Annotated in this window: 72 protein-coding genes and 2 other annotated features (1 of these 74 running past the window's edge); of the genes, 70 read left to right on the forward strand and 2 right to left on the reverse strand. The window is 39.2% G+C overall.

Annotated elements, in window-relative coordinates; genetic code table 11:
• The first annotated feature begins 237 nt into the window (after positions 1-237).
• The 69 genes from CN326_RS15865 (at position 238) to CN326_RS16210 (ending at position 55,599) form a co-directional block, all read left to right on the forward strand.
• Positions 238-699, forward strand: a complete 462-nt coding sequence (locus CN326_RS15865) for a CtsR family transcriptional regulator (protein WP_098309973.1) — start codon at positions 238-240, stop codon at positions 697-699.
• Positions 700-800: 101 nt separating this feature from the next.
• Entirely contained in the window at positions 801-1,358 is a 558-nt protein-coding gene (gene mcsA, locus CN326_RS15870; RefSeq protein WP_098309974.1) for a protein-arginine kinase activator protein McsA, read from the forward strand.
• 4 nt (positions 1,359-1,362) lie between these two features.
• Positions 1,363-2,436, forward strand: coding sequence for a protein-arginine kinase McsB (mcsB, locus tag CN326_RS15875; RefSeq protein WP_098309975.1), 1,074 nt, complete (start codon positions 1,363-1,365; stop codon positions 2,434-2,436).
• A gap of 13 nt (positions 2,437-2,449) precedes the next feature.
• Positions 2,450-4,885 (forward strand): ATP-dependent protease ATP-binding subunit ClpC, encoded by a 2,436-nt coding sequence (clpC, locus tag CN326_RS15880; RefSeq protein ID WP_098309976.1) that lies wholly within the window; start codon positions 2,450-2,452, stop codon positions 4,883-4,885.
• 99 nt (positions 4,886-4,984) lie between these two features.
• Positions 4,985-6,361 carry a DNA repair protein RadA gene (radA, locus tag CN326_RS15885; RefSeq protein WP_098309977.1) on the forward strand — a complete coding sequence of 459 codons (1,377 nt, stop codon included), beginning with the start codon at positions 4,985-4,987 and terminating at the stop codon, positions 6,359-6,361.
• Between the two features lie 3 nt (positions 6,362-6,364).
• The gene (gene disA / locus CN326_RS15890; RefSeq protein ID WP_098309978.1) at positions 6,365-7,438 is read left to right on the forward strand and encodes a DNA integrity scanning diadenylate cyclase DisA; all 1,074 of its coding nucleotides are present in this window, start codon (positions 6,365-6,367) and stop codon (positions 7,436-7,438) included.
• 161 nt (positions 7,439-7,599) lie between these two features.
• Entirely contained in the window at positions 7,600-8,700 is a 1,101-nt protein-coding gene (locus CN326_RS15895) for a PIN/TRAM domain-containing protein (RefSeq protein ID WP_098309979.1), read from the forward strand.
• Between the two features lie 16 nt (positions 8,701-8,716).
• The gene (gene ispD, locus CN326_RS15900) at positions 8,717-9,400 is read left to right on the forward strand and encodes a 2-C-methyl-D-erythritol 4-phosphate cytidylyltransferase (RefSeq protein WP_098310025.1); all 684 of its coding nucleotides are present in this window, start codon (positions 8,717-8,719) and stop codon (positions 9,398-9,400) included.
• 134 nt (positions 9,401-9,534) lie between these two features.
• Entirely contained in the window at positions 9,535-10,011 is a 477-nt protein-coding gene (gene ispF, locus CN326_RS15905; RefSeq protein WP_098309980.1) for a 2-C-methyl-D-erythritol 2,4-cyclodiphosphate synthase, read from the forward strand.
• An 89-nt stretch (positions 10,012-10,100) separates the two neighbouring features.
• Positions 10,101-11,558 (forward strand): glutamate--tRNA ligase, encoded by a 1,458-nt coding sequence (gene gltX / locus CN326_RS15910; RefSeq protein WP_098309981.1) that lies wholly within the window; start codon positions 10,101-10,103, stop codon positions 11,556-11,558.
• A gap of 48 nt (positions 11,559-11,606) precedes the next feature.
• Positions 11,607-11,855, forward strand: a binding site (T-box leader).
• A gap of 178 nt (positions 11,856-12,033) precedes the next feature.
• Positions 12,034-12,699, forward strand: a complete 666-nt coding sequence (gene cysE / locus CN326_RS15915; protein WP_098309982.1) for a serine O-acetyltransferase — start codon at positions 12,034-12,036, stop codon at positions 12,697-12,699.
• Positions 12,680-14,077, forward strand: coding sequence for a cysteine--tRNA ligase (cysS, locus tag CN326_RS15920; RefSeq protein ID WP_098309983.1), 1,398 nt, complete (start codon positions 12,680-12,682; stop codon positions 14,075-14,077). The genes cysE and cysS overlap by 20 nt, the downstream gene beginning before the upstream one ends.
• Before the next feature lie 2 nt (positions 14,078-14,079).
• A complete protein-coding gene (locus CN326_RS15925) occupies positions 14,080-14,481 on the forward strand; it encodes a Mini-ribonuclease 3 (RefSeq protein ID WP_098309984.1) in 402 nt (133 codons plus the stop codon).
• A gap of 2 nt (positions 14,482-14,483) precedes the next feature.
• Positions 14,484-15,227 carry a 23S rRNA (guanosine(2251)-2'-O)-methyltransferase RlmB gene (gene rlmB, locus CN326_RS15930; RefSeq protein WP_098309985.1) on the forward strand — a complete coding sequence of 248 codons (744 nt, stop codon included), beginning with the start codon at positions 14,484-14,486 and terminating at the stop codon, positions 15,225-15,227.
• A 2-nt stretch (positions 15,228-15,229) separates the two neighbouring features.
• The gene (locus CN326_RS15935; protein ID WP_098309986.1) at positions 15,230-15,742 is read left to right on the forward strand and encodes an NYN domain-containing protein; all 513 of its coding nucleotides are present in this window, start codon (positions 15,230-15,232) and stop codon (positions 15,740-15,742) included.
• A 67-nt stretch (positions 15,743-15,809) separates the two neighbouring features.
• Positions 15,810-16,484 (forward strand): RNA polymerase factor sigma-70, encoded by a 675-nt coding sequence (locus tag CN326_RS15940; protein WP_098309987.1) that lies wholly within the window; start codon positions 15,810-15,812, stop codon positions 16,482-16,484.
• 172 nt (positions 16,485-16,656) lie between these two features.
• Positions 16,657-16,803: a 50S ribosomal protein L33 gene (gene rpmG / locus CN326_RS15945; protein ID WP_081625682.1), complete on the forward strand. Its 147-nt coding sequence runs from the start codon at positions 16,657-16,659 to the stop codon at positions 16,801-16,803.
• 32 nt (positions 16,804-16,835) lie between these two features.
• A complete protein-coding gene (secE, locus tag CN326_RS15950; RefSeq protein ID WP_098309988.1) occupies positions 16,836-17,015 on the forward strand; it encodes a preprotein translocase subunit SecE in 180 nt (59 codons plus the stop codon).
• A 126-nt stretch (positions 17,016-17,141) separates the two neighbouring features.
• Complete coding sequence (gene nusG, locus CN326_RS15955) at positions 17,142-17,675, forward strand: transcription termination/antitermination protein NusG (RefSeq protein WP_098309989.1); 534 nt, start codon at positions 17,142-17,144, stop codon at positions 17,673-17,675.
• Between the two features lie 169 nt (positions 17,676-17,844).
• Complete coding sequence (gene rplK / locus CN326_RS15960) at positions 17,845-18,270, forward strand: 50S ribosomal protein L11 (protein ID WP_001085872.1); 426 nt, start codon at positions 17,845-17,847, stop codon at positions 18,268-18,270.
• A 181-nt stretch (positions 18,271-18,451) separates the two neighbouring features.
• Positions 18,452-19,144, forward strand: a complete 693-nt coding sequence (rplA, locus tag CN326_RS15965; protein ID WP_098309990.1) for a 50S ribosomal protein L1 — start codon at positions 18,452-18,454, stop codon at positions 19,142-19,144.
• Between the two features lie 49 nt (positions 19,145-19,193).
• Positions 19,194-19,337, forward strand: a sequence feature (ribosomal protein L10 leader region).
• 40 nt (positions 19,338-19,377) lie between these two features.
• Complete coding sequence (rplJ, locus tag CN326_RS15970; RefSeq protein ID WP_098309991.1) at positions 19,378-19,878, forward strand: 50S ribosomal protein L10; 501 nt, start codon at positions 19,378-19,380, stop codon at positions 19,876-19,878.
• A gap of 67 nt (positions 19,879-19,945) precedes the next feature.
• The gene (rplL, locus tag CN326_RS15975) at positions 19,946-20,305 is read left to right on the forward strand and encodes a 50S ribosomal protein L7/L12 (protein WP_098309992.1); all 360 of its coding nucleotides are present in this window, start codon (positions 19,946-19,948) and stop codon (positions 20,303-20,305) included.
• A 77-nt stretch (positions 20,306-20,382) separates the two neighbouring features.
• On the forward strand, positions 20,383-20,982 hold the full coding sequence (locus CN326_RS15980) for a class I SAM-dependent methyltransferase (protein WP_098309993.1): 600 nt from the start codon (positions 20,383-20,385) through the stop codon (positions 20,980-20,982).
• Between the two features lie 289 nt (positions 20,983-21,271).
• Positions 21,272-24,802 (forward strand): DNA-directed RNA polymerase subunit beta, encoded by a 3,531-nt coding sequence (gene rpoB, locus CN326_RS15985; RefSeq protein ID WP_098309994.1) that lies wholly within the window; start codon positions 21,272-21,274, stop codon positions 24,800-24,802.
• A gap of 37 nt (positions 24,803-24,839) precedes the next feature.
• Positions 24,840-28,451 (forward strand): DNA-directed RNA polymerase subunit beta', encoded by a 3,612-nt coding sequence (gene rpoC, locus CN326_RS15990; protein ID WP_098309995.1) that lies wholly within the window; start codon positions 24,840-24,842, stop codon positions 28,449-28,451.
• Positions 28,452-28,803: 352 nt separating this feature from the next.
• Positions 28,804-29,226, forward strand: coding sequence for a 30S ribosomal protein S12 (gene rpsL, locus CN326_RS15995; RefSeq protein WP_098309996.1), 423 nt, complete (start codon positions 28,804-28,806; stop codon positions 29,224-29,226).
• 29 nt (positions 29,227-29,255) lie between these two features.
• A complete protein-coding gene (gene rpsG / locus CN326_RS16000; protein ID WP_035433720.1) occupies positions 29,256-29,726 on the forward strand; it encodes a 30S ribosomal protein S7 in 471 nt (156 codons plus the stop codon).
• Between the two features lie 208 nt (positions 29,727-29,934).
• Positions 29,935-32,013: an elongation factor G gene (gene fusA / locus CN326_RS16005; protein ID WP_098309997.1), complete on the forward strand. Its 2,079-nt coding sequence runs from the start codon at positions 29,935-29,937 to the stop codon at positions 32,011-32,013.
• 121 nt (positions 32,014-32,134) lie between these two features.
• A complete protein-coding gene (gene tuf / locus CN326_RS16010) occupies positions 32,135-33,322 on the forward strand; it encodes an elongation factor Tu (protein WP_098309998.1) in 1,188 nt (395 codons plus the stop codon).
• A 488-nt stretch (positions 33,323-33,810) separates the two neighbouring features.
• Positions 33,811-34,119 (forward strand): 30S ribosomal protein S10, encoded by a 309-nt coding sequence (gene rpsJ, locus CN326_RS16015; RefSeq protein ID WP_001040596.1) that lies wholly within the window; start codon positions 33,811-33,813, stop codon positions 34,117-34,119.
• 33 nt (positions 34,120-34,152) lie between these two features.
• Positions 34,153-34,785, forward strand: coding sequence for a 50S ribosomal protein L3 (gene rplC, locus CN326_RS16020; protein WP_098309999.1), 633 nt, complete (start codon positions 34,153-34,155; stop codon positions 34,783-34,785).
• Positions 34,786-34,811: 26 nt separating this feature from the next.
• On the forward strand, positions 34,812-35,435 hold the full coding sequence (gene rplD / locus CN326_RS16025) for a 50S ribosomal protein L4 (protein WP_098310000.1): 624 nt from the start codon (positions 34,812-34,814) through the stop codon (positions 35,433-35,435).
• Complete coding sequence (gene rplW / locus CN326_RS16030; RefSeq protein WP_098310001.1) at positions 35,435-35,725, forward strand: 50S ribosomal protein L23; 291 nt, start codon at positions 35,435-35,437, stop codon at positions 35,723-35,725. Before rplD ends, rplW begins: the two co-directional genes overlap by 1 nt.
• A 28-nt stretch (positions 35,726-35,753) precedes the next feature.
• Positions 35,754-36,584, forward strand: a complete 831-nt coding sequence (gene rplB, locus CN326_RS16035) for a 50S ribosomal protein L2 (protein WP_098310002.1) — start codon at positions 35,754-35,756, stop codon at positions 36,582-36,584.
• A gap of 60 nt (positions 36,585-36,644) precedes the next feature.
• Complete coding sequence (gene rpsS, locus CN326_RS16040) at positions 36,645-36,923, forward strand: 30S ribosomal protein S19 (RefSeq protein WP_020062296.1); 279 nt, start codon at positions 36,645-36,647, stop codon at positions 36,921-36,923.
• Positions 36,924-36,940: 17 nt separating this feature from the next.
• A complete protein-coding gene (rplV, locus tag CN326_RS16045; RefSeq protein ID WP_001148024.1) occupies positions 36,941-37,282 on the forward strand; it encodes a 50S ribosomal protein L22 in 342 nt (113 codons plus the stop codon).
• Between the two features lie 3 nt (positions 37,283-37,285).
• Positions 37,286-37,945, forward strand: a complete 660-nt coding sequence (gene rpsC / locus CN326_RS16050; RefSeq protein WP_020062297.1) for a 30S ribosomal protein S3 — start codon at positions 37,286-37,288, stop codon at positions 37,943-37,945.
• 1 nt (position 37,946) lies between these two features.
• Positions 37,947-38,381, forward strand: a complete 435-nt coding sequence (gene rplP / locus CN326_RS16055; protein ID WP_020062298.1) for a 50S ribosomal protein L16 — start codon at positions 37,947-37,949, stop codon at positions 38,379-38,381.
• Entirely contained in the window at positions 38,371-38,571 is a 201-nt protein-coding gene (gene rpmC, locus CN326_RS16060; RefSeq protein ID WP_000855718.1) for a 50S ribosomal protein L29, read from the forward strand. Before rplP ends, rpmC begins: the two co-directional genes overlap by 11 nt.
• 20 nt (positions 38,572-38,591) lie before the next feature.
• A complete protein-coding gene (rpsQ, locus tag CN326_RS16065; RefSeq protein ID WP_011983253.1) occupies positions 38,592-38,855 on the forward strand; it encodes a 30S ribosomal protein S17 in 264 nt (87 codons plus the stop codon).
• Between the two features lie 43 nt (positions 38,856-38,898).
• Complete coding sequence (gene rplN / locus CN326_RS16070) at positions 38,899-39,267, forward strand: 50S ribosomal protein L14 (protein ID WP_035433708.1); 369 nt, start codon at positions 38,899-38,901, stop codon at positions 39,265-39,267.
• A gap of 38 nt (positions 39,268-39,305) precedes the next feature.
• A complete protein-coding gene (gene rplX, locus CN326_RS16075; protein WP_098310003.1) occupies positions 39,306-39,617 on the forward strand; it encodes a 50S ribosomal protein L24 in 312 nt (103 codons plus the stop codon).
• Positions 39,618-39,643: 26 nt separating this feature from the next.
• The gene (rplE, locus tag CN326_RS16080; RefSeq protein ID WP_020062301.1) at positions 39,644-40,183 is read left to right on the forward strand and encodes a 50S ribosomal protein L5; all 540 of its coding nucleotides are present in this window, start codon (positions 39,644-39,646) and stop codon (positions 40,181-40,183) included.
• 33 nt (positions 40,184-40,216) lie between these two features.
• Positions 40,217-40,402 (forward strand): 30S ribosomal protein S14, encoded by a 186-nt coding sequence (gene rpsN, locus CN326_RS16085; protein WP_020062302.1) that lies wholly within the window; start codon positions 40,217-40,219, stop codon positions 40,400-40,402.
• Positions 40,403-40,431: 29 nt separating this feature from the next.
• Complete coding sequence (gene rpsH, locus CN326_RS16090; protein WP_020062303.1) at positions 40,432-40,830, forward strand: 30S ribosomal protein S8; 399 nt, start codon at positions 40,432-40,434, stop codon at positions 40,828-40,830.
• A 31-nt stretch (positions 40,831-40,861) separates the two neighbouring features.
• A complete protein-coding gene (gene rplF / locus CN326_RS16095; RefSeq protein ID WP_098310004.1) occupies positions 40,862-41,401 on the forward strand; it encodes a 50S ribosomal protein L6 in 540 nt (179 codons plus the stop codon).
• A gap of 31 nt (positions 41,402-41,432) precedes the next feature.
• Entirely contained in the window at positions 41,433-41,795 is a 363-nt protein-coding gene (gene rplR / locus CN326_RS16100; protein ID WP_098310005.1) for a 50S ribosomal protein L18, read from the forward strand.
• Positions 41,796-41,816: 21 nt separating this feature from the next.
• On the forward strand, positions 41,817-42,317 hold the full coding sequence (gene rpsE, locus CN326_RS16105; protein WP_098310006.1) for a 30S ribosomal protein S5: 501 nt from the start codon (positions 41,817-41,819) through the stop codon (positions 42,315-42,317).
• A gap of 17 nt (positions 42,318-42,334) precedes the next feature.
• On the forward strand, positions 42,335-42,517 hold the full coding sequence (gene rpmD / locus CN326_RS16110; RefSeq protein ID WP_020062307.1) for a 50S ribosomal protein L30: 183 nt from the start codon (positions 42,335-42,337) through the stop codon (positions 42,515-42,517).
• A 33-nt stretch (positions 42,518-42,550) separates the two neighbouring features.
• Positions 42,551-42,991, forward strand: a complete 441-nt coding sequence (gene rplO / locus CN326_RS16115) for a 50S ribosomal protein L15 (protein WP_098310007.1) — start codon at positions 42,551-42,553, stop codon at positions 42,989-42,991.
• Positions 42,991-44,289, forward strand: a complete 1,299-nt coding sequence (gene secY / locus CN326_RS16120; protein WP_098310008.1) for a preprotein translocase subunit SecY — start codon at positions 42,991-42,993, stop codon at positions 44,287-44,289. Before rplO ends, secY begins: the two co-directional genes overlap by 1 nt.
• A gap of 53 nt (positions 44,290-44,342) precedes the next feature.
• Positions 44,343-44,993 (forward strand): adenylate kinase, encoded by a 651-nt coding sequence (locus tag CN326_RS16125; protein WP_098310009.1) that lies wholly within the window; start codon positions 44,343-44,345, stop codon positions 44,991-44,993.
• Positions 44,993-45,739, forward strand: coding sequence for a type I methionyl aminopeptidase (gene map / locus CN326_RS16130; protein WP_098310010.1), 747 nt, complete (start codon positions 44,993-44,995; stop codon positions 45,737-45,739). The genes CN326_RS16125 and map overlap by 1 nt, the downstream gene beginning before the upstream one ends.
• A 67-nt stretch (positions 45,740-45,806) precedes the next feature.
• Positions 45,807-46,025: a translation initiation factor IF-1 gene (infA, locus tag CN326_RS16135; RefSeq protein WP_020062312.1), complete on the forward strand. Its 219-nt coding sequence runs from the start codon at positions 45,807-45,809 to the stop codon at positions 46,023-46,025.
• Between the two features lie 35 nt (positions 46,026-46,060).
• Positions 46,061-46,174, forward strand: a complete 114-nt coding sequence (gene rpmJ / locus CN326_RS16140; RefSeq protein ID WP_000868344.1) for a 50S ribosomal protein L36 — start codon at positions 46,061-46,063, stop codon at positions 46,172-46,174.
• Positions 46,175-46,195: 21 nt separating this feature from the next.
• Positions 46,196-46,561, forward strand: a complete 366-nt coding sequence (gene rpsM, locus CN326_RS16145; RefSeq protein WP_035433696.1) for a 30S ribosomal protein S13 — start codon at positions 46,196-46,198, stop codon at positions 46,559-46,561.
• A gap of 24 nt (positions 46,562-46,585) precedes the next feature.
• Positions 46,586-46,975, forward strand: a complete 390-nt coding sequence (rpsK, locus tag CN326_RS16150) for a 30S ribosomal protein S11 (RefSeq protein WP_003194384.1) — start codon at positions 46,586-46,588, stop codon at positions 46,973-46,975.
• Positions 46,976-47,156: 181 nt separating this feature from the next.
• Complete coding sequence (locus tag CN326_RS16155; protein WP_000569645.1) at positions 47,157-48,101, forward strand: DNA-directed RNA polymerase subunit alpha; 945 nt, start codon at positions 47,157-47,159, stop codon at positions 48,099-48,101.
• Between the two features lie 35 nt (positions 48,102-48,136).
• Positions 48,137-48,499, forward strand: coding sequence for a 50S ribosomal protein L17 (rplQ, locus tag CN326_RS16160; protein WP_098310011.1), 363 nt, complete (start codon positions 48,137-48,139; stop codon positions 48,497-48,499).
• A gap of 264 nt (positions 48,500-48,763) precedes the next feature.
• Positions 48,764-49,606 carry an energy-coupling factor ABC transporter ATP-binding protein gene (locus CN326_RS16170; protein ID WP_098310013.1) on the forward strand — a complete coding sequence of 281 codons (843 nt, stop codon included), beginning with the start codon at positions 48,764-48,766 and terminating at the stop codon, positions 49,604-49,606.
• Entirely contained in the window at positions 49,582-50,463 is an 882-nt protein-coding gene (locus tag CN326_RS16175; RefSeq protein WP_098310014.1) for an energy-coupling factor ABC transporter ATP-binding protein, read from the forward strand. The genes CN326_RS16170 and CN326_RS16175 overlap by 25 nt, the downstream gene beginning before the upstream one ends.
• Positions 50,451-51,245 (forward strand): energy-coupling factor transporter transmembrane component T family protein, encoded by a 795-nt coding sequence (locus CN326_RS16180; RefSeq protein WP_098310015.1) that lies wholly within the window; start codon positions 50,451-50,453, stop codon positions 51,243-51,245. Before CN326_RS16175 ends, CN326_RS16180 begins: the two co-directional genes overlap by 13 nt.
• Positions 51,246-51,259: 14 nt before the next feature.
• Entirely contained in the window at positions 51,260-52,003 is a 744-nt protein-coding gene (truA, locus tag CN326_RS16185; protein WP_098310016.1) for a tRNA pseudouridine(38-40) synthase TruA, read from the forward strand.
• A gap of 155 nt (positions 52,004-52,158) precedes the next feature.
• The gene (gene rplM, locus CN326_RS16190; RefSeq protein WP_098310017.1) at positions 52,159-52,596 is read left to right on the forward strand and encodes a 50S ribosomal protein L13; all 438 of its coding nucleotides are present in this window, start codon (positions 52,159-52,161) and stop codon (positions 52,594-52,596) included.
• A 21-nt stretch (positions 52,597-52,617) separates the two neighbouring features.
• Positions 52,618-53,010, forward strand: coding sequence for a 30S ribosomal protein S9 (gene rpsI / locus CN326_RS16195; protein WP_020063209.1), 393 nt, complete (start codon positions 52,618-52,620; stop codon positions 53,008-53,010).
• Positions 53,011-53,177: 167 nt separating this feature from the next.
• Positions 53,178-53,606, forward strand: a complete 429-nt coding sequence (locus CN326_RS16200; protein WP_098310018.1) for a DUF2521 family protein — start codon at positions 53,178-53,180, stop codon at positions 53,604-53,606.
• A 66-nt stretch (positions 53,607-53,672) separates the two neighbouring features.
• A complete protein-coding gene (gene cwlD, locus CN326_RS16205; protein ID WP_098310019.1) occupies positions 53,673-54,386 on the forward strand; it encodes an N-acetylmuramoyl-L-alanine amidase CwlD in 714 nt (237 codons plus the stop codon).
• Positions 54,387-54,537: 151 nt separating this feature from the next.
• A complete protein-coding gene (locus tag CN326_RS16210) occupies positions 54,538-55,599 on the forward strand; it encodes an Mrp/NBP35 family ATP-binding protein (protein WP_098310020.1) in 1,062 nt (353 codons plus the stop codon).
• Between the two features lie 15 nt (positions 55,600-55,614).
• Here the strand turns inward: CN326_RS16210 and gerD are convergent, their stop codons facing one another.
• The gene (gene gerD / locus CN326_RS16215; protein ID WP_098310021.1) at positions 55,615-56,223 is read right to left on the reverse strand and encodes a spore germination lipoprotein GerD; all 609 of its coding nucleotides are present in this window, start codon (positions 56,221-56,223) and stop codon (positions 55,615-55,617) included.
• Between the two features lie 138 nt (positions 56,224-56,361).
• Here gerD and CN326_RS16220 point away from each other — a divergent pair, with 138 nt between their 5' ends.
• Positions 56,362-56,964 (forward strand): KinB-signaling pathway activation protein, encoded by a 603-nt coding sequence (locus CN326_RS16220; RefSeq protein ID WP_098310022.1) that lies wholly within the window; start codon positions 56,362-56,364, stop codon positions 56,962-56,964.
• A 70-nt stretch (positions 56,965-57,034) separates the two neighbouring features.
• Here CN326_RS16220 and pdaB read toward each other — a convergent pair whose 3' ends face one another.
• Positions 57,035-57,122 carry the 3' portion of a polysaccharide deacetylase family sporulation protein PdaB gene (pdaB, locus tag CN326_RS16225; protein WP_098310023.1) on the reverse strand. The gene runs 677 nt beyond the window's last position, so 88 of the gene's 765 nt are visible here — the last part of the coding sequence; its start codon lies beyond the right edge, outside the window — the gene reads right to left on this strand; its stop codon occupies positions 57,035-57,037.

Consider the following 57,122-nt stretch of genomic DNA (forward strand, 5'->3'; position numbering starts at 1 on the left):
TCCCTGTGAGAGTAGGACGTTGCCAGGCAAGCGAAAGACGAGTCATTGTACTCGTCTTTTTTTGTGTTCTTTTTTATATAGGAAACTTTATATTCTTTATTCATAAAATAAAGAACGGTTGATTAAATGAGAGAAAATATGGATAGGATAGAGAGGGAAGCAAAAGAGTTGCAAAATTTTTTAATACGTATATAATTAAAGTCAAAGATAGTCAAAGTCAATAAAGGTGGAGGATAAATGAGAAATATATCTGATATTATTGAACAATATCTAAAGCAAGTTATTGACTTAAGTAATAATGATGCAATTGAAATTAAAAGAAATGAAATTGCTGATAAGTTTGATTGTGTGCCATCTCAAATTAACTACGTTATTAATACTCGTTTTACACTAGAAAGAGGCTTCATAGTAGAAAGTAAACGAGGTGGTGGAGGTTATATTCGCATTATAAAGGTCAAATTGCATGATGATATAGACATTATTAACCAAATGTTACAAATGATTCAGTATAGCATTACTCAATCAAGCGCTGAGAGTATAATAAGGCGTTTAGCAGAAGAAGGTATTGTTACCAGTAGGGAAGCAAAGCTTATGTTTAGTGTGTTAGATCGATCTGTTTTACTAACAGATTTACCATTTCGAGATGAATTACGAGCACGTATGCTTCGAGCGATGCTTAGAACATTGAAGTATAAGTAAAGTGAAACTTCCCTTAGGAATGCTTTGTCTCTTAAGGATTAATTGAACGAATAAGGTTGTAAATTAATAATTCTTTCCTATTGTAAAGGTGGGGAAATACGTTGATTTGTCAAAACTGTAGTTCACGATCAGCAACGCTGCATTTTACAAAAGCAATCAATGGAAAAAAGACGGAGATTCATCTTTGCGAGCAATGTGCCCAAGAAAATGGATATACGTCTTTCTTTCAATCAAATAATTCTAATAAGTCTAGTTTGTCATTTCATAATTTATTAGCAGGGCTACTACATGTTGAGCAACCTGCATCTGAGAAAGAAACAAATAATGTTTCGAATGTGCAGCCGTTGCAATGTCCGAAATGTAATATGACATATCCGCAATTTGCAAAGGTCGGAAGGTTTGGTTGTTCGTCTTGTTATGAAACATTTAAAGAACAATTACAACCAATGCTAAAACGGCTTCATGGTGGGCATACAAAGCATCACGGAAAAATTCCTAACCGTATAGGAGGAAATATTCATCTAAAAAAAGAATTAGATGAGTTAAAACTAAAATTGCAGGAGTGCATACAACAAGAAGAGTTTGAACAGGCTGCTGAAGTACGAGATAAAATTCGCAGCATAGAAAATCAGCTTCGTGAGCATAGAGAGGGGGAATAATTCTATGTCACTCGATCGTATTATGAACGAAGCAATTAGTCCATGGATGAGGGAAGACGGTCCTGATTCCGATATTGTTTTAAGCAGTCGTGTTCGATTGGCTCGGAATTTACGAGACTATCAGTTCCCGACTATGTTAACAAATAAGGAAGCGGAGCAAATGATTCATGTATTTCAAGAAAAATTTGCTAATCAAGCAGTTGCACCTTTCGGGGTACTTGAACTTTTACAAATGAATAGGATTGAACCTTTGCAGCGCAGAGTATTAGTCGAAAAGCACCTTGTAAGTCCGGATTTAGTGGGAACAGAATATGGTGCTTGTTTATTATCTGAGAATGAACAAGTAAGTATTATGCTTAATGAGGAAGATCATATTCGGATTCAATGTTTATTTCCGGGATTACAATTATCAGAAGCGTTGCATAGTGCAAATCGAATTGATGATTGGATAGAAAATCAGGTTGAATATGCATTTGATGAACAAGTTGGTTATATAACGAGCTGTCCTTCAAATATAGGAACAGGTTTACGAGCCTCAGTGATGATACATTTGCCAGCTCTCGTTTTAACAGGACAAATGAACCGTATCGTTCAAGCAATTAATCAACTTGGTTTAGTTGTGAGAGGGATATATGGTGAAGGTAGCGAAGTGTTAGGGAATATATTTCAACTTTCTAATCAAATGACATTGGGAAAACCTGAAGAAGATATTGTAGAAGATTTAAAGAGTGTTGTTCAGCAACTCATTCAACAAGAACGAATAGCAAGAGAATCAATTATGAAAAATTCAAGTATTGAGCTTGAAGATAAGGTGTATCGTTCTTATGGTGTATTAGCGAATAGCCGTTTAATTGAATCTGCTGAGGCAGCAACGTGTTTATCGGATGTTCGACTTGGTATTGATCTTGGTTATATCGAAAATATATCTAGGAATATTTTAACGGAGTTAATGGTACTTACACAGCCTGGAATCTTGCAGCAATATGCTGGAGGCCCCTTACAACCTGATGAAAGAGATTATCGCAGAGCAGCACTTATTCGTGAAAGATTACGAATTGAACAAAATCGAGCGAAGTAGGAGTGTGATTCATATGATGTTTGGAAGATTTACAGAGCGAGCACAAAAGGTATTAGCGTTATCCCAAGAAGAAGCAATTCGCATTGGTCATAATAATATCGGCACGGAGCATATTTTACTCGGCCTTGTACGCGAAGGAGAAGGGATTGCTGCAAAAGCATTGGTCGCACTTGGATTAAGCCCAGAGAAAGTTCAAAAAGAAGTAGAAGCACTAATTGGGCGCGGCACGGAGATGTCCCAAACGGTTCACTACACACCGCGTGCAAAAAAAGTAATAGAGTTATCAATGGATGAAGCGCGTAAACTTGGTCATTCTTACGTGGGAACAGAGCATATTTTACTTGGGCTTATTCGTGAAGGAGAAGGCGTTGCGGCCCGTGTTTTAAATAATTTAGGTGTAAGTTTAAATAAAGCGCGTCAACAAGTACTGCAGCTTCTTGGTAGTAACGAGACGGCTTCGGGTCATCAAGGTGGTGGTTCGGCTAATGCAAATACACCGACGCTTGATAGTTTAGCTCGCGATTTAACAGCTGTAGCACGTGAAGGGCGTTTAGATCCAGTAATTGGTCGTAGCAAAGAGATTCAACGTGTAATTGAAGTATTAAGTAGAAGAACAAAAAATAATCCTGTGTTAATTGGAGAACCTGGTGTTGGTAAAACAGCAATTGCTGAAGGGCTAGCACAACAAATTGTAAACAACGAAGTTCCAGAGACTTTACGCGATAAGCGTGTTATGACATTAGATATGGGGACTGTAGTTGCTGGTACGAAATATCGCGGTGAATTTGAAGACCGTTTAAAGAAAGTTATGGATGAAATTCGTCAAGCTGCTAATATTATTTTATTCATTGATGAGCTTCATACATTAATTGGTGCGGGAGGTGCAGAAGGGGCGATTGACGCATCGAATATTTTAAAGCCATCATTAGCGCGCGGGGAACTACAATGTATTGGGGCGACAACGCTAGATGAGTATCGTAAATATATTGAAAAAGATGCGGCATTAGAGCGACGTTTTCAACCGATTCACGTTGATGAACCAAGCTTAGAAGAATCGATTCAAATTTTAAAAGGATTACGTGATCGTTATGAAGCACATCACCGTGTTTCTATCTCAGACGATGCAATTGACGCCGCTGTAAAATTATCTGATCGTTACATTACGGATCGTTTCTTACCTGATAAAGCGATTGACTTAATTGATGAGGCAGCTTCAAAAGTTCGTTTACGTTCTTATACAACACCACCAAATTTAAAAGAACTTGAATCGAAGCTAGAAGAAGTAAGAAAAGAAAAAGATGCGGCAGTACAAAGTCAAGAATTTGAGAAAGCAGCTTCTTTACGTGATATGGAACAGCGCCTACGTGAAAAATTAGAAGATACGAAGCGTCAATGGAAAGAGCAACAAGGTAAAGAGAATTCGGAAGTAACAGTAGAGGATATTGCAAATGTTGTTTCAACGTGGACGCGTATTCCGGTTTCTAAGCTAGCTCAAACAGAAACAGACAAACTATTGAACTTAGAAAATATTTTACATGATCGTTTAATTGGGCAAGATGAAGCGGTTGTTGCGGTTGCAAAAGCAGTGCGCCGCGCAAGAGCAGGTTTAAAAGATCCAAAACGTCCAATTGGTTCTTTTATTTTCTTAGGACCAACTGGTGTTGGTAAAACGGAACTTGCACGCGCATTAGCGGAATCTATGTTTGGTGACGAAGATGCAATGATTCGTATTGATATGTCGGAGTACATGGAGAAACATTCTACTTCTCGTTTAGTTGGTTCTCCTCCAGGATATGTTGGATATGAAGAAGGTGGCCAGTTAACAGAAAAGGTTCGTCGCAAACCATACTCTGTTGTCTTACTTGACGAGGTGGAAAAGGCACATCCAGATGTATTCAATATTTTACTGCAAGTGCTAGAAGATGGTCGTTTAACAGATTCAAAAGGTCGTACAGTTGATTTCCGTAATACAATTGTTATTATGACTTCTAACGTAGGTGCAGATGCATTAAAACGAAACAAACATCTTGGATTTAATGTACAAGATGAAAGTCGTGATTATGCAGATATGAAGGGTAAAGTAATGGATGAGTTGAAAAAGGCATTCCGCCCTGAGTTTTTAAACCGTATTGACGAAATTATTGTTTTCCATACATTAGAGAAAAAACATATTAAAGAAATTGTTACACTTATGGTAGAACTGTTGGTCAAACGTTTAAAAGAACAAGACATTGAGTTAGAGTTAACGGATGCAGCAATTGAAGCGATTGCAGATAAAGGATTTGACCCAGAGTATGGTGCTCGTCCACTACGCCGTGCAATTCAAAAACATGTAGAAGATCGATTATCAGAGGAACTTCTTAAAGGGGTTATTGAGAAAGGTCAAAAAGTTGTTTTTGATGCAGAAGGAGAATCATTTGTCATTCGTAGTGCAGAAAAGGTAAAATAAGTATAGACAAACAAAGGGGGGCTAAACAATAGCCCTCTTTCTTGTACAAAAAAGAAATATTTTTGTCTCATATGAAAGCGAAGTGAAGTGTAAAAAACGATGGCTAAAAAGAAAACGAAATTTACATGTCAAGAATGTGGTTATCAGTCACCAAAGTATATGGGAAAGTGTCCGGGGTGCGGACAATGGAATACACTAGTGGAAGAGATGGAACCAGTTGTATCATCACGCCGTCTGAACTATGCAAGTGCAATCCAAACTGAATTAACGAAGCCTCGCCGCCTGAAAGAGGTGGAAACGAAAACAGAGGCGCGTATTGAAACGAATTTTCAGGAATTTAACCGGGTGCTTGGTGGTGGAATTGTAGATGGCTCTCTCGTGCTCATAGGGGGAGATCCTGGTATTGGGAAATCAACATTATTATTGCAAATATCATCACAACTAGCAGATCGTGCTTATGATGTTTTATACATATCAGGTGAGGAATCTGCAAAACAAATTAAACTTAGAGCAGATCGTCTTCATGTAAATGGAGATAATTTATTTGTTGTATCAGAAACAGATTTACAACGAATCGCAGCATATATAGATGAAATGAATCCATCATTTGTAGTAATTGATTCTATTCAAACCATTCATTTACCGGAAGTAACTTCAGCGCCAGGAAGCGTAGCGCAAGTACGTGAATGTACAGCAGAACTTATGAAGCTTGCAAAAACGAAAGGAATCCCTATTTTTATTGTAGGGCATGTAACGAAAGAAGGAGCTATAGCTGGTCCACGTATGTTAGAGCATATGGTGGATGCCGTTCTTTATTTTGAAGGAGATCGTCATCATACATATCGAATTTTACGAGCGGTAAAAAACCGTTTTGGTTCAACCAATGAGATGGGGATTTTTGAAATGAAGGAGCTTGGCCTTTCAGAGGTATTGAATCCTTCTGAAATTTTTCTAGAAGAAAGACCTGTGGGTGCTGCTGGCTCAACGGTTGTTGCTTCTATGGAAGGAACAAGGCCTGTTTTAGTAGAAATACAAGCATTAATTTCTCCTACAAGTTTCGGGAATCCAAGAAGAATGGCAACAGGAATTGACCATAACCGTGTTTCTCTTATTATGGCAGTACTAGAAAAAAGAGCAGGGTTATTGCTCCAAAACCAAGATGCTTATTTAAAAGTTGCTGGGGGAATTAAATTAGATGAACCAGCAGTTGATTTGGCAGTTGCTTTAAGTATCGCATCAAGTTTTCGCGATAAACCGACTTTTCCGGGTGATGCAGTCATTGGTGAAGTTGGTTTAACGGGAGAAGTTCGCCGTGTTTCTCGTATCGAACAGCGTGTACAAGAAGCAGCAAAATTAGGATTTCAGCGTGTTATTATCCCAAGTAAAAATTTGGGTGGATGGACGATTCCAGAAGGTATTGAAGTAGTTGGAGTATCGAATATAGGAGAGGCTCTTCGATTTGCACTAGGAGGATAAGATATGGAAGAAAACAAGCAACGTTCCAAAAGTATTATTAATATTTTGCAGCTTGTTGCACCGGGGACACCGCTAAGAGAAGGAATTGATAATGTGCTCCGTGCGCAAACAGGTGGCCTTATTGTACTCGGATACAACGAGCAAATTAAAAGTATTGTTGATGGAGGATTTCATATTAATTGTGCTTTTTCTCCTGCTAGTCTATACGAACTAGCAAAAATGGATGGTGCTCTTATTTTAAATGAAACGGGAAGTAAAATTTTAATCGCTAATGGACAGTTGGTTCCTGATTCATCTATTGACTCTATTGAAACAGGTATGCGCCACCGAACAGCAGAGCGAGTGGCGAAGCAAACGGGTAGTCTTGTTGTTGCTATTTCACAAAGACGAAATGTAATTACGTTATATCAAGGAAACTTACGTTACACATTAAAAGATATTGGGGTTATTTTAACAAAGGCAAACCAAGCGATTCAAACATTAGAAAAATATAAAGCTGTATGGAATGAGGGCATAACGAACCTTGGTATTTTAGAGTTTGAAGAAGTGGTTACAATGTCTGAAGTTGTGCATGTACTACATAGTGTTGAAATGATGCTACGGATTAAAAATGAAATCTACAGTTACATTCATGAATTAGGAACAGAAGGAAGACTTATTCGTTTACAATTGACAGAATTGCTTGCTGACGTGGAAGCAGAGGCTGCACTATTAATTAAAGACTACTATCATGAAAAAACACAAGAGCACTATCAAGTTTTAAAAAAATTACAAGAGCTTGCGAATGCACAACTTCTAGAAGATAGCGATTTAGTGAAATTACTTGGATATTCCGGACAAATGAAATTAGAAGAAAGCATTACACCAAGAGGTTATCGGATCGCGAGTAAAATTTCTAGAGTTCCGCCTCTTATTATTGAGAACTTAATTAATCGTTTTAAGAACTTACAAGGAATTTGCCGTGCAACAATTGCTGATTTGGATGATGTGGAAGGAATTGGAGAAGTACGGGCGAAAAAGATACGAGAGGGTTTAAAACGAATTCAAGAACACTTGTATATGAGCAGGCACAATTAAGAATATTACATTGATTTCACAATATAGCGACACTCAAAGATTTTTCATATATGATATGATATATTGGTAAATAAAACAAATTATAAAAAAAACACGTCCACTTTTGCACTCGACGTTTTGAGTGACGAAGTAATGGTTAATAATGAGTAGGAGGTGGTTGAATGTTAAAACGAATCGTGCAGCTTTTCTTTTTAGTTATTGGAGGAGCATTGGGAATTTTTCTTATTCCAAAAGTAATCGATATGTTGGATATAGGTGCAGTTCCTTGGCTTGAAGGTTCTTATATTCGTGCAATTATTGGTGCAATCATTTTATTTTTAACAACATTTTGGCTTGTAGATTATATTGTTCAGCTTATTAAACATATTGAGGAAGCGCTTGTAAAAGCACCTGTCACAGATGTGTTATTTGGAACATTAGGATTAATCTCAGGACTAATTGTTGCGTATTTGATCTTGATTCCGATTCGCGAATTTACCATTCAAGTCATTAGTACAGTATTGCAAATCTTTTTCACGCTATTACTTGGTTACTTAGGGTTCCAAGTAGGGTTTAAAAAGAGGAATGAATTGTTAGGGTTGTTTACATTGCCGCAACGCGGAGGGAAGAAAAAAAATACGAACAATGAAAATGAGGAAGTAGAAACGTTAACTTCTGGTTGGAAAATATTGGATACTAGTGTTATTATTGATGGGCGTATTGCGGATATTTGCCAAACAAAATTTTTGGAAGGCACAATTGTCATTCCGCAATTTGTGTTAGAAGAACTACAGCATATTGCTGATTCTTCGGATGCATTAAAGCGTAATCGCGGACGAAGAGGTTTGGATATTTTAAATCGTATTCAAAAAGAGTTATCTATTCCAGTAGAGATTTATGAAGGTGATTTTGAAGATATTCAAGAAGTCGATAGTAAGCTTGTGAAGTTAGCGAAGTTAACAGGTGGCACTGTTGTTACGAATGATTTTAACTTAAATAAAGTTTCCGAATTGCAAGGTGTGACAGTTTTAAACATTAATGATTTAGCAAATGCCATTAAGCCTGTTGTACTTCCGGGTGAAGAGTTAAGCGTATACGTTGTGAAGGATGGAAAAGAGCAGAATCAAGGTGTTGCTTATTTGGACGACGGTACAATGATCGTAGTCGAAGATGGTAGAGAGCATGTTGGTCACCAACTTGATGTACTTGTTACAAGTGTACTGCAAACATCTGCGGGCCGTATGATCTTTGCTAAGCGTAAGTTGTTAGAGAAAGCATTATAAGTAGAGGATTGCGATGATATATACATTAATTATTCCTGCAGCAGGACAAGGTAAGCGTATGGGAGCGGATAAAAATAAATTATTTTTACAAATAGATTCTGTTCCCATTATCATTCATACATTACGAGCTTTTGAAAAAGATGAACAATGTAAACAGATTATTTTAGCGATTAATGAGGGAGAGCGTTCTTACTTTGAAGAACTTCTCCAAACTTATCATATTCAAAAAGACATCCAACTTATCCAAGGTGGAAGTGAGCGCCAGGATAGTGTATACAATGCTCTTATGTATGTAAGAGATGTAGAGTATGTACTTGTCCACGACGGGGCGCGTCCATTTGTAACGAAAAAGATGATTGAAGATGTATTGCAAATGGCTAAAGAAAAAGGTGCATCCATTTGTGCGGTACCTGTGAAAGATACAATTAAAAAAGTGACGCATGATACTGTTGTTGAAACAGTAGAACGTTCTCATTTGCGAGCAGTTCAAACGCCGCAAGGATTTCATGTTCCCATTCTGTTAGAGGCACATGAGAGTGCAAAACAAGCGAGCTTTCTCGGAACTGACGATGCTAGTTTGGTGGAACGCCTTCCTAAAGAGGTAGGAGTTGTAGGAGGAAGCTATCACAATATAAAGGTGACAACACCTGAAGATTTAGTGATTGCTGAAAGCTTTCTACGAGTTTTGAAAATACAATAGCAATGTTATAATAGAAAAGCTCGGTAGCTACCGAGCTTTTCTATATATAGAGCAGAAACTTCAACAGGCGGAGCTTTTATATGTCCGTAAGAATGATATAAAGTTTACTAGTGTAGTTTGAGGAGGAATTGGAAATGTTTCGAATTGGACAAGGTTTTGATGTACATGCATTTGCAGAAGGAAGACCATTAATTATTGGTGGTATTACAATTCCATATGAAAAAGGATTACTTGGGCACTCCGATGCGGATGTCCTTTTACATACTATTGCTGATGCTTGTTTAGGTGCAATTGCTGCTGGTGACATCGGTAAGCACTTTCCAGATACAGATCCTGCATTTAAAGATGCGGATTCAGCTGTGCTTTTACAGAAAGTGTGGGAGTTTGTTACAGAGCAAGGGTATGTACTCGGAAACTTAGATTGTACAATTATTGCCCAAAAACCAAAAATGGCACCGCATATTGAAAGTATGCGCAAGAGAATCAGCGAGCTTTTACAAACAGACATGGAGAATGTCAATGTAAAGGCAACGACGACAGAAAAATTAGGATTTACAGGGCGAGAAGAAGGAATTGCTTCACAGGCTATTGTATTATTACAGAAAAAATAGTTGTTTTTGATTCGTAAGATGGATAATCGTAATTTTTTGGTGTACAATTAAGGAATCTGTTGACATTAAGAATGGAAGGTGTACCAACTATGGAAAAGCAAGTGAGAGTGCGCTATGCGCCAAGTCCAACAGGACACTTACATATCGGAAATGCACGTACGGCATTATTTAACTATTTATTCGCTCGTAGTCAAAACGGTAAATTTATTATCCGTATTGAAGATACAGACGTAAAGCGTAATATTGCTGGCGGCGAAGAAAGCCAATTAACGTATTTAAAATGGCTTGGCATGGACTGGGATGAAAGCATCGACGTTGGTGGTGAATATGGTCCGTACCGTCAAATGGAGCGTTTAGATATTTATAAAAAGTTATATGAAGATTTATTAGAGCGTGGCTTAGCGTATAAGTGCTATATGACAGAAGAAGAGTTAGAAGCAGAACGTGAAGGACAAATCGCTCGTGGTGAAACACCTCGTTATGCGGGTTGTCACCGTGATTTAACAGATGAGCAAGTAAAACAGTTCGAGGCAGAAGGACGCATTCCAAGTATTCGTTTCCGTGTACCTGAAAACCGTGAATATGTATTTAATGATATTGTAAAAGGAGACGTATCTTTCAACTCAAACGATTTCGGCGATTTCGTTATCGTGAAGAAAGATGGCATCCCAACTTACAACTTTGCAGTAGCGGCAGATGATCATTTCATGGAAATCTCACACGTTCTTCGTGGTGATGACCATATTTCTAATACACCAAAACAAATGATGATTTATGAAGCATTTGGTTGGGATGTACCACAATTTGGTCATATGACGTTAATTGTGAATGAAAGCCGTAAAAAGTTAAGTAAACGTGATGAATCTATTATTCAATTTATTGAACAATATGAAGCGCTGGGATATCTTCCAGAAGCAATCTTTAACTTTATCGCATTACTAGGTTGGTCACCAGTAGGAGAAGAAGAAATCTTCTCTAAGGATGAGTTTATTGAAATGTTTGATGCAGCTCGTTTATCGAAATCACCGGCATTATTCGATTCTCAAAAATTAAAATGGATGAACAACCAATATATGAAAAAGCAAGACTTAGATTGCGTTGTGGAATTAAGCTTACCGCACTTAGTAAAAGCTGGTCGTGTAGGTGAAAATCCAAGTGAGCAAGAACTAGCTTGGATTCGCGATGTGATTGCTTTATATCATGATCAAATGAGCTTCGGAGCTGAAATTGTTGAGCTATCTGATATGTTCTTTAAAGATCATGTGGATTATGAAGAAGAAGGACAAGAAGTATTAAAAGGCGAACAAGTACCAGAAGTTCTTCGTGCGTTTGCGGCAGAGCTAGAAGCATTAGAAGAAGTAGAACCTGCAGCAATTAAGGCAGCAATTAAAGCTGTTCAAAAGCAAACAGGTCAAAAAGGGAAAAATTTATTTATGCCAATTCGCGTTGCGACAACTGGCCAAACACACGGACCAGAACTTCCAAATGCAATTGCGCTTCTTGGAAAAGAAAAAGTTTTAAATCGTGTTCGTAAAGTAATTGGTTAACTTTTTACGGATTTAGAAATATAATAAGAATACTTCAAAATGAAATAAACGAAAGCGACGAGAAGGAGAAGTAGAAAATCATGCTTTTCACAGAGAAAACCACCATTTGGCTGGAAGTGGTTTAAAAGCAGATTTTTGAAGTGCCCCTTTGAGTCTTCTGCTGAACAAAGAATGTATTTCGAGAAGCGTCATGGCGACGCAAAGTAAGCAGAAGCGGTATACACCGTTATCATGTTTGAGTTTGAGGCTTTTTTAGGCCTAAACAGAGTGGAACCGCGCTAGTAAGGCGTCTCTGTCTATAGACAGAGACGCCTTTTTTCTATACCTACAGGTATGGGGGAGAGTTTTTGGTATAAATAGTTGGAAAAACTTTGTAAGGAAGTAGAAATTAAAAACCTTATTGGTTCAACTCACTATTAGTGGTAAAGAGATCCACTGATGGAAGTTTCACTTTAAACAAAAAGGGGGAACAAAAATGTTTAAGAGGCTTCGGGAGGATATTGAAGTCGTCTTTGAACAGGATCCAGCAGCGAGAAGTTACATCGAAGTGATTTTAACTTACTCTGGATTGCACGCAATTTGGGCGCATCGTATTGCACATGCCTTTTATAAACGAAAGTTTTTCTTTTTTGCTCGTGTTATCTCACAAATGAGTCGTTTTTTTACGGGTATTGAAATTCATCCGGGGGCAACAATTGGTCGTAAGTTTTTTATTGATCATGGCATGGGAGTTGTAATTGGAGAAACGTGTGAAATTGGAGATAACGTGACAATTTATCAAGGTGTTACGTTAGGCGGTACGGGAAAAGAAAAAGGGAAACGTCATCCAACAATTAAAGACAATGTGTTGATTGCAACAGGTGCGAAAGTGCTTGGATCGATTACGGTTGGAGAAAATTCTAAAGTTGGTGCTGGTTCGGTTGTGTTAAAGGAAGTACCTGCACATTCTACAGTTGTAGGTATTCCTGGTCGCGTCGTGATTCAAAATGGGATAAAAGTAGGTCAAGAATTAAATCATTGTGATCTTCCGGATCCGATTTTTGATAAGTTGAAAGCAGTGGAAGAAGAGCTCGAACAATTGAAAAAACAAATGGTAGTGAAAACAGAAAGGAAGGATAAAAATGACTATTCACATTTATAATACGCTAACGCGTCAAAAAGAAGAGTTTATTCCATTAGAGGAAAATAAAGTGAAAATGTATGTATGCGGACCGACCGTATATAACTACATTCATATCGGTAACGCAAGACCGGCAATCGTATTTGATACAGTGCGCCGTTATATGGAACACCGTGGTTACGATGTGCAATATGTATCTAACTTCACGGATGTAGATGATAAGCTGATTAAAGCTGCTAATGAATTAGGAGAAGATGTTCCAACAATTGCAGATCGCTTTGTTGAAGCATACTTTGAAGATGTAACGGCACTAGGCTGCAAACATGCGACAGTTCATCCTCGTGTAACAGAAAATATGGATATCATTATTGAGTTTATTCAGGAACTTGTGAATAAAGGATATGCATATGAATCTGAAGGGGATGTGTATTACAGAACGAAGGAATTTGAAGGATACGGTAAATTATCTCATCAACCAATTGCAGATTTGCGTCATGGTGCCCGCATTGAGATTGGTGAAAAGAAACAAGATCCGCTAGACTTCGCATTATGGAAAGCTGCTAAAGAAGGAGAAATTTTCTGGGATAGTCCATGGGGAAAAGGTCGTCCAGGTTGGCATATTGAATGCTCTGCGATGGCACGTAAATATTTAGGTGATACAATTGATATTCATGCTGGCGGTCAAGATTTAACATTCCCGCATCATGAAAATGAAATTGCGCAATCAGAAGCATTGACCGGGAAACCATTTGCACGTTACTGGATGCATAATGGATATATTAATATTAATAATGAGAAAATGTCTAAATCACTAGGTAACTTTGTCCTAGTTCACGATATTATCAAGCAGTACGATCCACAATTAATTCGTTTCTTTATGTTATCTGTGCACTATCGCCATCCAATTAACTTTAGTGAAGAATTATTACAGCATACAAATAATGGATTAGAGCGCATTGAAACAGCTTATGGTAATTTAAAGCATCGTATGGAAAGTAGTACTGATTTAACGGATCATAATGAGAAATGGTTAGATGAGATGGAGAAATTCCAAGCTGCATTTGAAGCAGCGATGGATGATGATTTTAATACGGCAAATGCAGTAACAGAGTTATATAACTTAGCAAATCATGCAAATCAATATTTATTAGAACAGCATACATCAAAAACAGTGATTGCGGCGTATGTAAAACAGCTTGAAACGCTATTTGGAATTTTAGGATTAGAATTAACGAAAGAAGAATTGCTTGATGAAGAAATTGAAGCACTAATCCAAAAGCGTATTGAGGCTCGTAAAAATCGTGATTTTGCATTATCTGATCAAATTCGCGATGAATTAAAAGAGCGTAACATTATTTTAGAAGATACACCACAAGGTACAAGATGGAAAAGAGGCTAAACATGATTGATGCAAAGCAATTAAACAGCTTAGCGTTAGCATATATGGGTGATGCGGTATATGAACAATATATCCGCTATCACCTGCTTCAAAAAGGAACAGTTCGTCCACATCAATTACATCGTTTGGGGACAAGCTTTGTTTCTGCAAAAGCGCAAGCGAAAGTTGTTCATCATTTACTAGAGGCAGCATTTCTTACTGAAGAAGAGGAAGCTGTATTAAGAAGAGGACGCAATGCAAAATCAGGTTCTGTTCCGAAAAATACAGATGTACAAACATATCGATATAGTACTGCTTTTGAGGCGCTGATTGGATATCATTATTTATTAAATGATCAGACACGAATAGAAGAGCTTGTATTTGAAGCAATTCGTGTGTTAGAGGATAAGGAAGGAGGCGCGTGAGCGTGAACAGTGAATATATTATTGGACGTAACCCTGTAATTGAAGCATTAAGAGCAGGTCGTGATATTAATAAGATTTGGATTGCAGAAGGTGCTGCGAAAGGACAAGTGCAAATTGTACTAGCATTAGCGAAAGAAAACAAAGTTTTAGTGCAGAATTCACCGAAGAAAAAATTAGATCAACTTGTAGAGGGGAATCATCAAGGTGTAATCGCACAAGTGGCAGCATATGAATATGCGGACTTAGAGGATTTATTTGCGTTGGCGGCTAAGCGGAATGAAGACCCATTTTTCTTAATTCTTGATGAGATTGAAGATCCACACAACTTAGGCTCTATTATGCGTACGGCAGATGCAGTAGGAGCCCATGGTATTATTATTCCAAAGCGCAGGGCGGTTGGTTTAACAGCGGCGGTTGCAAAGGCTTCGACAGGAGCGATTGAGTATGTTCCAGTAGCTCGTGTTACAAATTTATCGAGAACGATTGATGAATTAAAAGAGCGCGGGCTTTGGATTGCAGGCACAGACGCAAAAGGGAAAGATGACTACCGTAATTTAGATGGAAAGATGCCAATTGGTTTAGTGATTGGTAGTGAGGGGAAAGGTATGAGCCGTCTTATCGGTGAGAAATGTGACTTCTTGATTCATCTACCAATGGCTGGTAAAGTTACATCCTTAAATGCTTCAGTTGCTGCTAGCTTGTTAATGTATGAAGTGTATCGGAAACGTCACCCAATCGGTGAATAAAAATGAATGATATTTTAATCGTTGACGGTTACAATATTATCGGAGCTTGGGCAGACTTGAAAAAACTACGGGATGTAGACTTACAAGCTTCGCGAGACTCGCTTATTGATAAAATGGCAGATTATCAAGGGTATACAGGCACGAAAGTAATGATTGTTTTTGATGCGTATTCTGTTTATGGAATTGAAAAGAAGATGAAACAAGCGTCTGTAGATGTAATCTTTACAAGGAAAAACCAAACGGCGGATGAAAAAATTGAGCAACTCGCAATTGAGTTGCGCAATATTAATACACGTATTTATGTTGCGACGTCTGATTACACAGAGCAGTGGGCCATTTTTGGGCAGGGTGCTCTGCGTAAATCGGCGCGTGAGTTAGAGATAGAAGTTCAGGCGATGGAACGAAGAGTACGTCATGAAACGAAGAAAACGAAAGAAGAACAACCGGCAATGCGGACGATATTTAGTGAAGAAGTTACAGAAAAATTAGAAAAATTAAGGCGAGGAGGGCGTTGAAACATTGACGCTCTTCAAGTGTTTACTGTATAATATTGCTAAATAATTAGCGGTCGGAGGGATCAGATTGGAAACAGACTTCGTAAGCGGCAACAATGTTACATTTAGTGATTTAGAGGATGAAGAGATAGTTGAATTAGTACGACAAGGTAATGTTGATGCACTAGAGTATTTAATTCATAAGTACAAAAATTTTGTTCGTGCAAAATCAAGATCTTACTTTTTGGTTGGCGCTGATCGTGAAGATATTATTCAAGAAGGTATGATTGGATTATTTAAAGCGATTCGTGATTATAAAGAGGACAAGCTGTCTTCCTTTAAAGCTTTTGCGGAATTGTGTATTACACGTCAAATTATCACCGCGATTAAAACAGCGACAAGACAAAAACATATCCCTTTAAATTCATATGTTTCTTTAGATAAACCAATTTATGATGAAGAATCTGATCGAACTCTGTTAGATGTTATATCTGAAGCGAAGATGACGGATCCTGAAGAAATGATTATTAGTCAGGAAGAGTATGTTGATATAGAATTAAAAATATCTGAATTATTAAGCGATTTAGAAAGAAAGGTGCTTTCTTTATATTTAGATGGAAGATCGTATCAAGAGATTTCAGAGCAATTGAATCGCCATGTAAAATCCATTGATAATGCTCTGCAACGAGTGAAAAGGAAGCTTGAGCGTTATATGGAAATGAGAGAAACGGCAACTGTTCACTCACCTTCACTCAAACGTTAAGATGTTTAAATAGTTGGTTTTTTTAAAATGTATTAGGTTAATAGAGAAATATAAAAGAGAGGTTTTTTTCCTCTCCTTCTCTTTTTACAGTAAGGTGGGGAGTGTCATTGACATTGCCTTTTATTGTATGATACATTTTTAAAGAAATAATGTTACAAGGCTGGTGTAACAGATGAGAAAAAAGGTTGTACTCGCATGTGAAAAGTGTAATAATCGAAACTATTCCACAATGAAAGATACAAGCTCAGTAGAGCGTCTTGAGATAAAGAAATTTTGCAAAACGTGTAATGCGCACATGATTCATAAGGAAACAAAATAAATAATTGTAATTATGCACTGGAGGTCCCGGAAATGCGTTTGACGAACTTTTTTGGCGACGTAGGTCGTGAAATGAAAAAAGTAAGCTGGCCGAAAAAAGATGAATTAATCCGTTCGACACTTACTGTAATTGCAACAGTTGCTTTCTGTGCAATTTTCTTTGCGGTAGTGGATATGGGGATTTCTTCTTTAATTCGTTTAATTCTTGAATAAGAAGCGCTAATACATGATATAATGTTAATGTTATTTATATGAACTGTGTAAAAGCCCGGTGAACGGGTTTTTTCATTTGCACGAAAAAATGTACGTCAGGGAGGGAAGGACGGTCGTCCTAAATTAATGGAAAAAAGTTGGTATGTTGTCCATACTTATTCTGGATATGAAAATAAAGTAAAAACAAACCTAGAGAAACGCGTAGAAACAATGGCTATGCAAGATAAAATTTTCCGTGTTATTGTTCCAGAGGAAACAGAAGTAGAAATGAAAAACGGAAAAGAAAAAGTAACAAAGAGGAAAGTATTTCCTGGCTACGTGTTGGTAGAAATCATCATGACAGATGATTCTTGGTATGTTGTTCGCAATACACCGGGTGTAACAGGATTTGTTGGATCTTCTGGATCGGGTTCGAAGCCATCTCCGTTATTAGAAGAAGAAGTAGTTACAATCTTAAAACACATGGGAATGGAAAATGAAGTAGTTGACTTTGACTTTGAACTTCATGAGACTGTACGTGTGAACGAAGGCCCATTTGCGAATTACACAGGTGCTATTAATGAAATTGACCTAGAAAAACAAAGAGTAACAGTACTTGTTGATATGTTTGGTCGCGAAACTTCAGTTGAGCTAGATTTCCACCAAATTGAAAAATTATAAAATGAAACTTGAAATGAATTGTAAAAAGTGATAATATCTTTTAAGTCAATACGTCTTCGGAAACGGAGACGTTTTTTGAGAAAGATTTTATCGCTAAAGATAAAATATGAAGTGGGAGGGCAAATCACTGCCCAATTGACCACATCACGGACTTAAGGAGGTGTGTCTCGTGGCTAAAAAGGTAATTAAAATGGTAAAACTTCAAATTCCTGCAGGTAAAGCTAACCCAGCTCCACCAGTTGGTCCAGCATTAGGACAAGCGGGTGTTAACATCATGGGCTTCTGTAAAGAGTTCAACGCTCGTACAGCAGATCAAGCTGGTCTAATCATTCCTGTTGAAATTACAGTATTTGAAGACCGTTCATTCACTTTCATTACTAAAACTCCTCCTGCTGCTGTTCTTCTTAAGAAAGTAGCTGGTATTGAGTCTGGTTCTGGTGAACCAAACCGTAATAAAGTGGCAACTGTTAAGCGTGATAAGGTTCGCGAAATCGCTGAAACTAAAATGCCTGACCTAAACGCTGCTAGCGTAGAAGCTGCAATGCGTATGGTTGAAGGTACTGCACGCAGTATGGGCATTGTTATCGAAGACTAATTCGATTTGTTTTTTTTGTAAAAGAGGTTGCGGGTCTGGAATTCCAATTCGCAACCTTTATTATCGTAAATGAGTGTCATTTTTTAAATAAAAGGATGGGCGCACATCCTCGATTACATCGAAAAGAAGGCGTAAACGTGGGAGGTTATTCCGCTAAAACCACATTGAGGAGGAAATAAAAATGGCTAAAAGAGGTAAAAAGTACGTAGAAGCTGCGAAGCTTGTTGATCGTACAACTGCTTACTCTGCAACAGAGGCAGTAGAATTAGTAAAGAAAACAAACACAGCTAAATTTGATGCAACTGTAGAAGCTGCATTTCGTTTAGGTGTTGATCCTAAGAAAGCTGACCAACAAATTCGTGGTGCAGTTGTTCTTCCACACGGTACTGGTAAAGTACAACGTGTATTAGTATTCGCTAAAGGCGAAAAACTAAAAGAAGCTGAAGCTGCTGGAGCTGACTTCGTAGGTGATACAGACTACATCAACAAAATCCAACAAGGTTGGTTTGACTTTGACGTAGTAGTAGCAACTCCTGATATGATGGGTGAAGTTGGTAAACTTGGTCGTGTATTAGGACCTAAAGGTTTAATGCCAAACCCTAAAACTGGAACAGTTACTTTCGACGTAACAAAAGCAGTTAACGAAATCAAAGCTGGTAAAGTAGAATACCGCGTTGATAAAGCTGGTAACATTCATGTGCCAATCGGTAAAGTATCTTTCGAAGATGCAAAATTAGTTGAAAACTTAGAGACAGTTGCTGATGCTCTTCTAAAAGCTAAGCCAGCTGCTGCAAAAGGTACTTACATGAAGAACGTAACAGTTGCTTCTACAATGGGACCTGGCGTACGCGTTGAAGTTTCTACTATTGCGTAAAAATTGGAAGTTGACTTCGTGAAGAAGTTTTAATATAATCATTTATGTTGTGAATTTAAATAGTGTACCGTAGACAGTAGGTGCCAATGTGGCTTAATTTCCTACCTAGGTGTGAATATACGAAACGGAATTTTTTTCTGTGACTATATGCCTCCATGTCTACAATTGGGCATGGAGGCTTTTTAGTGCACTTTCGGTACATCTTCTATATAATCTACAGGAGGTGTAATAACATGAGCAAAGCAATCGAATCTAAACAACAAGTTGTAACTGAAATCGCTGAAAAACTTCGCGATAGTAAATCTACAATCGTTGTTGACTACCGTGGTTTAACAGTATCTGAAGCAACTGAATTACGTAAAAACTTACGTGAAGCTGGCGTTGAGTTCAAAGTTTACAAAAACTCTTTAACTCGTCGTGCTGCAGAATCTGCTGAAATGGCTGAGTTAAACGAATTCTTAACAGGACCAAACGCAATCGCATTCAGTAACGAGGATGTAATTGCTCCTGCGAAAGTATTAAACGACTTCGCTAAAAATCATGAAGCTTTAGAAATTAAAGCAGGCGTAATCGAAGGTAAACTTGTATCACTTGATGAGGTTAAAGCTATCGCTACTCTTCCATCACGTGAAGGCTTACTTTCTATGCTTCTTAGCGTTCTTCAAGCTCCAATGCGCGGTCTTGCAATCGCTACTAAAGCAGTTGCAGATCAAAAAGAAGAGCAAGGCGCTTAATTTTTTAAAAGATAATTACGTGTTATCGATAAAACAATACAAACCTATTTAAGGGAGGATATTTACAATGACTAAAGAACAAATCATTGAAGCAGTTAAATCTATGACTGTATTAGAACTTAACGACTTAGTAAAAGCTATCGAGGAAGAATTCGGCGTAACTGCTGCTGCTCCTGTAGCTGTAGCTGGTGGCGCTGGTGAAGCTGCTGCTGAGCAAACTGAATTTGATGTTGTACTTGCTAACGCAGGCGCACAAAAAATCAAAGTTATCAAAGTTGTTCGTGAAATCACTGGTCTTGGCTTAAAAGAAGCTAAAGAAGTAGTTGACAACACTCCAAAAGCAGTTAAAGAAGGCGTTTCTAAAGAAGAAGCTGAAGAAATCAAAGCTAAACTTGAAGAAGTTGGCGCTGCTGTAGAAGTTAAGTAATTAACTTTTGAGGCTTTTGAAAAAAGCTCGCTCTCAAGCGAGCTTTTTTTTTAACCGTAAAGAAAAGAGGTGGCCATATGGCAGACCATTATTTTTCTAACGACCCCTCTAGTAAAAGTGATCGTAAACAATGGGAATATACATTGAGAGGATCGCGTTTTGTTTTCTTATCAGACCGTGGGGTGTTTTCGAAAAACGAAGTGGACTTCGGTTCTCGTCTTTTAATTGAAGCGTTTCAGATGCCAGATGCCCAAGGTGATGTATTAGATGTTGGGTGTGGGTATGGCCCGATTGGTTTATCTCTAGCGAAGGAGTTCCAAGAGCGTGTGGTTCACATGGTGGATGTGAATGAAAGGGCACTTGGGCTTGCGAAAGAAAATGCCGCTAATAACCGAATTGAAAATATCCAGATTTATCAAAGTAGTGTATATGAAAATGTAAAAGGTCAATACGCTGCTATTTTATCTAATCCGCCAATTCGTGCAGGGAAACAAGTCGTGCATGAAATTCTAGAAAAAGCAGTGGAGTATCTTGTGCCAGGCGGCGAGCTTTGGATTGTGATTCAGAAAAAACAAGGTGCACCATCTGCAATGAAAAAATTAGAAGAAGTGTTCGATTTTGTGGAAGTCGCAGAAAAGAAAAAAGGGTATTATATCATAAAATCAAAAAAACGTTGACGGTTATTTTTGGTTGTGTTAACATTATAAAATGCCAATATATGATTTTCTGCGTTGAGAACGATGTATATTTTTGCTTTTCTTGGAAAAGATAGTAAAATCAGCAGATTATGAAACAGAATGATGGTTTTCTTTTAGAAACCATTTTTCTTTTTTGAGTAGGTGGAAATACTCAACGTATCTATCTTTTTAGAGAAAAAAGGCTACGTAATTTGCGTTAGTCGTATTTAGTTGTGATTTTGCACATTTTTGTGCATTTATAATACTCTTGATTTGAGGGGTGAAGCAGTTGACAGGTCAACTAGTTCAATACGGACGACACCGCCAACGAAGAAGTTATGCCCGTATTAGTGAGGTTTTAGAATTACCAAATCTTATCGAAATTCAAACCTCTTCTTATCAGTGGTTTCTTGATGAGGGTTTGCGAGAAATGTTCCAAGACATTTCTCCGATTGAAGACTTTACGGGAAATCTATCGCTTGAGTTTATCGACTACAGTTTAGGCGAACCGAAATATTCTGTAGAAGAATGTAAAGAGCGTGATGTGACGTATGCAGCACCACTTCGTGTAAAAGTGCGTCTAATCAATAAAGAAACTGGTGAAGTGAAAGAACAAGATGTGTTCATGGGGGATTTCCCGCTCATGACAGAGACAGGAACATTCGTAATTAACGGTGCAGAGCGCGTTATTGTTTCTCAGTTAGTTCGTTCACCAAGCGTATACTACAGCGGCAAAGTGGACAAAAACGGAAAACGCGGATTTACTGCTACTGTAATTCCAAACCGCGGAGCTTGGTTGGAATATGAAACAGATGCTAAGGATGTTGTTTATGTGCGTATCGACCGTACGCGTAAACTACCTGTAACTGTTTTGTTACGCGCATTAGGGTTTGGCTCTGATCAAGAAATCACCGAGCTTATAGGTGATAACGAGTACTTAAGCAATACGCTAGAAAAAGATAACACGGATAGCACAGAGAAAGCATTGCTTGAAATTTATGAGCGTCTACGTCCAGGTGAACCGCCAACAGTAGAAAATGCGAAGAGCTTGCTTGTTTCTCGTTTCTTCGATCCAAAACGTTATGATCTAGCAAATGTAGGTCGTTACAAGATTAATAAGAAATTACACATTAAAAACAGATTGTTTAACCAACGTTTAGCTGAAACTTTAGTGGATCCTGAAACAGGTGAAATTTTAGCGGCAGAAGGAACAATCTTAGATCGTCGTACATTAGATCGCATTTTACCTTACTTAGAAAAGAACATTGGTTTTAAAACAGCGAAGCCGTTAGGCGGAGTGGTAGAAGGTAATGTTGAATTACAATCTATTAAAATTTATGCTCCGGATGCAGATGGAGAGCGTTCCATCAATATCATTGGTAACGCGAACATTGATCGCGAAGTAAAACATATTACACCAGGCGATATTATTGCATCTATTAGCTATTTCTTTAACCTTCTATACAAAGTAGGAGACACAGACGATATTGACCATTTAGGAAACCGTCGTCTACGTTCTGTAGGTGAATTGTTACAAAACCAATTCCGTATCGGTCTTTCTCGTATGGAGCGTGTTGTTCGTGAGAGAATGTCGATTCAAGATACAAATGCAATTACACCACAAGCGTTAATTAACATTCGCCCGGTTATTGCATCTATTAAAGAGTTCTTCGGAAGCTCGCAGTTATCTCAGTTTATGGATCAAACAAACCCATTAGCAGAGTTAACGCATAAACGAAGACTATCTGCATTAGGACCTGGTGGTTTAACGCGTGAGCGCGCTGGCTTTGAAGTGCGTGACGTTCACTACTCTCACTATGGTCGTATGTGTCCAATTGAAACGCCAGAGGGACCAAACATCGGTTTGATTAACTCTTTATCTTCATTTGCGAAAGTAAATGAATTTGGCTTCATTGAAACACCATACCGTCGTGTTGATCCAGAAACTGGACGTGTAACAACACGTGTAGATTATTTAACAGCTGATGAACAAGATAACTATGTTGTTGCCCAAGCAAACGCACGTTTATCTGAAGATGGAGATTTCCTTGATGAGGATGTTGTAGCGCGTTTCCGCGATGAGAACGTTGTAGTAAAACGCGAACGTATTGACTACATGGATATCTCTCCGAAACAGGTTGTGTCTGCTGCGACAGCTTGTATTCCGTTCTTAGAAAACGATGACTCGAACCGTGCGCTAATGGGTGCGAACATGCAACGTCAAGCAGTTCCACTTCTGAATCCAGAATCTCCAATTGTAGGTACTGGTATGGAGTACGTATCAGCGAAGGACTCAGGTGCTGCGGTAATCTGTAAACATCCTGGTATCGTTGAACGCGTAGAAGCTCGCGAAGTTTGGGTACGTCGTTACATCGAAGTAGACGGCCAAAAAGTAAAAGGTGATTTAGATCGCTATAAAATGTTAAAATTCATCCGTTCTAACCAAGGAACTTGTTACAACCAACGTCCAATCGTAAGTGTTGGCGATGAAGTTGTAAAAGGTGAGATTCTTGCAGACGGCCCTTCTATGGAAAAAGGTGAACTTGCACTTGGTCGTAACGTGCTTGTTGGCTTTATGACATGGGATGGCTATAACTACGAGGATGCGATCATTATGAGTGAGCGCCTTGTAAAAGATGATGTGTATACTTCTATTCATATTGAAGAATATGAATCTGAAGCTCGTGATACGAAGCTAGGACCAGAAGAAATTACACGGGACATTCCAAACGTAGGGGAAGATGCACTTCGCAACCTTGATGAGCGCGGTATTATCCGCATCGGTGCAGAAGTAAAAGACGGAGACCTTCTTGTTGGTAAAGTAACGCCAAAAGGTGTAACAGAATTAACAGCAGAAGAGCGTCTATTGCATGCAATCTTCGGTGAGAAAGCTCGTGAAGTACGTGATACATCACTACGCGTACCACACGGTGGCGGCGGTATTATCTTAGACGTAAAAGTATTCAACCGTGAAGATGGCGATGAATTACCACCAGGTGTGAATCAACTTGTACGTGTATATATCGTTCAAAAACGTAAAATTTCTGAAGGCGACAAGATGGCCGGTCGTCACGGTAACAAAGGTGTTATCTCCCGTATTTTACCGGAAGAAGATATGCCTTATTTACCAGATGGCACACCAATCGATATCATGTTAAACCCATTAGGGGTACCATCTCGTATGAATATCGGTCAGGTGTTAGAGCTTCATCTTGGTATGGCAGCAAGATATCTTGGTATCCACGTTGCAACACCGGTATTCGATGGCGCTCGCGAGGAAGATGTATGGGGAACAATCGAAGAAGCTGGTATGGCACGTGATGCAAAGACAATTCTATACGATGGACGTACTGGTGAACCATTCGACAACCGTGTATCTGTTGGTGTCATGTACATGATTAAACTTGCACACATGGTTGATGATAAACTTCATGCTCGTTCTACTGGACCATACTCACTTGTAACGCAACAACCTCTTGGAGGTAAAGCACAGTTCGGTGGACAACGTTTCGGTGAGATGGAGGTTTGGGCACTTGAAGCTTACGGTGCTGCTTATACTCTTCAAGAAATCTTAACAGTTAAGTCCGATGATGTTGTTGGTCGTGTGAAAACGTACGAATCGATTGTAAAAGGCGAAAATGTTCCAGAACCAGGTGTTCCTGAATCATTCAAAGTATTGATTAAGGAATTACAAAGCTTAGGTATGGATGTTAAGATGATGTCTAGCGACGATACTGAAATTGAAATGCGTGATACTGATGACGATGATCATCAATCTGCAGATAAATTAAATGTCGAAGTTGAGACAACGAAGGAATAATTGGGATAACCTGTAGACTAAAAGGGAGGTAGGCCCCTTGATAGATGTAAACAACTTTGAATATATGAAGATTGGACTTGCATCACCAGACAAAATTCGCTCTTGGTCATATGGGGAAGTTAAAAAACCCGAGACGATTAACTATCGTACATTGAAACCAGAGAAAGACGGTTTGTTCTGTGAGCGTATTTTCGGTCCAACAAAAGACTGGGAATGTCATTGTGGTAAATATAAACGTGTCCGTTATAAAGGTGTAGTTTGTGATCGATGCGGCGTTGAAGTAACGCGTGCGAAAGTTCGTCGTGAACGTATGGGTCATATCGAATTAGCTGCTCCTGTATCTCATATTTGGTATTTCAAAGGTATCCCAAGCCGCATGGGACTTGTCTTAGACATGTCCCCTCGCGCGCTTGAAGAAGTAATTTATTTCGCTTCTTATGTGGTAACAGAAAGCGGTGATACACCGCTTGATAAGAAGCAACTTCTTTCGGAGAAGGAATACCGTGCGTATCGCGACAGATACGGAAACTCTTTCCAAGCTTCTATGGGCGCAGAGGCGATTAAGAAGTTATTACAAGATATCGATTTAGATAAAGAAGTAGACTTCTTAAAAGAAGAGTTAAAAACAGCACAAGGACAACGTCGTACTCGTGCTATTAAACGTCTAGAAGTATTAGAAGCATTCCGTAACTCTGGAAACGAACCATCTTGGATGATTCTAGATGTTCTTCCAGTTATCCCACCAGAACTTCGCCCAATGGTACAGTTGGATGGTGGACGTTTTGCAACTTCTGACTTAAACGACTTATACCGTCGTGTAATTAACCGTAACAATCGTTTAAAACGTTTATTAGACTTAGGTGCACCAAGCATCATCGTCCAAAACGAAAAGCGTATGTTACAAGAAGCAGTAGATGCTTTAATCGATAATGGTCGTCGTGGCCGTCCAGTTACTGGACCTGGTAACCGTCCATTAAAATCTCTTTCTCATATGTTAAAAGGTAAGCAAGGACGTTTCCGTCAAAACTTATTAGGTAAACGTGTTGACTACTCTGGTCGTTCCGTTATCGTTGTAGGACCGAACTTAAAAATGTACCAATGCGGTCTGCCAAAAGAAATGGCGCTTGAATTGTTCAAACCTTTTGTAATGAAAGAGTTAGTAGGAAAAGGATTAGCACACAACATTAAGAGTGCTAAACGTAAAATCGAGCGAGTACAACCTGAAGTTTGGGATGTTTTAGAGTCTGTAATTAAAGAACACCCTGTACTTCTAAACCGTGCTCCAACGCTTCACCGTCTTGGTATTCAAGCATTTGAACCTACATTAGTAGAAGGTCGTGCAATTCGTCTTCATCCACTTGTATGTACTGCATACAACGCGGACTTTGACGGTGACCAAATGGCGGTTCACGTTCCGTTATCATCAGAAGCACAAGCAGAAGCTCGTCTTCTTATGTTAGCTGCACAAAATATCTTGAACCCGAAAGACGGAAAACCAGTTGTTACACCATCTCAGGATATGGTATTAGGTAACTACTACCTAACGCTTGAACGTGCAGATGCAATTGGTGAAGGTATGGTTTTCAAAGATACGAACGAAGCATTAATTGCATATCAAAACGGATATGTACACTTGCATACTCGTGTTGCTGTTGCAGCAAGCTCTGTAAACAACGAAACGTTTACAGAAGAGCAAAACAGCAAGCTGTTGTTAACAACAGTTGGTAAGTTAATATTCAATGAAATCTTACCGAAATCTTTCCCTTACATTAACGAACCAACAAAAACAAACTTGGAGAAAGAAACTCCAGTGGAATACTTTGTTGAAAAAGGCGCTAACGTAAGAGAAATTATTGCTAGTCGCGAAGAAGTGGCACCATTTAGCAAGAAAATTCTTGGTAATATCATTGCTGAAGTATTTAAACGTTTCAAAATTACTGAAACATCTCGCATGCTTGACCGCATGAAAAATCTAGGATTTAAATACTCTACAAAAGCTGGTATTACAGTTGGTGTGGCGGATATCCTTGTATTAGGTGAAAAAGAAGAAATCTTGCATGAAGCGCAAGCAAAAGTAGATACAGTAATTAAGCAATTCCGTCGCGGTTTAATTACAGAGGAAGAACGTTATGATCGTGTTATCTCTATTTGGAGTAATGCAAAAGATGTTATCCAAGGAAAACTGATGAAAACCTTAGATAAGCGCAACCCGATCTTCATGATGAGTGACTCTGGTGCCCGTGGTAACGCATCGAACTTTACTCAGCTTGCTGGTATGCGTGGTTTGATGGCTAACCCATCTGGTCGTATTATCGAACTTCCAATCAAATCAAGTTTCCGCGAAGGTTTAACGGTACTCGAGTACTTCATCTCTACACACGGTGCGCGTAAAGGTCTTGCCGATACAGCACTTAAGACTGCGGACTCTGGTTACTTAACTCGTCGTCTTGTTGACGTTGCACAAGATGTTATCGTTCGTGAAGACGATTGTGGAACAGACCGCGGCTTATTAATCGGTGCAATTAAAGAAGGAAACGAAATTATCGAGTCCTTATACGATCGTCTTGTAGGACGTTTCGCAAGAAAAACTTTGAAGCATCCGGAAACAGGCGAAGTGTTAGTTAGTGAAAATGAATTGATTACAGAAGATATTGCTCATATCATTGAAAAAGCAGGCGTTGAACAGTTGTACATCCGTTCTGCATTTACATGTAACACACGCCACGGCGTATGTAAGAAATGTTACGGTCGTAACTTAGCTACTGGCACAGATGTAGAAGTGGGCGAAGCGGTTGGTATTATCGCAGCTCAATCTATCGGTGAGCCAGGTACACAGTTAACGATGCGTACATTCCATACCGGTGGGGTTGCTGGAGACGATATCACACAAGGTTTACCACGTATTCAAGAGATTTTCGAAGCGCGTAATCCGAAAGGTCAAGCGGTTATCAGTGAAATCGACGGTGTTGTTGCAGCGGTTAACGATGTGAAAGATCGCCAAGAAGTTGTTGTACAAGGTGATGTAGAAGCTCGTACGTATGCAATTCCTTATGGCGCTCGTCTAAAAGTAGCTCCAGGACATCGCGTTGAACACGGTAAAGAACTTACAGAAGGTTCTATCGATCCGAAAGAATTACTGAAAGTAACAGATATTACATCAGTCCAAGAATACCTGCTTCGTGAAGTACAAAAAGTATACCGTATGCAAGGGGTAGAAATTGGTGATAAACACGTTGAAGTAATGGTTCGTCAAATGCTTCGCAAAGTTCGTGTAATCGATGCTGGTGAAACAGATGTATTACCAGGAACATTACTGGATATTCATCAGTTCACAGATGCAAATGCAAAAGTGTTGCTTAAAGGTAAACAACCAGCAACAGCACGTCCAATCCTTCTTGGTATTACAAAGGCTTCACTTGAAACAGATTCATTCTTATCTGCAGCATCATTCCAGGAAACAACTCGTGTGTTAACTGATGCGGCAATTAAAGGTAAGCGCGATGAACTTCTTGGTCTGAAAGAAAATGTTATTATCGGTAAACTTGTTCCGGCTGGTACAGGTATGAATCATTACCGCAGAGTAGATCTTGTAAAAACAGCAAAAGAAGAAATAAATGTAGAAAATGACGAGGTTTACGTAGAAAACTAAAATTTTCCGTCGTAAATTTTGTATAAAAACAGATAATCCTAGTTGACATTATGCAATGCGAAATGTTAATATAAGCAAGGTTGCTCCTAAATAAACGTTGAATGTAATTCAACACGGTATAGTTAGAACGTTGCAGTAGCTTTTGCGATGCAACATAACGTACTTTTTAAAAACTGGATCTCAACATGAAAATGAATGAGATACGGTAGGAGCTTCAGCAATAGGAATAACAAGTTAAAACTGTTTTTGTGAGGAGAGAGCATTTGCTCTCCCTTGCAAAAACTTTGTTTTCAACTAATAATGAACCACCTGGATATGTGGTCATACAAACATGCGAAGGGAGGATAAATTAATGCCTACTATTAACCAATTAGTGAGAAATGGACGTACTGATAAAGTATGGAAATCTAAATCACCTGCGTTAAACAAAGGTTTCAACTCTTTAAAGAAAAAAGCAACTGATATCTCTGCACCTCAAAAACGTGGTGTATGTACTCGTGTTGGTACAATGACTCCAAAGAAACCGAACTCAGCGTTACGTAAATACGCTCGTGTACGTTTAACAAATGGTATCGAGGTTACTGCTTACATCCCAGGTATCGGTCATAACCTACAAGAACACAGCGTAGTATTAATTCGCGGTGGTCGTGTAAAAGATTTACCAGGGGTACGTTACCACATCGTTCGTGGTGCGCTTGACACAGCTGGTGTTGACAAACGTATGCAAGGACGTTCTAAATATGGTACTAAGAGACCAAAAGCTGCTAAGAAATAATAAAACTGAACTGAAAGGAGGAACTCAATATGCCTCGTAAAGGACCTGTTGCGAAACGTGACGTGTTACCAGATCCAATGTACAATTCTAAACTTGTAACACGCCTAATCAACAAAATGATGGTTGACGGTAAAAAAGGTAAATCTCAAACAATTCTTTATAATGCGTTCGATATCGTTCGTGAACGTACTGGTAATGAACCAATGGAAGTATTCGAGCAAGCTCTTAAGAACATCATGCCTGTTCTTGAAGTACGCGCTCGTCGTGTTGGTGGTGCTAACTACCAAGTTCCAGTTGAGGTTCGTCCAGAACGCCGTACAACTTTAGGTCTTCGTTGGTTAGTAAACTACGCTCGTCTTCGTGGTGAAAAAACTATGGAAGAGCGTCTAGCTTACGAAATCTTAGATGCAGCTAACAACAGTGGTGCATCTGTTAAGAAACGTGAAGACACTCACAAAATGGCAGAAGCTAACAAAGCATTTGCTCATTACCGTTGGTAGGATTCAACGAAAAATAACTATAAGCATAAACCGCTTTATTTGTCGCTTATGGAAGTGTGGAGAGGGAGAATTCCTCTCCCTTTCAATGGGCGCTCGTTTTACATAATGAGGGTACTAGACATACTGACATATGTAACAAAATAAAGTGGCTTTTTTGCTACTTAAAATAAAAAAATCCAATCCATATTAGGAAGGAGAAAGACACCAAATGACAAGAGAGTTCTCCTTAGAAAACACTCGTAATATTGGTATCATGGCTCACATCGATGCTGGTAAAACAACAGCAACTGAGCGTATCTTGTACTATACAGGACGCATTCACAAAATCGGTGAAACTCACGAAGGTGCATCTCAGATGGACTGGATGGAGCAAGAGCAAGAACGTGGTATCACAATTACTTCTGCAGCAACTACTGCTCAATGGAAAGGTCACCGTGTAAACATCATTGACACTCCAGGACACGTAGACTTCACTGTAGAAGTAGAACGTTCTTTACGCGTACTTGACGGTGCGGTAGCAGTACTTGACGCGCAATCTGGTGTAGAACCACAAACAGAAACTGTTTGGCGTCAGGCTACTACTTACGGTGTACCACGTATCGTGTTCGTTAACAAAATGGACAAGATCGGTGCAGACTTCTTATACTCTGTAGGAACAATTCATGACCGTTTACAAGCAAACGCACATCCAATTCAGTTACCAATCGGTGCTGAGGATCAGTTTACGGGAATTATCGACCTAGTAGAAGAGTGTGCATACATGTACACAAACGACTTAGGAACAGATATTCAACGTATTGAAATTCCTGCAGAACATAAAGAGCTAGCTGATGAATACCGTGGAAAACTTATCGAAGCGGTAGCAGAGCTTGATGAAGAAATGATGATGAAGTACCTAGAAGGTGAAGAAATCACTGTAGAAGAGCTTAAAGCTGGTATCCGTAAGGCTACAACTTCTGTAGAATTCTTCCCAGTAATCTGTGGTTCTGCATTCAAAAATAAAGGTGTTCAAATTCTGTTAGATGCAGTTATCGACTACCTACCATCTCCATTAGACGTACCTGCTATTAAAGGTACTCTTCCGGATACAGAGGAAGAAGTAGAACGTCATTCTAGCGATGAAGAGCCTTTCGCAGCATTAGCATTCAAAATCATGACTGACCCTTATGTTGGTAAGTTAACATTCTTCCGTGTGTACTCTGGTGTGTTAAACTCTGGATCATACGTGAAAAACTCAACTAAAGGTAAGCGTGAGCGTGTAGGTCGTATCCTACAAATGCACGCAAACAGCCGTGAAGAGATTTCAACAGTTTATGCTGGTGACATCGCTGCTGCTGTAGGTTTAAAAGATACTACAACTGGTGATACTCTTTGTGACGAGAAGAGCCTTGTTATCCTTGAGTCTATGGAATTCCCAGAGCCAGTTATCTCTGTAGCTATCGAACCAAAATCTAAAGCTGACCAAGATAAAATGGGTACAGCGTTATCTAAGCTTTCTGAAGAAGATCCAACATTCCGTGCTCACACTGACCAAGAAACTGGCCAAACAATCATCGCTGGTATGGGTGAACTTCACCTTGATATCATCGTTGACCGTATGCGCCGTGAATTCAAAGTGGAAGCAAACGTTGGTGCTCCTCAGGTAGCATACCGTGAGACTTTCCGCGCTTCTGCGAAAGTTGAAGGTAAGTTCGCTCGTCAATCTGGTGGTCGTGGACAATTCGGTCACGTTTGGATTGAGTTTGAACCTAACGAAGAAGGTAAAGGATTCGAATTCCAAAACAAGATCGTCGGTGGTGTAGTTCCACGTGAATACATCCCAGCTGTTGGAGCAGGTCTTGAAGATGCACTTAAAAATGGTGTACTTGCAGGATATCCTGTAGTAGACATTAAAGCTGCATTAGTTGACGGATCTTACCATGATGTTGACTCCTCTGAGATGGCGTTCAAAATCGCTGCATCTATGGCACTTAAAGCTGCGGTTTCTAAATGTAACCCAGTAATTCTTGAGCCAATGATGAAAGTTGAAGTTGTAATTCCTGAAGAGTACATGGGTGACATTATGGGTGACGTAACATCTCGCCGTGGACGTGTAGAAGGTATGGAAGCTCGCGGTAACGCGCAAGTTGTTCGCGCTATGGTTCCACTTTCTGAAATGTTCGGTTATGCAACGTCATTACGTTCTAACACGCAAGGACGCGGAACATTCTCAATGACATTTGATCATTATGAAGAAGTACCGAAGTCTATTTCAGAAGAAATTATTAAAAAAAATAAAGGTGAATAATTGATTTTTATCGATTGTTCAAGTATAACTACTTATGTAAGCTTAGAAAGCAGCGGGGCTTAGGCCCCTTACTTTCTAGTCTGAATATAAAATAATCTATATAACCAAGGAGGAATTTAGAATGGGAAAAGCTAAATTCGAACGTTCTAAACCACATGTTAACATTGGTACAATCGGCCACGTTGACCATGGTAAAACTACATTAACTGCTGCTATCACTACAGTTCTTGCAAAAGCTGGTGGTGCTGAAGCGAAAGGTTACGACCAAATCGATGCTGCTCCAGAAGAAAGAGAGCGCGGTATCACAATCTCAACTGCACACGTTGAGTACGAAACTGAAACTCGTCACTATGCACACGTTGACTGCCCAGGTCACGCTGACTATGTTAAAAACATGATCACTGGTGCTGCTCAAATGGACGGCGGTATCTTAGTAGTATCTGCTGCTGATGGCCCAATGCCTCAAACTCGTGAGCACATCCTTCTTTCTCGTCAAGTAGGTGTTCCTTACATCGTTGTATTCTTAAACAAATGCGACATGGTTGACGACGAAGAGTTATTAGAATTAGTAGAAATGGAAGTTCGCGATCTATTATCTGAATACGACTTCCCAGGCGATGATATCCCTGTAATTAAAGGTTCTGCTCTTAAAGCTCTTCAAGGAGATGCTGAGTGGGAAGCAAAAATCATCGAATTAATGAACGAAGTTGATGCTTACATCCCAACTCCAGAACGTGACACTGAAAAAGCATTCTTAATGCCTGTTGAGGACGTATTCTCTATCACAGGTCGTGGTACAGTTGCTACTGGTCGCGTAGAGCGCGGTGTAGTTAAAGTTGGTGACGTAGTAGAAATCATCGGTTTCACTGAAGAAAACAAATCTACAACTGTAACTGGTGTAGAAATGTTCCGTAAGCTTCTTGACCAAGCTCAAGCTGGAGACAACATCGGTGCTCTACTTCGTGGGGTTGCTCGTGAAGATATCCAACGTGGACAAGTTCTTGCTAAAACTGGCTCTGTAAAAGCTCACGCTAAATTCAAAGCTGAAGTTTTCGTTTTATCTAAAGAAGAAGGTGGACGTCACACTCCATTCTTCGCTAACTACCGCCCACAATTCTATTTCCGTACAACTGACGTAACTGGTATCATCCAATTACCAGAAGGTACTGAAATGGTAATGCCTGGCGATAACATTGAAATGACTATCGAGCTTATCGCTCCAATCGCGATCGAAGAAGGAACTAAGTTCTCTATTCGTGAAGGTGGACGTACAGTAGGTTACGGCGTAGTTGCAACTATCGTTGAGTAATCTTAACTGATATATGAGACCCAAGGGATTTTCCCTTGGGTTTTTTTATTTATCCGGCTATTTGTGAGTAGTAAGTCTTCACCTCAAAATTGAAAGAGAAGTGAGGAAGACGGGCAGAGGAAGAAAATCTACTGATGGAAGTTTCAATTTATAATAGATAAAGATCTATTTTTAAGTTTTGACGAGTTTCTTCTATAATATATAAATTGTAAAATTATTCATCCAGAAACTGTAAAAATAATTACAACAGATGAAAACTTGAAATTCTTTAAAGTGCCATGTATAATAGCAAAAGTAGAGAAAAGCAGAAGAAAACAAAAAGATGCTTGCATCTAGACGAATAACATTGTATAATAAACAATGTTGGTCTTTGACTGCGATGAAGTGGAAGGTTGCTGACACACCCGGCCGCTTTGCCATGGCGAGTGTGTGGAAATTTCCATGGAGAATGTCTATTTTTAAAATAGGCGAACGAAGGAGGGAAAATAATGGCAAAAGAAAAAATTCGTATTCGTTTAAAAGCTTACGATCACCGTATTCTTGATCAGTCAGCTGAGAAAATTGTAGAAACAGCTAAGCGTTCTGGGGCGACAGTTTCTGGTCCAATCCCATTACCAACTGAAAAAACTGTTTACACGATTCTTCGTGCGGTTCATAAATACAAAGATTCTCGTGAGCAATTCGAAATGCGCACGCACAAACGTCTAATCGACATCGTGAGCCCTACTCCACAAACAGTAGACTCTTTAATGCGTTTAGACTTACCATCTGGTGTAGATATCGAAATCAAACTATAATTTATATAAGTTAAAATGTAGGAGGTGTAACTCATGACCAAAGGAATCTTAGGAAAAAAGATCGGTATGACTCAAGTATTTGCTGAAAACGGCGAGCTAATTCCTGTAACTGTTATCGAAGCAACTCCAAACGTTGTTCTTCAAAAGAAAACTGTTGAAACTGATGGCTACAATGCAATTCAGTTAGGTTTTAATGACAAGCGCGAAAAATTAGCTAACAAACCTGAACAAGGTCACGTTGCTAAAGCAACTACTGCTCCTAAGCGCTTCATTCGCGAACTTCGCGATGCAGACGTGGAAGGACAAGAAGTTGGTCAAGAGGTAAAAGTAGAAGTTTTCGCTGCAGGTGAAACTGTAGACGTAACAGGTATTTCTAAAGGTAAAGGTTTCCAAGGTGCTATTAAACGCCACGGACAATCTCGCGGACCTATGTCTCACGGTTCTCGTTATCATCGTCGTCCTGGTTCAATGGGCCCTGTTGCTCCGAACCGTGTATTCAAAGGCAAAAAACTTGCTGGACGTATGGGTGGAGACCAAGTTACTATTCAAAACTTAGAAATCGTTCAAGTTGATGTTGAACGCAACTTACTGTTAGTAAAAGGCAACGTTCCTGGCGCTAAGAAATCTCTTGTAGTTGTTCGTAGTGCTGTTAAGGCTAGCAAATAATTCTCTATAAGAAAGGAGGAACCCCAATGCCAATAGTAAAGTTATTTAACCAAACTGGTTCTGAAGTTGGTGAAATCCAATTAGCTGAAACTGTTTTCGGTATCGAACCAAATGAAGCTGTACTTTTTGAAGCAGTAATGATGCAACGCGCATCTTTACGTCAAGGTACACATAAAGTAAAAACTCGCTCTGAAGTGCGCGGTGGAGGTCGTAAACCATGGCGTCAAAAAGGAACTGGACGTGCTCGTCAAGGTTCTATCCGCTCTCCTCAATGGCGTGGTGGTGGTACGGTATTCGGACCTACACCAAGAAGCTATGCATACAAACTACCTAAAAAAGTTCGTCGCTTAGCTATTAAATCTGCATTAGCTACTAAAGTAGTTGAGAACAACATCGTAGTTCTTGAAGACTTAGTGTTAAATGCACCAAAAACAAAAGACATGGTAGCAGTTCTTAAAGGATTAACTGTTGAGAAGAAAGCTCTTATCGTAACTGCTGATGTAAACGAAGCAGTTGAGTTATCTGCTCGCAATATTCCTGGAGTAACAGTAATCACTGCTGATGGCGTAAACGTTTTAGACGTGCTTCATCATGATAAGCTAATCATGACAAAAGCGGCAGTGGAAAAAGTAGAGGAGGTGCTTGCATAATGAAAGATCCTCGTGATATTATTAAGCGCCCAGTTGTCACTGAACGTTCTATGGAAATGATGGCTGAAAAAAAATACACGTTCGATGTGGACGTTAAAGCTAATAAAACGGAAGTTAAAGATGCTGTAGAAGCTATCTTTGGTGTTGAAGTTGATAAAGTAAATATCATGAACTACAAGCCAAAAGCAAAACGTGTTGGTCGTCACGCTGGTTTTACTAACCGTCGTCGTAAGGCAATCGTTAAGCTTACTGCTGACAGCAAAGAAATCGAGATCTTCCAAGGAGTTTAATTCTTACTAAAGAAGGAGGGAAAATCAGATGGCAATCAAAAAGTATAATCCAACTACTAACGGTCGTCGTAACATGACTACGAATGATTTCGCTGAAATCACGACTGATAGACCGGAAAAATCATTACTTGCGCCTTTAAGTAAAAAGGCTGGACGTAATAACCAAGGTAAAATCACTGTACGTCACCAAGGTGGCGGACACAAGCGTCAATACCGTATCATCGACTTTAAACGTAACAAAGATGGAATTCCTGGACGCGTTGCTACGATCGAATACGATCCGAACCGCTCTGCGAATATCGCATTAATTAACTACGTTGACGGTGAAAAACGTTACATCCTTGCTCCTAAAAACTTAGAAGTAGGTATGGAAATCATGTCTGGCCCAGAAGCGGACATTAAAATCGGTAACGCATTACCATTAATCAACATTCCAGTAGGTACAGTTGTTCATAACATCGAGCTTAAACCAGGTCGCGGTGGACAATTAGTTCGTTCTGCTGGTACATCTGCTCAAGTACTTGGTAAAGAAGGTAAATACGTACTTGTACGTTTAACTTCTGGTGAAGTACGCTTAGTTCTAGCTACTTGCCGCGCTACAGTAGGTCAAGTAGGTAATGAGCACCATGAACTTATTAAAATTGGTAAAGCGGGTCGTTCTCGCTGGTTAGGCAAGCGCCCAACTGTTCGTGGTTCTGTAATGAACCCAGTTGATCACCCACACGGTGGTGGTGAAGGTCGCTCACCAATCGGACGTAAGTCTCCAATGTCTCCATGGGGTAAACCAACTCTTGGATTCAAAACTCGTAAGAAAAATAAAGCGTCTGACAAATTCATCGTTCGTCGTCGTAAAAAATAATGGGGTTGTAGTACGGTTCATTTCTAGAGCCGTACGGCAATCACGAAGGGAGGCACCAAAATGGCTCGTAGCTTGAAAAAAGGACCATTTGTTGATGATCATTTAATGAACAAAATTGCAAAGTTAAATGAAACTGAGCAAAAACAAGTTGTAAAAACTTGGTCTCGTCGTTCAACGATCTTCCCACAGTTTATTGGTCATACAATCGCTGTATATGATGGTCGTAAACACGTTCCTGTATACGTAACTGAGGATATGGTTGGCCACAAGTTAGGTGAGTTCGCACCAACTCGTACGTACAAAGGTCATGATGCTGACGATAAGAAAACTAGAAGATAATGAGAGGAGGCACTTCAATGCAAGCTAAAGCAGTAGCGAGAACAGTTCGTATTGCTCCTCGTAAAGTTCGTTTAGTAGTAGACTTAATCCGAGGTAAGCAAGTGGGTGAAGCGATTGCTATCCTTAACCACACGCCAAAAACTGCTTCTCCAGTTGTAGAAAAAGTTTTGAAATCTGCAATTGCAAATGCAGAACATAACTATGAAATGGACATAAACAACTTAGTTGTTGAAAAAGTTTTCGTTGACGAAGGTCCAACGTTAAAACGTTTCCGTCCACGTGCAATGGGTCGTGCAAGCCAAATTAACAAACGCACAAGCCACATCACAGTTGTGGTATCAGAAAAGAAGGAGGGATAATCGATGGGTCAAAAGGTTAGTCCAGTTGGTCTTCGTGTCGGTATCATTCGTGATTGGGAATCTCGTTGGTACGCTGAAAAAGATTATGCTACATTCTTACATGAAGACATCAAAATTCGTGAGTACATCAATGTTCGCTTAAAAGATTCTGCTGTTTCTAAAGTAGAAATCGAGCGTGCAGCAAATCGTGTAAATGTTACAATTCACACTGCAAAACCTGGTATGGTAATTGGTAAAGGTGGTACAGAAGTTGAAGCACTTCGTAAAGCTCTTAACCAGTTAACAGGTAAACGTGTACACATCAACATTTTAGAAGTTAAGAGAGCTGATCTTGACGCTAAATTAGTAGGCGAAAACATTGCTCGTCAATTAGAAAACCGTGTATCTTTCCGTCGTGCACAGAAGCAAGCAATTCAACGTGCTATGCGTGCAGGAGCTAAAGGTATTAAAACACAGGTTTCTGGTCGTCTTGGCGGAGCTGATATCGCTCGTGCAGAATCTTACAGTGAAGGAACTGTTCCACTTCATACACTTCGCGCTGATATTGACTATGCAACAGCTGAAGCTGATACAACGTACGGTAAATTAGGTGTAAAAGTATGGATCTACCGTGGAGAAGTCCTTCCTACAAAAAAGAAAGCTTCTGAGGAAGGAGGAAAATAATATGTTAATGCCTAAACGCGTAAAATATCGTAGAGAACATCGTGGTAAAATGCGTGGTCGTGCAAAAGGTGGCGCTGAAGTACATTTTGGTGAGTTTGGTTTACAGTCTCAAGAGGCTTCTTGGATTACAAACCGTCAAATCGAAGCAGCTCGTCGTGCAATGACTCGTTATATGAAACGTGGCGGTAAAGTTTGGATTAAAATTTTCCCTTCTAAACCTTACACTGCTAAACCTCTAGAAGTACGTATGGGTTCCGGTAAAGGGGCTCCAGAAGGTTGGGTAGCAGTAGTAAAACCTGGAAAGGTTATGTTTGAAATTGCGGGTGTATCTGAAGAGGTAGCACGCGAAGCATTACGTCTTGCAGCTCACAAATTACCAGTGAAATGTAAATTCGTAAAACGTGAAGAAAATGGTGGTGAATCTAATGAAAACTAATGATATTCGTGAATTAACCACTGCCGAAATCGAAACAAAAGTTAAAGCTTTAAAGGAAGAGTTGTTTAATCTTCGCTTCCAGCTTGCTACAGGACAATTAGAGAATCCAACACGCATCCGTGAAGTGCGTAAAGCGATCGCTCGTATGAAAACTGTAGTTCGCGAAAGAGAGATCGGAATTAATCGATAAATTGAGGGGAGGTTTGCAAAGTGAGCGAACGTAACCAACGCAAAGTTTACACTGGTCGTGTTGTTTCTGACAAAATGGACAAAACGATTACAGTTTTAGTTGAAACTTACAAAACTCATTCCTTGTACGGAAAGCGCGTTAAGTATTCTAAGAAGTACAAAGCCCATGATGAGCAAAACCAAGCAAAAGTTGGCGATATCGTAAAAATCATGGAAACTCGCCCGCTTTCTGCTACTAAGCGTTTCCGTTTAGTTGAAATCGTTGAAGAAGCGGTTATTATCTAAATAGACGAATCGGAATTTTAAGTCCGAAGGGAGGTTTCATAACATGATCCAACAAGAATCTCGTTTAAAAGTAGCTGACAACTCTGGCGCACGTGAACTTTTAACAATCAAAGTATTAGGCGGCTCTGGTCGTAAATACGCAAACATCGGTGATATTATCGTTGCTACGGTAAAACAAGCAACACCAGGTGGCGTTGTTAAAAAAGGTGACGTTGTTAAAGCAGTAGTAGTACGTACGAAGAGCGGTGCTCGTCGTCCAGACGGTTCTTATATCAAATTTGATGAAAACGCAGCGGTTATCATTAAAGATGATAAGAGCCCACGTGGTACTCGTATCTTCGGACCAGTAGCTCGTGAATTACGTGATAACAACTTCATGAAGATCGTTTCTTTAGCTCCAGAAGTTCTATAATTTAAGGTCTTGCCTTGCTAAGGAGGTGCAGAAGTAAGATGCATGTAAAAAAAGGTGATAAAGTACAGGTAATCAGTGGTAAAGACAAAGGAAAACAAGGTGTTGTCCTTGCAGCTTTCCCAAAAGAAAACCGTGTTATCGTTGAGGGTGTTAACATCGTTAAGAAGCACTCTAAGCCATCTCAAATAAATCCACAAGGTGGAATTATCACGAAAGAAGCAGCTATCCACGTATCTAATGTTATGCCATTAGATCCTAAAACAGGTGTACCTACTCGCGTAGGCTACAAAGTGGAAGATGGTAAAAAAGTTCGTGTTGCAAAAAAATCTGGTGAATTGTTAGATAAATAAGTTCTATATGAAAGGAGGTCCCTTCATTGAATCGCCTTAAAGAGAAATTCCAAAAAGAAATTACTCCTGCTCTTATGAGCAAGTTTAACTATAAATCTGTAATGGAAGTACCGAAGATCGAAAAGATCGTAATCAACACTGGTGTTGGTGACGCGGTATCCAACTCTAAAGCATTAGACAGTGCTGTAGAAGAGTTAACACAAATCGCAGGTCAAAAACCTGTTGTAACTCGCGCTAAAAAATCTATCGCAGGATTCCGTCTTCGTGAGGGTATGCCTATCGGTGCAAAGGTTACTTTACGCGGCGAGCAAATGTATGAGTTCTTCGACAAATTAGTATCAGTTTCTTTACCACGTGTACGTGATTTCCGTGGTGTTTCTAAGAAATCTTTCGATGGTCGTGGTAACTACACATTAGGTGTTAAAGAGCAATTAATTTTCCCTGAGATTGATTATGATAAAGTAAGCAAAGTTCGTGGTATGGACATCGTAATCGTTACTACAGCGAAAACTGATGAAGAAGCTCGTGAACTATTAACACAATTCGGTATGCCATTCCAAAAATAATGGAAGCCAACGCTAAGTAGAGGAGGCGAAAACGTGGCTAAAAAATCTATGATTGCGAAACAAAAGCGTACTCCTAAGTTTAAAGTGCAAGATTATACACGTTGCGAGCGCTGCGGTCGTCCGCATTCTGTATACCGCAAATTTAAACTTTGCCGTATTTGTTTCCGTGAACTTGCATATAAAGGACAAATTCCTGGCGTTAAAAAAGCTAGTTGGTAATACCCACAAATGGGAAGGAGGTAAAACACATGGTGATGACAGATCCAATTGCAGATATGCTTACTCGCATCCGTAATGCGAACATGGTACGTCATGAGAAATTAGAAGTTCCTGCTTCTAAAATCAAAAAAGAAATCGCTGAAATCTTAAAACGTGAAGGTTTCATTCGTGATGTGGAATACATCGAGGATAACAAGCAAGGCATCCTTCGTATTTTCCTAAAATACGGTGTAAACAATGAGCGTGTAATCACTGGATTAAAGCGTATCAGTAAGCCTGGCTTACGCGTTTATGCAAAAGCTGATGAAGTACCACGTGTACTTAACGGATTAGGTATTGCACTTGTTTCTACATCTAAGGGAGTAATGACGGACAAAGACGCTCGTCAATTACAAACTGGTGGAGAAGTAGTAGCATACGTTTGGTAATTAATATTTAAACGAACGGAGGTGTGACCACATGTCTCGTATTGGTAAAAAGATTCTTGAAATCCCTGCAGGTGTTACAGTTACAGTAGCAGAAAATAATACTGTAACTGTAAAAGGACCTAAAGGTGAATTAACTCGTACTTTCAATGCTGATATGTCTATCAAGATTGAAGAAAATATCTTAACAGTAGAACGCCCTTCTGAACAGAAGGAACACCGTGCATTACACGGAACAACTCGTGCTCTTCTTGGAAACATGGTTGAAGGTGTAACAACAGGTTTCGCTCGCGGACTTGAATTAATCGGTGTTGGTTACCGTGCACAAAAACAAGGTGACAAACTTGTATTAAACGTAGGTTACTCTCACCCAGTTGAGATGACTCCAGAAGCTGGTCTTGAAGTTGAAGTTCCTGCTCCTACAAAGATCGTAATCAAAGGTATCGACAAGCAACGTGTTGGCGAATTCGCTGCTAACATTCGCGCTGTACGTGCTCCAGAGCCATACAAAGGCAAAGGTATTCGTTACGAAGGCGAAGTTGTACGTCGTAAAGAAGGTAAAACTGCTAAGTAAACCCGTTAGGTGAAAGAAAGGAGTGACAAGAATGATCACTAAACCTGATAAAAATGCGGTTCGTAGGAAAAGACATGCACGTGTACGTGCAAAGCTTGCTGGTACTGCTGAGCGTCCACGTTTAAACGTGTTCCGTTCTAATCAACACATTTACGCTCAAGTAATTGATGATGTAAACGGTGTAACATTAGCAAGCGCGTCTACTCTTGATAAAGAACTTACTCTTAACGGTACAGGCAACACTGAAGCTGCTACTAAAGTTGGCGAATTAGTTGCTAAACGTGCTGTAGAGAAAGGCGTTAAAGAAGTAGTATTTGATCGCGGCGGTTACTTATACCATGGTCGTGTTAAAGCTTTAGCTGAAGCTGCTCGTGAGGCTGGCTTACAATTTTAATGGTCAAAGGAGGGAAAATAGATGCGTCGCATTGACCCAAGTAAATTTGAACTTGAAGAACGTGTAGTTACGATAAACCGTGTTGCGAAAGTTGTTAAGGGTGGTCGTCGTTTCCGCTTCGCTGCACTGGTTGTAGTTGGCGATAAAAACGGTCATGTTGGATTCGGTACTGGTAAAGCGCAAGAGGTACCAGATGCAATCCGCAAGGCTATCGAAGATGCTAAGAAAAACTTAATCGAAGTACCATTAGTTGGTACAACAATTCCACACGTAATTATCGGTAAATTTGGAGCGGGTGAAGTATTCTTAAAACCTGCTGCAGAAGGTACTGGAGTTATCGCTGGTGGTCCAGTTCGTGCGGTTCTTGAATTAGCTGGTGTACAAGATATTCTTTCTAAATCTCTTGGTTCTAACACACCAATTAACATGATCCGTGCTACTGTAAATGGATTAAAAGATCTTAAGCGTGCTGAAGATGTTGCAAAATTACGCGGTAAATCTGTAGAAGAGCTACTAGGTTAAGAAGGAGGGAAAACATAATGGCGAAAAAGTTAGAAATTACCCTCACTCGTAGTGTAATTGGTCGTCCACAAGATCAACGTGCGACTGTAGAAGCTTTAGGTCTTAAAAAGTTGAATTCAACTGTAGTTAAGGAAGAAACTCCTGCTATTCGCGGTATGATCAACAAAGTTTCTCACCTTGTAACTGTAAAAGAAGCTTAATGATAACTCATCAATATAAGGAGGTGCCTGGGAATGAAACTTCATGAATTACAACCTGCAGAAGGTTCTCGTAAAGTTCGTAACCGTGTAGGTCGTGGTATCGGTTCTGGTAACGGTAAAACTGCTGGAAAAGGTCATAAAGGACAAAACGCACGTTCTGGTGGCGGTGTTCGTCTTGGTTTTGAAGGCGGTCAAACTCCATTATTCCGTCGTTTACCAAAACGCGGCTTTACAAACATTAACCGTAAAGAGTTTGCTATCGTTAACTTAACAACGTTAAATCGTTTTGAAGACGGTACAGAAGTAACACCTGAATTATTGCTTGAGACTGGCGTTATCAGCAAATTAAATGACGGTGTTAAAATTCTTGCAAACGGTGCGGTAGAGAAAAAGCTTACTGTTAAAGCTCACAAGTTCTCTTCAACTGCAAAAGAAGCGATTGAAGCGGCTGGCGGAACAGTTGAGGTGATCTAATGTTTCGCACAATCTCCAACTTTATGCGCGTTGCTGAGATAAGAAATAAAATATTGTTCACTTTAGCGATGTTAATCGTGTTTCGGATTGGCACGTTCATCCCAGTGCCTCATACAAATGCAGATGTACTGAGAGCGCAAGACCAGTTGAATGTATTGGGTATTCTGAATACATTTGGCGGCGGAGCCTTGAAAAAATTCTCCATCTTTGCGATGGGAATCATGCCGTACATTACAGCATCCATCATCGTGCAATTATTGCAGATGGATGTTGTTCCTAAATTTACGGAATGGTCAAAACAAGGGGAAATGGGTCGTCGTAAGTTAAATCAGTTTACCCGCTACTTTACAATTGTTCTTGCTTTTATTCAAGCACTCGGTATGTCAATCGGTTTTAACGGTATGGCAGGTGGACAGTTAATTACGGATCCTAGCTGGTCAACATACTTATATATTGCTACGGTACTGACTGCCGGAACTGCATTTCTAATGTGGTTAGGTGAGCAGATTACGGCAAAGGGAGTAGGAAATGGTATTTCTATTATTATCTTTGCAGGTATTACCGCAGCTATCCCAAATACTATAAGTCAAGTGTATGCACAGCAGTTCCAAAATGCCGGAGATGACTTGTTCATTAGTATCGTAAAAGTTGGTTTAATTTTGTTAGCTGTGTTAGCGGTTATTGTTGGTGTTATTTACATTCAACAAGCTGTTAGAAAGATCCCGATTCAATATGCGAAGCGCGTAACTGGAAATGGTGGTTATACTGGAGCACAAAACACTCATTTACCACTTAAGGTAAATAGTGCTGGTGTTATTCCGGTAATTTTTGCTGTTTCATTCTTGATTACGCCTCCGACTATTGCACAGTTTTTCCCGAAATATGAAATATCGCAGTGGATTATTAAGAACTTTAACTATACTCATCCAGTGGGTATGACAATATATGTTGCACTAATTATTGCCTTTGCATATTTCTATGCATTTGTTCAAGTGAATCCTGAACAGATGGCTGAAAACTTAAATAAACAAGGTGGATATGTTCCTGGTATTCGTCCGGGTAAGAATACAGAACAATATTTAACAAAAATCTTGTATCGTTTGACCTTTGTAGGTGCAATTTTCTTAGCGGCAATTGCAATTCTACCTGTTTTATTTATTCAATTTGCAAACCTGCCACAATCTGCGCAGATTGGTGGAACAAGTTTACTAATTGTTGTCGGTGTTGCTTTAGAGACAATGAAACAGCTCGAAAGTCAATTAGTGAGACGCCATTACAAAGGGTTTATCAAACAGTGAGTAAGTGGGAAGAGGCATCTTCCCTACATGCTCATTCATGAGGGGGAATACAGATGAACTTAATTTTAATGGGGCTTCCAGGTGCTGGTAAAGGTACACAAGCCGAAAAGATTGTTGCCAAGTATGACATCCCTCACATTTCAACAGGAGATATGTTTCGTGCTGCTATGAAAGATGAAACTGAACTTGGTTTACAAGCGAAGTCCTTTATTGATAAAGGAGCACTTGTACCAGATGAAGTTACAATCGGAATCGTGCGTGAGCGTTTAAGTCAAGAAGACTGCGTAAAAGGCTTCTTATTAGATGGTTTTCCGCGAACAGTTGCACAAGCTTCAGCTCTTGAAGAAATCATGAAAGATCTTGGCAAAAAGATTAATTATGTTTTAAACATTAATGTGGATTCAGGATTGTTGTTAAAACGTTTAACAGGTCGTCGCATTTGTAAAGAGTGCGGTGCGACTTACCACTTAGAATTCAATCCGCCAGCAAAAGAAGGCGTATGTGATAAATGTGGTGGCGAGTTATATCAGCGTTCTGATGACAATGAAGAAACTGTAGCAAATCGTTTAGAAGTGAATATTAAGCAAACAAAGCCGTTGCTTGATTTCTACGAAGAGCTTGGTTACTTAAAAAGCATTAATGGTGAGCAAGATATCGATAAAGTATTTGCTGATGTCGATCTTCTCATCGGAGGCTTAGCGTAATGATTATTTGCAAAACTCCTCGCGAAATCGAGATTATGCGAGAAGCTGGCAAGATTGTTGCTTTAACTCATCAAGAGTTAAAAAAGCATATTGCCCCAGGAATTACAACGAAAGAGCTCGATCAAATAGCGGAAAAAACGATTCTAAAATATGGCGGTTCGCCATCTTTTAAAGGATACAACGGATTTCCGGGAAGCATTTGTGCTTCGGTAAACGAAGAGCTTGTACACGGGATTCCAGGAAAGCGCAAGCTCCAAGAAGGCGATATTATTAGTATCGATATTGGTGCGAAATATAATGGATACCATGGAGATTCTGCATGGACGTATCCAGTAGGAAACATTTCCGAATCTGTTCAAAAGCTACTTGATGTCACAGAAAAATCGTTGTATCTTGGTTTAGAACAAGCAAAACCGGGCGAACGATTATCTAATGTTTCACATGCGATTCAAACGTATGTCGAAGATAATGGATTCTCGATCGTTAGGGAGTATGTCGGTCACGGAATCGGGCAAGACTTACATGAAGACCCACAAATCCCGCACTATGGTCCACCAAACCAAGGGCCTAGATTAAAACCGGGAATGGTCATTTGTGTTGAGCCGATGGTGAACCAAGGAAGACGATATGTAAAAACACTATCTGATGACTGGACAGTGGTAACGGTAGATGGTAAATGGTGTGCGCATTTTGAGCACACGATTGCTCTTACAGAAGCAGGATACGAAATCCTTACCACTTTATAGGTAGCTGGCTCTCCGGAATTTCAGAACAGTGTAGAATGTTACTGATTTGAAGAAGGGAGAACATTGAATGGCTAAAGATGATGTAATTGAAGTCGAAGGTACCGTTATTGAAACGTTGCCAAATGCTATGTTCAAAGTAGAATTAGAGAATGGGCATGTTGTGTTGGCTCACGTTTCTGGTAAAATCCGTATGAACTTCATTCGTATTTTACCAGGAGATAAAGTTACGGTAGAATTATCACCGTACGATTTAAATCGTGGTCGTATCACGTACCGCTTTAAATAATATAGCACTCCGTAATCTTTAAGGAGGTTCGAGACATGAAAGTAAGACCGTCAGTTAAGCCGATCTGCGAAAAATGTAAAGTTATTCGTAGACGTGGAAAAGTAATGGTTATTTGTGAAAACCCTAAACATAAACAAAAACAAGGTTAATCAGAAGGAGGTGCATTCGGAATGGCACGTATCGCAGGTGTAGATATTCCTCGTGACAAACGCGTTGTTATTTCTTTAACTTACGTATTCGGCATTGGTCGCACAACTGCTGAAAAAATTCTTGCTGAAGCTGGTGTTTCTGAAGAAACACGAGTTCGCGATTTAACTGAAGACGAATTAGGACGTATCCGTGATATCGTCGATCGTATCAAAGTTGAAGGAGACCTTCGTCGTGAAGTTTCTCTTAACATTAAACGTCTAATGGAGATCGGTTCTTACCGTGGTCTTCGTCACCGTCGTGGTTTACCAGTTCGTGGTCAAAACTCTAAAAACAATGCTCGTACACGTAAAGGTCCACGTCGTACAGTAGCAAATAAAAAGAAATAATAAGTAAAGGAGGTTGAACTAACAATGGCACGTAAAACAAACACTCGTAAAAAACGTGTGAAAAAGAATATTGAAGCTGGTATCGCTCATATTCGTTCTACTTTCAACAACACAATCGTAACTCTTACAGATACTCATGGTAACGCGCTTTCTTGGTCTAGTGCTGGTGCACTTGGTTTCCGTGGGTCTCGTAAATCTACTCCATTCGCTGCACAAATGGCTGCTGAAACTGCTGCTAAAGTTGCAATGGAGCATGGTTTAAAAACTTTAGAGGTTACTGTAAAAGGCCCTGGTGCTGGTCGTGAGGCTGCAATTCGTGCGCTTCAAGCTGCAGGTCTAGAAGTAACAGCAATTAGAGATGTTACTCCAGTACCTCATAATGGATGTCGTCCGCCAAAACGTCGTCGTGTATAATTTTTCTGTATAGATTTTTCCCTATTGTCTATAATGGATATGATGCATTATCGAGAAATTTCGTACAGAAACATCGCTTGTTGTGCACAATCGGGAACTGCCTAAGGGGGACTTTCGGTTAGACAGAGGTTTTTTCCTTTGTTTAGCCGAGGTTTCGACGTTTTGAAGGAGGGTTTAGTTAATGATTGAAATTGAAAAACCGAAAATCGAAACGGTTGAGCTTAACGAAGATGCTAAGTATGGTAAATTCGTTATTGAACCGCTTGAGCGTGGATATGGTACTACTTTGGGTAACTCCTTACGTCGTATCCTTTTATCCTCACTCCCTGGTGCCGCTGTTACTGCCATCCAAATCGATGGCGTATTACACGAATTTTCGACAGTTGAGGGTGTAGTAGAAGATGTTACAACGATCATCTTAAACTTGAAAAAGTTAGCTCTCAAAATCTACTCTGAAGAAGAGAAGACACTCGAAATCGATGTACAGGGCGAAGGTATTGTCACAGCTGCTGATATTACTCACGATAGTGATGTTGAAATCTTAAATCCAGATTTATACATTGCAACGTTAGCAAAGGATGCGCATTTCCGCGTGCGTTTAACTGCAAAGCGTGGCCGTGGGTATACGCCAGCTGATGCAAATAAGAGCGAGGATCAACCAATAGGTGTAATTCCTATTGATTCTATTTATACTCCAGTATCACGTGTGACTTACCAAGTGGAAAAGACACGTGTTGGACAAGTGGCAAATTATGATAAGCTTACGCTTGATGTATGGACGGATGGAAGCATCGGGCCAAAAGAAGCTATCTCTTTAGGTGCCAAAATCTTAACAGAGCATTTAAACATCTTTGTTGGTTTAACTGACGAAGCGCAAAATGCTGAGATTATGGTCGAGAAGGAAGAAGATCAAAAAGAAAAAGTTCTAGAAATGACAATTGAAGAACTTGATCTTTCTGTTCGTTCTTATAATTGCTTAAAACGTGCAGGTATTAACACTGTACAAGAGCTTGCGAACAAAACAGAAGAAGATATGATGAAAGTTCGTAACTTAGGACGTAAATCCTTAGAAGAAGTTAAGCATAAGCTAGAAGAACTAGGTTTAGGCTTACGTAAAGACGACTGAGGATTTAAACTCATCAACAAAGGAGGGAACTACGAATGGCATACAGAAAATTAGGCCGTACAAGTGCGCAGCGTAAAGCTATGTTACGTGACTTAGCTACTGATTTAATTATCAACGAGCGCATCCAAACGACAGAAACTCGTGCAAAAGAACTTCGTTCTGTAGTGGAAAAAATGATCACTTTAGGTAAACGCGGAGATCTTCATGCTCGTCGTCAAGCAGCTTCTTACATTCGTAATGAAGTTGCTAATGCTGAGACTGGTCAAGATGCATTACAAAAATTATTCGCTGATGTAGCTCCACGCTATGCTGAGCGTCAAGGCGGATACACTCGTATTGCAAAAATTGGTCCACGTCGCGGTGACGCTGCACCAATGGTAATTATCGAGTTAGTATAATGACAAGCAAAAGGGCAGGACAGTACTTTTTAAGTAACTGGTCATGGCCCTTTTTTTTTAAGTATAGAAGAAAACGCTTATCCCGCTATTTGCGGGTAGTAAGACTCCCACCTCAAGACTCAGAGAGAAGCGGGGAAGCTAGGCGGGAGATAACTGCCCGTAAAAGCCCGATTAGTTCAACTAACCATCAGTGGGGGATGAAAAACCCCTCACTGATAGAAGTTTCACTTTATTCGGCTGAATAATGGAAGAGGGTGCCCACGAGTGAAAAAAGAGAAGCTTCGTGCTGAGAACATATCATTTCAATATCCTCAAGCTGCTTCTTACGCCCTGCATGACGTTTCATTCTCTTTATATGAAGGAGAATGGGTATCTGTTATTGGGCAAAATGGGTCAGGAAAATCCACGCTTGCAAAGTTATTAAATGGCTTGTTTTTACCATCAGCAGGAACAATTACTGTAAATGAAACTCTTGTTTTATCTGAAGAAACTGTATGGGATATTCGAAAACAGATTGGAATGGTTTTTCAAAACCCAGATAATCAATTTGTCGGAACAACTGTACAGGATGATGTTGTCTTTGGACTTGAGAATGCCGGAATACCCAGGGAGCTAATGGTAGAACGTATGAAGCACGCTTTGGAGCTCGTTCGAATGGAAGATTTTCAAAATGAAGAACCTCACTACTTATCGGGTGGACAAAAGCAGCGCGTTGCAATTGCAGGTGTATTAGCACTTCAGCCGTCTATTTTAGTATTAGATGAGGCAACATCTATGCTTGACCCACAAGGCCGTAAAGAAGTGGTAGAAACAGTAAGAGATCTTGTTCGTACGAAAGGAATTACAGTTCTTTCGATTACTCACGATTTAGAAGAAGCGGCGCAGTCAGATCGTATTATTATTTTAAATCGCGGAGAACTATTAGAAGAAGGAACACCTGAGCACATTTTTCAATCACCGAAAATGCTGCAAGAAATCGGTTTAGATGTGCCATTTTCAGTGAAAATGGCAGAATTATTGAAAAGCAATAAAATTCCTTTACAATCAATGCATCTTACAATGGAAAGTTTGGTGAGCGAACTTTGGAGATTACATTCCAAAAAGTAGAGCATCGTTATCAATATAAAACCCCATTTGAAAAACGTGCCCTTTACGATATAGATATTTCGCTTCCTAGTGGTGGCTATTATGCCATTATCGGTCATACAGGGTCGGGTAAGTCAACGATGATTCAACATTTAAATGGCTTATTGCAACCAACGAGTGGTACTGTTCAAATTGGGGAATATAGAATTTCATCTCAAAAAAAAGCGAAGAAATTAAAACCTCTTCGAAAAAAAGTAGGGGTTGTTTTTCAATTTCCAGAACATCAATTATTTGAAGAAACGGTAGAAAAAGATATTTGCTTTGGGCCTTCAAATTTTGGTGTATCTGAAGAAGCAGCGAAACAAAAAGCAAAAGATGCCATTCGATTGGTTGGTCTATCAGAAGAACTATTAGAACGATCTCCGTTTGAATTAAGCGGAGGACAAATGAGACGTGTTGCTATTGCTGGTGTATTAGCAATGGAGCCGGAGGTATTAGTATTAGATGAGCCAACGGCAGGACTTGATCCGAAGGGCCAGAATGAGCTTATGGAGATGTTTTATCATCTTCACAAGCAAAACAATCTTACGGTGATTCTTGTGACACATAATATGGAGGATGCTGCAAAATATGCAGACAACATTGTTGTCATGCATAAAGGAACGGTCTTTTTGCAAGGAACATCAGAAGAAGTCTTTACGTATGCAGATGAGCTTGAACAAATTGGTGTGTCTCTTCCGATGCCGCTGAAGTATAAGCGAGAAATTGAAGAGAAATTAGGCATTTCTATCCCGAAAGCCACCTTGTCTTTAGAAGATTTAGCAGATGAAGTCATACAACTGTTTAGAAAAGGTGGGGATTCATCATGCAGCAGTTAATTATTGGAAGATATATTCCGGGAGAATCTGCCATTCATAGACTCGATCCTCGAACAAAACTGTTAATGGTCTTTTTATATGTATTTGTTGTATTTTTAGCAAATAATGCAATTTCATATGGCTTGCTATTTTTGTATGCACTCATTGCTTTGTTCTTTGCAAAAGTGCCGATTCGCTATGTTCTTTCTGGATTAAAACCTGTTTTATGGATTTTCTTATTCACTTTCTTTCTGCATATTTTTACAACAAAAGAAGGTGCTGTACTCGTTCAATTTGGATGGTTTTCTATATATGAGAAAGGGTTGGAGCAGGGAATTTATATTTCCATTCGTTTTTTGGTCATTATTTTAATGACCACTCTATTAACGTTAACAACAACGCCAATTGAAATTACAGATGGTATGGAAACGCTGTTGCATCCTTTAAAACGTATAAAAGTTCCTGTTCATGAAATTGCACTTATGATGTCTATTTCACTGCGCTTTATTCCAACTTTGATGGATGAAACGAGTAAAATTATGAAAGCACAAGCTTCTCGTGGTATAGACTTTGCAGGTGGTCCAATGAAAGATAGGTTGAAAGCGATTATCTCGTTACTTGTACCACTATTTATTAGTGCGTTTAAACGTGCAGAAGACTTAGCGATTGCTATGGAAGCACGAGGTTATCAAAGCAACGGATACCGTACGAAATTCCGGCAGCTAGAATGGAAATGGATCGATACATTAACACTCTTAAGCCTATTTGGTTTAGCGTGTATTTTAATTTTAGTTCGATCGTAATGGAGAGTATGAATATGGAAAGAATAAAATGCACAGTTTCGTATGATGGAATTAACTTTTGCGGATATCAAATTCAACCGAATCAACGTACTGTTCAACAAGAAATAGAGAAAGCTTTGCAAAAGGTGCATAAAGGGGAAGCTGTTCGTGTACAAGCGTCAGGAAGAACAGATTCCACTGTCCATGCCAAAGGCCAAGTCATTCATTTTGATACACCACTATCATTAACAGGAGAGCAATGGATGGCAGCTTTAAATACAATGCTGCCAGATGATATTGCTGTGGAGCAGGCTGAGCAAAAAACTTTAGATTTTCACGCACGATATGGTGTTGTAAAAAAGGAATATCGCTATCGTGTATTATTATCTAAAAAAGCTGATGTATTCCGTAGAAATTACGTATATCAGTATCCATATGCATTAGAAGTAGAATCCATCCGAAAAGCAATTCCTTATTTTATTGGAACGCATGATTTTACTTCATTTTGTTCGGCAAAAACTGATAAAAAGGATAAAGTGCGAACAATTTATGAAATAGATTTAATAGAACAAGGTGATGAGCTAGTCTTTCGTTTTGTTGGAAATGGTTTTTTATATAACATGGTTCGAATTATTGTTGGTACGCTGCTTAGCGTCGGTAAAGGAAAGATTGCTCCTGAAAGCATTCCAGATATTTTTAAAAAACAAGACCGCCGTTTTGCTGGGAAGATGGTACCGGGGCAAGGCCTTTATTTATGGCAGGTAAACTATAACAACTAATCCTGGTGTAACATTTGCTTGACATTAGAAACTCAAAAGGATATCATAACATATGGTATTGTTTCTAAGACCACGATTAGCCCCGGAAGGAAATCGTGTTTAAGATAAACAATAGAATTTTTTCTATGAAAAGATATTGAGTAGGAGGGAAACAAATGCGTACGACTTTTATGGCAAAAGCTAACGAAGTTGAGCGTAAATGGTATGTGGTTGATGCTGAAGATAAAACTTTAGGTCGCCTTGCTACTGAAGTAGCATCCATTTTACGCGGTAAAAACAAACCAACATTTACACCACATATTGATACTGGTGATCATGTAATTATTATTAACGCTGAGAAAGTTCACTTAACAGGTAATAAATTAAACGATAAAATTTACTACCGTCACACAAATCACCCAGGTGGACTTAAACAAAGAACAGCTCTAGAAATGCGTACAAACTACCCTGTACAAATGTTAGAGCTTGCTATTAAAGGCATGCTTCCAAAAGGACGTTTAGGACGTCAAATGTCTAAAAAGTTAAATGTGTATGCTGGATCTGAGCATCCACACCAAGCACAAAAACCAGAAGTTTACGAACTTCGCGGATAATTAATTAAAGGAGGGCTTACTTTGGCACAGGTACAATACAATGGTACTGGACGTCGTAAGAGTTCAGTAGCACGCGTACGCCTAGTTCCAGGCGAAGGACGCGTTATCATTAACGGTCGTGATTTTGAAAACTATATCCCATTTGCTGCATTACGTGAAGTAGTGAAACAACCTCTAGTTGCAACAGAAACTTTAGGTAACTACGATGTACTTGTAAACGTACATGGCGGTGGATACACTGGTCAAGCTGGTGCTATCCGTCACGGTATTTCTCGCGCTTTATTAAAAGCTGATCCAGAATACCGTTTAACATTAAAACGTGCAGGTCTATTAACTCGTGACGCACGTATGAAAGAGCGTAAAAAATACGGTCTTAAAGGTGCTCGTCGTGCACCTCAGTTCTCAAAACGTTAATTTTTGCGAACTTCAAACCTCAGCCTTTTGGCTGGGGTTTTTTTATTATGTTCGTAAACATCTTTTATTAGCATCCTCTTCTTTGGAATATTTTAGTGTTGCCTTCTTGTGTATGCTTCCTACTGAGAAGTTTAGACTAATACGTACATAGGGAGGTTTTAAGTACTATGAATGTTATTGTAAGCCTGAAAGAAAAACAAAGAGAAAAGCAGCTGAAGTATGAACGTAAAATACTGCGAGAATTATCCTTACAAACACTCAGAGAAAATATTCGTGATTGCTTTTTTATGGATACATTCCATCGTCATTATGAAGATTATTGTATAGAGGTAGGTATTGAGTCCTATTTATTAGGAGCTAGGTATAGTAAGTTTGGTTATTATGGAGAATCACTTTTAGATGTGAAAAGCAGGTCGTCTCATGAAGAAGTTCAATTAACAGAAATGCTGTTTCATTTTTTGACAAGTGTTCTTTTGCATACTTTAGAAGAAAATGAAGATGAGCAGTTATATCAATTGTGCCAGCGCTTTATTAATGCTTGGTGGCAACAAGGATATGAAAAGGGTGAGAGAAGATATCGCATGAAGCTGCATTAAGAAAATCATAAACTTTCCTCTTGTCCCATATAAGTAAGTAGAGGGACTAGCTAGAGGGGGAAAGGTATGAAAAGAATTCGGATTATTTCTTTTATGTTAGCAGCGGTTGTACTCTTTTTCTTAGTAAGGCAGGATTTTCAAATTACAAAATCGTGGAGAGCGTGGAACTTGCCTTTGTCTGGAAAAATTATTGTATTAGACGCTGGTCATGGTGGCCCGGATGGAGGGGCAGTTGGCGGGGGAGATATTGTTGAAAAAGATATTACACTGGAAATTACAAAAAAAGTGCGAGATTATTTACAAGAACAAGGAGCGCTCGTTATTTTGACACGCAATGGAGACTATGATTTAGCAGACAAAAGCACCAAGGGATATAGTCGCCGCAAAGCAGAGGACTTAAAAAAACGTGTTGATATCATTAATAAGTCTGATGTTGACTTTTTTGTTAGTGTGCATTTGAATGCCCTCCCAAGTGGTGATTCGAAAGGAGCACAAACATTTTATTATCGTTCTTTAGTAGAAAATGAGCGAGCAGCAAAATTTATTCAAGCTGAATTACGAACAAGTCTCGAGAATACGAAGCGTTCGGCAAAAACAATTTCTCGTGTTTATTTATTGAAGCATGCGAAAACACCGGGTGTATTAGTTGAAGCTGGCTTTTTATCCAATGTAAACGAAAGATATTTATTAAACTCAGAGAAATATCAGCAAAAAGTTTCTGCTGCTATATATCGTGGGATATTGCGATATTTTACTGAGAAAGGAAACCCTCCCGATTAAGGGAGGGTCTTCTTTGTAACGGAGTTTTCCGAAAATATGCTATACTTACAATGAAAACGCATTTATTTTGTTCTAATGAGTTATTACACGCTTGTAAGAACTTAATTTAATTTACTTTATCTTATTTTTATAACAGGGGGCGGGACAGGTTATGGTAACGAAAGAACAAGTAGTGGGAGCACTTGAAGGGATTGTAGATCCGTTTCTAAATAAAACATTAAAAGAAACAAATGCTATTAAAGAAGTCACCGTGAAACCGGAAAAAGAACATGTGAGTATTAAAATTGCGATTGTGAAAACAGGAACAGCCGAACAAATGCAGCTGCAAGGAGCAATTGTGAAATTAGTGAAAGAATTAGGAGCAGCAACAGTTGGTTTACGCTTTACGGAATTTACCGAAGAGGAACAATTGCAATTTGCTCCGCAAGAAGAGCAGAGTGAATCTTTATTATCACCGCATTCAAAAACAACTTTCCTAGCAATAGCAAGTGGAAAAGGCGGAGTTGGAAAATCGACTGTTTCTGTAAACTTAGCGATTTCTCTTGCTAGATTAGGAAAAAAGGTTGGAATCGTTGATGCTGATATATACGGATTTAGTGTGCCGGATATGATGGGGATTGAAAAACGGCCTGTTGTACGTGGTGATAAAATCATTCCGGTAGAGCGTTTTGGTGTAAAAGTTATTTCGATGGGATTTTTCGTAGAAGACAATGCACCTGTTATTTGGAGAGGCCCAATGCTTGGGAAAATGTTAAATCATTTCTTCACAGAAGTAGAGTGGGGTGATTTAGATTACTTAGTGTTAGATTTGCCTCCTGGTACAGGTGATGTAGCATTAGATGTACATTCTATGCTTCCGTCTTGTAAGGAAATTATTGTGACAACGCCTCATCCAACAGCGGCGTTTGTAGCTGCTAGAGCTGGTGCAATGGCACTTCGCACAGAGCATGAGATTATTGGTGTTGTGGAAAATATGTCTTATTTTGAAAGTAAAGTGACTGGTGAAAAAGAATATGTCTTTGGTAAAGGTGGAGGAGAAAAGTTAGCGGCAGACCTACAGACAGTAGTACTTGGGCAAATTCCGCTCCAGCAGCCAGATTGGAATGCAGAAGAATTTGCTCCATCCGTATACGATGAGGAGCATAACACTGGAGTAATCTATAAACAAATTGCTAAGCAAGTAATTGAGAGAGCGGCAATTGAACAAAAATAACCCTCAGTACGAGGGCTATTTTTGTTCTTTTTTTCCTTCTTCTGATCCGCCTTCTTTTTTCTGCTCACCGCCACTTTTCTGAGCCTTTTCAACACCTTTACTAATAATATCTATCATTTTTGCTTGGAATAGTGGACTTTCGGCAGTTTCAGTTAAGACTTGCTGTAAATATTGACGATACTCTTTACTTTTCATTGTTTGCATCATGATTTTTCCAACTTCCGGATTTTTCATGATCTCTATAACACCTGCTTGATACTCAGGATCTTTTAATAATGTTTTCATTAAACTTGTTTGTTCTTTCTCCATGCTTTTTGCAAACTTAGCAGCAAACTCAGGATCTTTGAATAATTTTTCCCAAAATTGTTGCCCTTTCTCTGATAGCATAGTATCTTCAATCGTTTTTTTCACTACAGATTCATCTAAAATAAGAGCTTGTTTCATTTTTTCATCGGTTAGTACATCTTGGATTGCTTTTTTGCCTTCATCCGTTTTTAAGATATCAATAATCATTTTTTTCGTTTGATCATAGTCTAATTGGGATTTCGCTTCTTTTTCTTGTGCACATGCAACTATTCCGATAAAAAGGATAAAAGAGACCAAAATGAGCAGAATCCGTTTCATCAGCCGGGACTCCTTTCGCATATTTCTCTTTTTTAATATAAATATCTTGAAGGAATTTATACATATTGATAGCTAGCTTTTTAAAAATGACATTGTTACAATTTAAGTGAAAATATATAGATAATGGGGGATATGTCTGTGAATAGCCGAAAATGGGTACGACTCTTTTTGACGACATTGTTTCTTGGGGGAAGCAGTACAATCTTTATCGGTTTTATTTTAGGGTGGGACAAGTATAATAAATTTTTTCAAAATTTCGACGGAAAGGAAATTTTAATGATTTCTTTTTGGTTGCTTGGGATAGGTTTTATTTTTAGTGTCATTAGTCAGATGGGTTTCTTTGCGTATTTAACAATTCACCGGTTTGGACTAGGGATGTTTCGCTCTCCATCTCTTTGGAATGCAATACAAATTTTCTTAATTGCATTTGTATTATTTGATTTTGTATATTTGCGCTCTGTATTGATTGCAAATGGGAATGAATCACTTGGGATGAATATTTTAGTTGCTGGGACTCTCTTTGTATTTGGAGCAATTGTTGCTTACATAAAAAGTAAAGAGACGAATAAGAAAGCTTTTGTCCCGGCCCTATTCTTTATGATTGTTGTGACTGTTATTGAATGGGTTCCGGCGCTGCGGGTCAATGATACAAATTGGTTATACTTAATGGTTGTGCCGTTGTTGCTATGCAATGCGTATCAAGTTCTAATGTTACATCGTTTAATAGGACAAAAAAGCTGATTCCTATATTGGAATCAGCTTTTATTTTGTTTAATGGACAGTAAGGCTTACGCCTTAGTAAGGTGTAAGTTCAATCTATGTCTTTGCTTTTAGCATTTGTATTAGAGATGAGTTGAGAGACAGGGATGTTTTTAAATCCATCCGTTTTCAATTTTTGA

Origin of the sequence: Bacillus sp. AFS018417, from assembly GCF_002560985.1 — a bacterium.
Lineage (GTDB): Bacteria > Bacillota > Bacilli > Bacillales > Bacillaceae_G > Bacillus_A > Bacillus_A rhizoplanae.

Coding starts and splice junctions, on each gene's coding strand:
- clpC (WP_098309976.1), top strand. CDS start 2,450: ATGATGTTTGGAAGATTTACAGAGCGAGCACAAAAGGTATTAGCGTTA.
- truA (WP_098310016.1), top strand. CDS start 51,260: ATGGAAAGAATAAAATGCACAGTTTCGTATGATGGAATTAACTTTTGC.
- rpsH (WP_020062303.1), top strand. CDS start 40,432: ATGGTGATGACAGATCCAATTGCAGATATGCTTACTCGCATCCGTAAT.
- CN326_RS16125 (WP_098310009.1), top strand. CDS start 44,343: ATGAACTTAATTTTAATGGGGCTTCCAGGTGCTGGTAAAGGTACACAA.
- CN326_RS16180 (WP_098310015.1), top strand. CDS start 50,451: ATGCAGCAGTTAATTATTGGAAGATATATTCCGGGAGAATCTGCCATT.
- mcsB (WP_098309975.1), top strand. CDS start 1,363: ATGTCACTCGATCGTATTATGAACGAAGCAATTAGTCCATGGATGAGG.
- cysE (WP_098309982.1), top strand. CDS start 12,034: ATGTTTAAGAGGCTTCGGGAGGATATTGAAGTCGTCTTTGAACAGGAT.
- rpmC (WP_000855718.1), top strand. CDS start 38,371: ATGAAAACTAATGATATTCGTGAATTAACCACTGCCGAAATCGAAACA.
- CN326_RS16210 (WP_098310020.1), top strand. CDS start 54,538: ATGGTAACGAAAGAACAAGTAGTGGGAGCACTTGAAGGGATTGTAGAT.
- rplF (WP_098310004.1), top strand. CDS start 40,862: ATGTCTCGTATTGGTAAAAAGATTCTTGAAATCCCTGCAGGTGTTACA.
- rplP (WP_020062298.1), top strand. CDS start 37,947: ATGTTAATGCCTAAACGCGTAAAATATCGTAGAGAACATCGTGGTAAA.
- rpsK (WP_003194384.1), top strand. CDS start 46,586: ATGGCACGTAAAACAAACACTCGTAAAAAACGTGTGAAAAAGAATATT.
- disA (WP_098309978.1), top strand. CDS start 6,365: ATGGAAGAAAACAAGCAACGTTCCAAAAGTATTATTAATATTTTGCAG.
- rpsS (WP_020062296.1), top strand. CDS start 36,645: ATGGCTCGTAGCTTGAAAAAAGGACCATTTGTTGATGATCATTTAATG.
- rpsE (WP_098310006.1), top strand. CDS start 41,817: ATGCGTCGCATTGACCCAAGTAAATTTGAACTTGAAGAACGTGTAGTT.
- rplX (WP_098310003.1), top strand. CDS start 39,306: ATGCATGTAAAAAAAGGTGATAAAGTACAGGTAATCAGTGGTAAAGAC.
- fusA (WP_098309997.1), top strand. CDS start 29,935: ATGACAAGAGAGTTCTCCTTAGAAAACACTCGTAATATTGGTATCATG.
- rplD (WP_098310000.1), top strand. CDS start 34,812: ATGCCAATAGTAAAGTTATTTAACCAAACTGGTTCTGAAGTTGGTGAA.
- rplW (WP_098310001.1), top strand. CDS start 35,435: ATGAAAGATCCTCGTGATATTATTAAGCGCCCAGTTGTCACTGAACGT.
- rplV (WP_001148024.1), top strand. CDS start 36,941: ATGCAAGCTAAAGCAGTAGCGAGAACAGTTCGTATTGCTCCTCGTAAA.
- CN326_RS15935 (WP_098309986.1), top strand. CDS start 15,230: ATGAATGATATTTTAATCGTTGACGGTTACAATATTATCGGAGCTTGG.
- radA (WP_098309977.1), top strand. CDS start 4,985: ATGGCTAAAAAGAAAACGAAATTTACATGTCAAGAATGTGGTTATCAG.
- tuf (WP_098309998.1), top strand. CDS start 32,135: ATGGGAAAAGCTAAATTCGAACGTTCTAAACCACATGTTAACATTGGT.
- rplQ (WP_098310011.1), top strand. CDS start 48,137: ATGGCATACAGAAAATTAGGCCGTACAAGTGCGCAGCGTAAAGCTATG.
- cysS (WP_098309983.1), top strand. CDS start 12,680: ATGACTATTCACATTTATAATACGCTAACGCGTCAAAAAGAAGAGTTT.
- cwlD (WP_098310019.1), top strand. CDS start 53,673: ATGAAAAGAATTCGGATTATTTCTTTTATGTTAGCAGCGGTTGTACTC.
- CN326_RS15925 (WP_098309984.1), top strand. CDS start 14,080: ATGATTGATGCAAAGCAATTAAACAGCTTAGCGTTAGCATATATGGGT.
- CN326_RS16155 (WP_000569645.1), top strand. CDS start 47,157: ATGATTGAAATTGAAAAACCGAAAATCGAAACGGTTGAGCTTAACGAA.
- map (WP_098310010.1), top strand. CDS start 44,993: ATGATTATTTGCAAAACTCCTCGCGAAATCGAGATTATGCGAGAAGCT.
- rpsL (WP_098309996.1), top strand. CDS start 28,804: ATGCCTACTATTAACCAATTAGTGAGAAATGGACGTACTGATAAAGTA.
- CN326_RS15865 (WP_098309973.1), top strand. CDS start 238: ATGAGAAATATATCTGATATTATTGAACAATATCTAAAGCAAGTTATT.
- ispF (WP_098309980.1), top strand. CDS start 9,535: ATGTTTCGAATTGGACAAGGTTTTGATGTACATGCATTTGCAGAAGGA.
- rpmJ (WP_000868344.1), top strand. CDS start 46,061: ATGAAAGTAAGACCGTCAGTTAAGCCGATCTGCGAAAAATGTAAAGTT.
- rplJ (WP_098309991.1), top strand. CDS start 19,378: ATGAGCAAAGCAATCGAATCTAAACAACAAGTTGTAACTGAAATCGCT.
- rpmG (WP_081625682.1), top strand. CDS start 16,657: ATGAGAAAAAAGGTTGTACTCGCATGTGAAAAGTGTAATAATCGAAAC.
- secE (WP_098309988.1), top strand. CDS start 16,836: ATGCGTTTGACGAACTTTTTTGGCGACGTAGGTCGTGAAATGAAAAAA.
- nusG (WP_098309989.1), top strand. CDS start 17,142: ATGGAAAAAAGTTGGTATGTTGTCCATACTTATTCTGGATATGAAAAT.
- rplL (WP_098309992.1), top strand. CDS start 19,946: ATGACTAAAGAACAAATCATTGAAGCAGTTAAATCTATGACTGTATTA.
- rplN (WP_035433708.1), top strand. CDS start 38,899: ATGATCCAACAAGAATCTCGTTTAAAAGTAGCTGACAACTCTGGCGCA.
- secY (WP_098310008.1), top strand. CDS start 42,991: ATGTTTCGCACAATCTCCAACTTTATGCGCGTTGCTGAGATAAGAAAT.
- rplM (WP_098310017.1), top strand. CDS start 52,159: ATGCGTACGACTTTTATGGCAAAAGCTAACGAAGTTGAGCGTAAATGG.
- rpsJ (WP_001040596.1), top strand. CDS start 33,811: ATGGCAAAAGAAAAAATTCGTATTCGTTTAAAAGCTTACGATCACCGT.
- rplB (WP_098310002.1), top strand. CDS start 35,754: ATGGCAATCAAAAAGTATAATCCAACTACTAACGGTCGTCGTAACATG.
- gltX (WP_098309981.1), top strand. CDS start 10,101: ATGGAAAAGCAAGTGAGAGTGCGCTATGCGCCAAGTCCAACAGGACAC.
- rpsC (WP_020062297.1), top strand. CDS start 37,286: ATGGGTCAAAAGGTTAGTCCAGTTGGTCTTCGTGTCGGTATCATTCGT.
- rpsM (WP_035433696.1), top strand. CDS start 46,196: ATGGCACGTATCGCAGGTGTAGATATTCCTCGTGACAAACGCGTTGTT.
- CN326_RS15895 (WP_098309979.1), top strand. CDS start 7,600: ATGTTAAAACGAATCGTGCAGCTTTTCTTTTTAGTTATTGGAGGAGCA.
- rplO (WP_098310007.1), top strand. CDS start 42,551: ATGAAACTTCATGAATTACAACCTGCAGAAGGTTCTCGTAAAGTTCGT.
- rpmD (WP_020062307.1), top strand. CDS start 42,335: ATGGCGAAAAAGTTAGAAATTACCCTCACTCGTAGTGTAATTGGTCGT.
- rpsG (WP_035433720.1), top strand. CDS start 29,256: ATGCCTCGTAAAGGACCTGTTGCGAAACGTGACGTGTTACCAGATCCA.
- rplC (WP_098309999.1), top strand. CDS start 34,153: ATGACCAAAGGAATCTTAGGAAAAAAGATCGGTATGACTCAAGTATTT.
- gerD (WP_098310021.1), bottom strand. CDS start 56,223: ATGAAACGGATTCTGCTCATTTTGGTCTCTTTTATCCTTTTTATCGGA.
- rplA (WP_098309990.1), top strand. CDS start 18,452: ATGGCTAAAAGAGGTAAAAAGTACGTAGAAGCTGCGAAGCTTGTTGAT.
- rplR (WP_098310005.1), top strand. CDS start 41,433: ATGATCACTAAACCTGATAAAAATGCGGTTCGTAGGAAAAGACATGCA.
- CN326_RS16200 (WP_098310018.1), top strand. CDS start 53,178: ATGAATGTTATTGTAAGCCTGAAAGAAAAACAAAGAGAAAAGCAGCTG.
- CN326_RS15980 (WP_098309993.1), top strand. CDS start 20,383: ATGGCAGACCATTATTTTTCTAACGACCCCTCTAGTAAAAGTGATCGT.
- infA (WP_020062312.1), top strand. CDS start 45,807: ATGGCTAAAGATGATGTAATTGAAGTCGAAGGTACCGTTATTGAAACG.